Here is a 57,671-nt window from a genome sequence, read left to right as displayed (position 1 = left end):
TGGTGATCGGATATATTTGCCGGTTGAGAATATCGATCTGATCAGCCGCTACGGCAGTGAAGATGCGGAAAGCGCGATTGACAGGCTGGGCGGTGCTGGCTGGCAGAGCCGCAAGGCCAAGGCCAAGAAGCGAATTCTGGAAATGGCCGCGGAACTGCTGGAGATTGCCGCTGCACGCGAACTCAAACGCGCCGAGCCGACAACGACGGGGCAGGGGCTTTATGAAGAATTTGCCGCCCGGTTCCCCTACGAAGAAACCGACGACCAGCTGAATGCCATCGAAGACACGCTGGAAGACCTGGCAAGTGGCAAGCCGATGGATCGTCTCGTCTGCGGCGATGTGGGCTTCGGCAAGACGGAGGTGGCTCTGCGCGCAGCTTTCGTTGCCGCGATGAGTGGCATGCAGGTCGCTGTCATCGCGCCAACAACCCTTCTCGCTCGCCAGCACTTCAATTCCTTCAGCGAGCGGTTTGCGAGCTGGCCTGTGAAGGTGCGCCACCTTTCCCGCATGGTCAGTCAGGGCGAAGCAACGAAAACGCGGGATGGATTGGCGAGTGGCGAGATAGATATTGTGGTTGGCACTCATGCCCTGCTGTCCCAGTCCATGGAATTCAAGCGGCTCGGCCTTCTGATCGTTGATGAGGAGCAACGATTTGGCGTGAAGCACAAGGAACGGCTGAAAGAGCTAAAAGCTGACGTACATGTGTTGACGCTGTCCGCCACGCCGATTCCGCGCACGCTTCAGATGGCGCTCACGGGCATTCGCGACTTGTCAATCATCGCCACACCGCCCGTCGATCGGCTCTCTGTGCGAACTTACGTAACGGAGTTTGATACGGTTGCCATGCGCGAAGCCCTTTTGCGGGAGAAGTATCGGGGCGGTCAGGCATTCTTTGTCGCCCCACGGATCGCAGACCTCGACGAGCTTGAAGCCTTCATGCGGGATAACGTTCCCGAAGTGAGCTTTGTTGTCGCACACGGCCAGATGCCAGCGACTGAACTAGAAGACATTATGACGGCATTTTATGAGGGCCAGTATGATGTCCTTCTTTCGACCACGATCGTCGAAAGTGGACTGGACATTCCGCGCGCGAATACGTTGCTCGTTCACCGCGCAGACCGTTTCGGACTTGCGCAGCTCTACCAACTTCGGGGGCGGGTCGGCCGCTCGAAACTGCGGGCGTATGCTTATTTGACGACACCACGTGATCAGGTCATGACCCCCGGTGCCGAGCGCCGCCTTAAAATCCTCCAATCGCTGGATAGTCTCGGTGCCGGGTTCCAGCTCGCAAGTCACGATCTCGACATGCGGGGCTCGGGTAACCTATTGGGAGACCAGCAATCGGGACATGTCCGCGAAGTAGGGGTCGAGCTTTACCAATCCATGCTGGAAGACGCCGTGAATGCCCTGAAGGCCGGAAAAGGTGGTGAGGGCCAAGAGGTCGCTGATGACTGGTCCCCGCAGATCAATCTGGGTGTCGCCGTTCTGATACCTGAAGACTATGTCGAGGACTTGAGCGTCCGACTGGGGCTTTATCGTCGGCTTGCTGATATCGATACAGAGCAAGGTAGGGAAGGCTTCGCGGCAGAACTCATTGATCGCTTCGGCCCTCTGCCGGAAGAGACCAAGCAACTCCTGGATATCACTTCAATCAAGGCCGCTTGCAAAGCGCTGGGAATATCGAAGCTTGATGCCGGGCCGAAGGGTATTGTTATGGCGTTCCGGGAAGACACGCCTCTCGACCCGGGCCAGTTGATGGCACTGGTTCGGTCGAGACCGAACCTGTATCGGCTGCGTCCAGATTCAAAGCTGGTGATATCGCAGTCGCCCGCCGAGAACGACAGGCGTGTGAAGCTTGTTCGAAATCTACTTGGAGAGCTATCCGGACTGTTGGTCTCGTCCTGAGCCTTCGCATACCATCGATAGACGTTGGGGAATGCCTTCACAGTGCAGTTTCCGCGCGTATGTTCCCGACCACAACTTGAACCAAACAGCGCGCAGCCGGCGCACTGACGCAAGGGAGGGCCTTCAATGGCAAGCGGACCACTCGACGGAATAAAAATTGTGGAATTTCAGGGCATAGGCCCGGGGCCATTCTGCGGTATGTTGATGTCGGATCTCGGCGCCGACGTGATCCGCATTGATCGGGCTGGTGGGGGCGGCCGAGCTGCGACACCTGCAAATGTGGAGTCGCGCGGGCGTCGTTCCATTGCCTTGGATCTGAAGAATGCCGACGACATCGAAACGGCGCTGAAGCTCATTGAAAAAGCCGATGGCCTTATTGAGGGGTTTCGACCTGGTGTCATGGAACGGCTCGGGCTAGGGCCGGACGTTGCGTTGAAGCGCAATCCGAAACTGGCTTATGGCCGAATGACAGGTTGGGGACAAACGGGTCCGCTCTCACATGCGGCTGGCCATGACCTGAACTATATTGCCCTGACGGGTGCGCTCGGCGCGATGGGACGCAAGGGAGAGGCTCCATACCCGCCCCTTAATCTTATCGGTGATTACGGAGGCGGCGCGCTTTACCTCGCCTTTGGGCTGCTTGCCGCGATTATAAGCGCGCGCAACACAGGTGAAGGTCAGGTCATTGATGTGGCGATGACAGACGGCGCAGCATCCCTGACGTCGATGTTTTACGGAATGCGCGCCATGGGTATTTGGACAGACGAACGTCAGGCCAATCTGCTTGATGGCGGTGCGCCATTCTATGACTGTTACGAGACCAGCGACGCCAAGTATGTTTCGATTGGATCAATCGAACCTCAGTTCTACGCGCTGCTACTGGAAAAGGCGGGCCTGGACGATCCGGCATTTCAAAACCAGATGGCGCGCGACCAGTGGCCAGAGCTCAAAGAAAAGATCACGGCCGTCATCAAGACCAAAACCAGAGACGAGTGGTGCGCTTTGATGGAGGGGACAGATGTGTGTTTCGCCCCCGTCCTTTCCCTTGCTGAAGCTCCGCAGCATCCGCACAATTTGGCGCGCGAAACGTTTGTCGAGGTCGAGGGGGTCACGCAACCAGCCCCAGCCCCAAGGTTTTCCAAAACCCCCGGGGCTATTCAGCGGCCGCCGGCATCACCGGGCGCTCACAATGACGAAATCCTCAAGGACTGGGAGATCGCCTGATACAGCTTCTACAGACCTGATCACTTCGAGAAGCTAGATGAACAGCTCACAACAACCTGTCATTTATAACGTTCAGCTTGCATCTGTTAGAAAGTGACTGTCAGCCTTGAAAGCGACGTTACTACGTTGAGTTCAAAGGATGACGTCCTTCTTGCTATACCTAGGCCGCCATTTCGGCGGCCTTCTTTTTTTGATCGTTGTGCCAGCTCGGATATTTCTCCGAATCGAACCCACATACAAAGTTATTGTAACACTCTCCCGTATTGCTCTTACGCGATCTTAGGTCGAAACTATAAAGGTAGGAATTCACGCTAGTTCAAGTAGAATGAGGGGAACATGGCAACTGTGCTTTCAGCCTCACCAAGAAAGGTGAGCGATGCAGATCGTGGGATTGGACAACTGGTCAGACAGGCGCGACGTCGCGTCGGCATGACCCTCGATGACCTCGCAAAGAAACTGGGTTTGTCCTACCAGCAGGTTCACAAGTACGAGAACGGCACGAACAGGATTAGTGCCGGGACTTTGGCTGCCATTGCCAACATCTTGTCGGTTCCCGTTGATCACCTATTCCCGGAAGATGCTCTTGCAGATTCGGGTAATGGCGACACCGAACTGGATCGTAGTCGTGGAGAGATTGCGCGGCTGATCCGGACGATCGATGATCCAAAGAAACTTGAGGCAATCGCCACGATACTCAAGACGATCTAGCAGATTTGGCTTGGTCTGATTGTTCGCCGTCTGGCCGACTTCGTTTGGCCGGATGGACGAACGTATCCATGAACCACGGGCTGACATCCTCACTGAACTGTTTCCGCATCCAGTCTATGACAATTCGCCCGCGGGAGAGGCGTTGCATTCGCTGCGTATAGACTAGCCAGAATCGGATCGGCGCTATTTCCGGAAGCGACAGAGGAACCAGGCGTTCCGGATCGAGTTCAGCCACGTAAGATGGCAACACGGCTATTCCGCCACCCCGTGCACAGACTTCGCGAAGAACAGTTCCTGAATTTGTGATGACAGAATAAGAAAGCGCCTTTTTCAGGTCGTGCGCACGTGTGCTCCATGCATCGATCTGATTCTGATAGTTCGAATGTAGCAAGCAAGTATGTCCCTGCAGATCAAACAGGCTTTCCGGCTCGCCGTGTTGTGCCAGGTATTCGGGCGAAGCAAAAAACATGTAGTGCAATACCCCGAGACGCTGTGACAGCAGATCGCGGTGGCGTGGCTGCTCCCACGCAATTGTCATGTCTGCGTCGCCCGACAACAGGTTGACGTCTTCGTCCGAAATTTTCAGTTCGAGTTCTATTCCGGGATGTGTACCCAGGAACTCCGGAATGGTTCTCGTTAACCAGTGAGAGGCAACGCCATCGCCAGCGGCCATCCTGATTCTACCGGTTCCTTCGATGTCGAGCGCGCATACATCGTACCAGATCGAGTTGGCTTTTTCCGTAATTGCGTGAACGTGCGCCTCCACGACACGTCCCGCTTCCGTCAGCTCGACGCCCCTATGTGTCCGTAGAAGGAGTTCGCAGTTAAGCTTTCGCTCAAGGTCATCGATCTTGCGGCTGACTGTTGGCGTCGATTCACCAAGTTTCTTGGCAGCGGCCGTGAAGCTTTTCAGATCGGCAACTACGCTGAACACGCGCAGCTTGTCCCAGTCCAACTGGTTTTGGCTCATGATCAGATCCTTCCGACATCTCAGCGGCCTCGTTTGGCTAGTAGCAAGGCATGGGCCGAAAAGTAAATTCGCCGGTTGACAACTTACACGCGAATTAACAAACATCTCCCGCAAAGGGAGAAATGTGATGACGATTCACCAGTCGGTTGTGCCATTTACCAGCTATCCGTATTGCACGGTCACTCCTGAGGAGATGACTGAGGCAATGATGGCCCATGGCCTGAGGCGATGTGAGCCCAGCAACATTGAAGCGGCTCTCGCGCTCGGCGAAATGCTGATCGGCGGCACACTTGCGCGAGCAGAAGTTGTATACACGCTGGATATGATTACCAAAATGACGATCTGGGTCACAGGAGATCCGATAGACGGTCTCTATTTAATCGTTCCGTTGACCTTCGAGGGTAGGGCCAGCGTTGAGGATGGAGAATTCGACCCGTCTGATCCGGCCCTTCGCCACGTTGCTCCTGCCAATACTCCGATATTCGGCTTGTATGTTGGATGCTATGCGGGGGGGACAAAAGCAGCGCGCCGTTCCGTCATGTCTGCTTCTGCGTCGGTCAGAGTGTCTCTGTATGCACCCGTGCCGTGTTATGCACGTGGCGCAACGGAGGATGGCGCGCGGTCCATGATGTCACTCGGTTTCCGGCGTCTTCAAGGAGGACTTCCGGACCTCTTTGTTTTTGATCCTGTGGCATGAAGAATTCAAATTCACTTGATTATCCGGGTACTGGTGCTGCGGTGCTTCGCACGAAACCCGGCAGGCATCATTTTGATCGAACGACGGTCAAAGTGGCTAGGACATTGGACGACCTGCAGAAAGTCTTCGCCTTGCGGGCTGCTGTCTTCCTGGCCGAACAGAATTGCCCATATGATGAGGAGTATGACGGAAATGACCTCGCAGGTTTGCATCTGCTGGGCTTTATTGACGACGAGCCTGTTGCCACATTGAGGCTGAGATGGTTCTCCGCTTTCGGAAAAATCGAAAGGGTTTGCATTCTTCCGCGCGCCCGAGGGCGATTTCTGGATCGGATCCTGCTCGCCCACGCCTTTGAAATAGCAGCGATAAAGGGCTACAGGCTGATGATCGGACAAATTCAGGCCCGCCTCTGGCGGCTCTGGTCAAAGGTGCTGATCTGCAAGCTCCGCGAAGACCGACCGAGTTTTTCTTTCTCAGGCTATGAATATCTTGAAATCGATATTCCCGTACCGCTGCACCCATCCACGATCACGCCGTACTCGGATCCATACATCTTGATCCGACCGGAGGGCGCTTGGCATCGTCCTGGCGTATTGGAATCAGCTATCACGAGCAATAATCCTGTTGGGAAAGCGGCTTAGGCTGCGGAACCAGTCGCGTAACGAGCGAGGCGCTGCGTATTTCGCTTCGCTGGCTCTTGATGCGGGCCGTTCAACGGGGCTCAATGGATCGCTGACAGCCAAAAGGTACGCGTCGATGTCTTCTTCCGCCGCTTCGGACCCCACGCAAGCATTTCAAGAGATGATTGCCAAAGCAAAAGGCAAGCCGCTTCGAACGGCTGTGGTGCATCCAGTTGATCACCTTTCTCTTGGCGGCGCTATGGATGCAAAGACTGCGGGACTGATAGAACCGGTTCTTATTGGCCCGAGGGACAAGATTGCATCTGCGGCTAAATCCACAGGAATCGATCTATCGCGCGTGGAGTTGATAGACACGCCTCACAGCCACGCTGCGGCCGCCATGGCAGCGAAACTAGCGGGCGAAGGCAGTGTGAACGCCATTATGAAAGGTGCAATTCACACAAACGAGCTCATGAAGGCTATCATCGACAAGTCGAACGGCCTGCGGACTGAACGCCGGATGAGCCATGTCTTCGTCATGGAGACACCGGCTTACCCCAAGCATCTGATGATCACGGATGGCGCCATCAATATTACGCCGGACCTCAAAACGAAGCGGGACATCGTTCAAAATGCAATAGAGCTCGCCATCGCGATTGGTGTTCCAACGCCGCTGGTGGCGATCCTTTCCGCCACAGAAGAGGTCGACCCGAACATTCCTTCGACCATCGACGCGGCCGCCTTGTGCAAAATGGCGGACCGGAAGCAGATCGTTGGCGGCCTGCTGGATGGTCCGCTTGCATTTGACCTGGCAATTTCTGCTGAGGCGGTTGCGGCTAAGGGAATGACCTCACCTGTCGCAGGAGCAGCAGATATTCTGGTGGTGCCTTCACTCGAGGCGGGCAATATGATCGCGAAGCAACTTGACTATTTGGCCGGCGCCGCCGCTGCTGGGCTCGTCATCGGGGCAAAAGTGCCAATAATTCTGACGAGCCGCGCCGATAGTGCTGCAGAGCGCGTCGGTTCTTGTGCCCTTGCCAACCTGTTTGCGCGAGCGATGGGGATGACGCATTGAGACGCGAGGCGATCCTGACGGTCAATACCGGCTCATCAAGCATCAAACTGTCGGCATATGAGCGCTCGGGCATGACCCTTGGAAACTGCCTGTTAAAGGTCAACCTGTCTGGTTTACCCAATGATATGCGCTTCGTGGCGAACACACCGGAAGAACGCCTGGACCAAATGCCCGAGGCCCTTTCGTCTCGTGTGTCCGACCAGTCAGAACTCGTTGGCGCGCTCGCTAAATGGGCTGCGGATGCGCTGCAGGATGTCGACCTAAGAGCAATCGGCCATCGCGTCGTACATGGTGGACGTGACTTTGATGGTCCCGTGCTCGCGAATACAAATATACTCAAACGTCTGCGCAGTTTAACCAGCCTTGCGCCATCGCACCAGCCCGCCAACCTGGACGGCGTAAAGGGGATTTCCAGGATTTGGCCCGAAATCCCCCAGACACTTTCATTCGACACAGCTTTTCATCGAACCCAGCCTCGAGTAGCGCAGCTTTATGCAATACCCAGACATCTATCTGAAGAAGGGCTCCTTCGCTTTGGATTCCACGGTCTTTCCTATGACCATATAGCTTCTCAGCTTGAAGGACTGACCCAGGCAGGGAAACGTTCGAAAGCTATTGCGGCACATCTCGGTAGTGGTGCAAGCGTTTGCGCCATGCTGAACGGAAAAAGCATAGCGACGTCTATGGGCCTGACTGCATTGGATGGGGTGCCAATGTCGACCCGTGCAGGCAGCCTGGATCCTGGATTGCTCCTTCACCTGATGATGGATAAGGGCATGAGCGCCCGCGACTTGTCTACAATGCTCTACAAGGAGTCAGGATTGCTGGGCCTTTCGGGTATCAGTGGCGATGTCCGCGAACTTCTTGAGAACTCTGAGACCGCTGCAACGGAAGCTCTGGCTGTGTACACCTACCGGATAGCCCGAGAAATCGGATCACTTGCGACGGCTCTCCACGGCGTGGATACGCTTGTGTTTACTGGCGGAGTAGGGGAGAACTCGGCACCCGTGCGTCAAGATATCTGCGCCCATCTGGAGTGGTTGGGGCTTCAAATCGATTCGAGCGCAAACGATTCTGGGCACCGAGAGATCCAGACATCTGCGTCCAGGGTGCAAGTGCTTGTTATTCCCGCGAATGAAGAAGTCGTGATCGCTCGCGACGCCTTGTCAGTCCTCGAAGCCCGATAAGTTCAAAAGCTACGTCACTTAGCGATGTTTGTCCCCATGTTCGCGATAGTGGAAAAAGTCGCCTTAGTGGATTCGGCAAGTGCTTCGGAAATGTCGACCGCATTAGTCCTGTGAGAAATCGAATTCGTTGTGATTACGCGGTCAACGCGCGCGCCAAGAATTCTGTCTTCGACATCGCTTGAAAAAAGTGCGTGAACCACACAGCAGATCGCAGGCCGGCTACCTAGCCGGGCGAGTTCCTTCGCCAAAGACATGACCGTTCCGCCCGTTGAAATGATGTCGTCGATTATCACCGGGGTATAACCGGATATGTCCAGATCGGGTGCAACTGCCACCTCAACGGATTTCGCGTCGTATCTTGTTTTCTGAAATACGAGATATGGCGCACCGCAAGCTGCAGCGATCTTGCTGACCCACTGTTCACTTTCAGAGTCAGGACCGCATATGATTGGGCATTCCGTATTTTTGATTATCCAGGCGGCCATCGCGGTAGTGGAAGATGCGACTGATGCAGGGATCGAAAATACGTCTGCCATTTGAGTCAGTCGATGCAGGTGGGGGTCAACGGTAACCACCCATGAGAAATTGTCTGACAGGATTGCCCCGATATGGCGGGCGCTCACAGATTCACCTGGCCTGAATGCGATGTCCTGGCGGAAGTAAGGCATGTATGGCGCAATCAGCCCAACTGAAGCCGCCCCCAGATCACGAGCCGTTCGCGCCGCCAGAAGCAATGAAATAAGCTTCGCATCTGGGTGATTCAGGCTTGCGAACAGGGCGATGTGTTTTCCTTCTGGATTGGTCTCGAACCTTAAATAACTTTCGCCATCCGGGAAGCGGCTCACCTCAAGCAAACCACCGTCAAAGCCTCCCGCGCTGAGCATGGCGTTGTACAGTTCATCGTTCCCCGGAAGGGCATATAGTATCTGCTGTGGGCTCAATGTGTCAGCTCGATGATGTCCGGGTTGGCATGGACATAGTCCAATACATAAGTTAGCTCGCCGATCGTCTCGGTATGCAAGACAAAAAGCGCTTCGCCCTGACAGACCTGGTCACCAAGGCGTACTTTGAGATCAAGACCAGCCGCCTTGTCGTCCGGTGCGCCAGCCAGTTTGGCCGCACGCGCGAGTTTCCTGTTATTGATCGACGCCACGCGACCGTTGAATGGCGCGTAAATTGGACGCTTGTATTTCGCTTCAGGAAGTTCGCGCAAACCGCCTTGAGCGTCGCAAATTGCTAAAAATTTTGCCCAGGCCTTTCCATTCGCGATGGTATCCTCGGCCATTGATTTGCCCTCGCCAGGCTGAGCGATGCCAGCCAACTCCAGGATGGCACCCGCCAGGACGCATGATTTCTCCAACAAGTCTGCAGGTGCGTTCGGCTCGTTCCCCAGAACAGCAAGAACGTCGCGTGCTTCAAGCGCCGGCCCGATGCCCCTTCCAACGGGTTGAGAGCCATCTGTTATCTCGATCCGCAAATGAATTCCAAAAGCGGATGCGACCGTATCGAAGACGTTTGAAAGTTGGCGGGCTTCGACGACGTTCTTGACTTTTGCCGTCGGTCCCACGGGCATATCAATAACGATGTGGGTAGACCCGGCCGCGATCTTCTTGGATAGGACGGACGCGACCATCGTCCCCGGGGCATCAAAGTTCAACGCTCGTTCGACACGGATGATATCTGTATCGGCCGGACTGAATCCCACCCCGTCACCCCAGACAAAACACCCTCCCGTCTGACGAACAACCTTTCGCATTTCGTCTCCAGAAAGATCGACACGTGTGAGGACTTCCATTGTGTCGGCGGTTCCCGCGGGAGACGTGATTGCTCGCGACGACGTCTTTGGAATTAGCAAACCATGTGCGGCAACGATGGCAACAACGATTGGCGTTGTCCGATTTCCGGGCAGGCCACCCACGCAGTGCTTGTCTACGACGGTTTTTTCATCCCACTCTGTTTGATCCCCGGTTTCGATCATCGCTCTCGTAAGCGATGTTACCTCGCCATCCGAAAGTGGGCGCGCTGAAATGGCCGTGACGAAAGCCGCAAGATGGATATCAGAGTAAGCGCCACTAACGATATCGCGGACAATAGAACTGATTTGGCGTTCATTCAGGCCATCATCAAAAATTCGCTGGCGGACAAAAGAGAGAGACAGAACTGGCGGGGAGTGCGTGACGGTGACCTCTCCCTTGTCGTCAAGACCAAGCCCGGTCCAGGCCGTTTCTGATAGTCCAATGGTGTTCGTCGCGAGCCAGTCAGCTGATACTTGGTAGAGCGTAGCAATAATGGATTTGCCACCGCTGGTGAGGGTCACCCGGCTATGCGCGCTCACACCTTCCGATCGGCAAATGGGGCAATCCACATGAACCAGCGCGACGGCTTCATGCTGACTGAGAAGTCCGAGGCGACGCGCATGCAACTGATTGATTGATGAGGGAGCATTCATGGGAGGTCCCGCGTTTCGCCATGTTCCGGCATCACAACGGACCATCCGAGCTCCTCAGCAATCCGCAGGCGCAAAGCATCAGAGGCCACGGGCTCGCCGTGAACAATGAACGTTTCTTTCGGGCCGCGTCCGAAACATCCCAGCCAACGCATGATTTCGTCGGAATCCGCGTGGGCCGAAAGCATATGAAGGTTTTGCACTTCAGCGCGAACCGGGTGATAGGAACCATGGATTTTGATCTTCGTTGCGCCGGCAAGCATCGCGGCGCCTCGCGTTCCGCCGGCTTGGTATCCTGCGAACAGGATTGTATTTCGTGAATCTGGAGCGAACGCTTTCAGATGATAAAGAATACGACCACCCGTGGCCATGCCACTTGCCGAGATAATGATTTTGGGGGTCTGGTCCTGGTCCAATTTCTGGGAATCTTTGCCTTCACGAACATATTCAGCAACGCCGCAGGCTTCTTCAGCTTCTGCACGCGTCAATTTATGCGTCTTGGCAAACCGAACGAACAACTCGGACGCGTTAATCGCCATTGGACTGTCGAGATAAACTGGCACCTGCGGAATACGCCCAGAATGTATCAGTCGACTGATATGGAACAGCAGCGTCTGTGCCCGGCCAACCGCAAAGGATGGAATCACGACCGTTCCACCGCGCGAAAAAGTCCGGTTCAGGATCGCCTCGAGCACGTCCTCGGGATCTGTTTCAGTATGCGTGGTATCGCCGTATGTCGACTCGACGAGTAGGTAGTCGGCCTGCTTGATTTCCGCAGGATCATGCATGATCGGCGTTCCGTATCGTCCAAGGTCCCCGGAAAAGACGATCAGATTGTCGCTCGTCTGCATTTCAATGGATGCTGCTCCCAGTATGTGTCCGGCTTCGCGAAATACTGCTTCAACGCCTTCGATGATTTCGATGGCTTCGGAGAACGGATGCGTTCGAAAATGCTGGAGGCAGCGATAGGAATCGTCCTGTGTATACAGGGGCAGGGCAGGTTTGTGACGGCTAAACCCTTTGCGGTTTGCAAACTCCGCCTCTCGTTCTTGTAGGTGGCCACTATCAGGTAGCAATATCTCGCAAAGCGCCCTGGTCGGCTCGGTACAATGAATGTCTCCCCTGAATCCGTTTTTCACCAGAAGCGGCAGGTAACCTGAATGATCGATGTGCGCATGCGTCAGTAGAACGGCATCGATGTCGGATGGCGAAACGGGCAAGGGCTTCCAGTTCCGTAACCGAAGCTGCTTGAAACCCTGGAACAAACCGCAATCGATCAAAACTCGCTTGTTACCGGACTCGACCAGGTACTTCGACCCTGTGACCGTGCCTGCCCCGCCAAGAAATGTAATCTTGTCAGCCATCTGTTATCTTCCATCGGTTTTTCACAGCTGGTCCGACCGAAGGCCAAGCCCGTTCCGGTCGCAATCAGTGTATGTACGGACACGCGCCCGTTGTCAGATAGTCTGCGGTTCCTGGATGCTCTCGATATAGGCAAGGAGTGCATCGACATCTTGCTGTGTAAATTGCCATTCCGGCATGTCCGGGTGGCCCACGACGATGCCCTGCAAAAAAGGCTGCTCAAGCTCATCAACTGGATACTTCCAGGACAGTTGCCGCAATGGTACCGCATCAGGATGCGGGCTTTCTCCGGTAATGCCGATCGCATGACATTTGGCGCATAGATTTTCAGCGATCGCTTCGCCGCGCCCCAACAGCTCAACATGATCGGGCGGGGCCGCCTCCGGAAGGTCTTGCGCGGCCCGCGGTTCGCTACACGCAGTCAAAATCAACAAGCAAAGGCTTATGCCCAGAATTACTCGCAACATCGTCTTCCACCTCCCTCCAGGGAGATTGAAGGCGCTTTTCGAACTTCGCAACCTCCAGAATCCTGCGAATGAAGCGGATTTCGACGCCGACGAGCTCCACACCGGCGTCGCGCCGCGAAAAAAAGCTGGCGGAGGAGGAGGGATTCGAACCCCCGGAACGTTTGCACGCTCAACGGTTTTCAAGACCGCCGCATTCAACCACTCTGCCACTCCTCCGTGGCCGGGCGCCTGTTTCCGACATGGTAGCGCGAAAAGCAATAGGGCGGCTGAACCACATTTCCGCCTCATTTCGCCAGATAGTTAATATTGTGTTTTGGTCGCGCTTGAATCTCGATGCAGCCATTCATGCTATGTCCATTGTGACATGGTAAACGGCCTTTATCAGGAATTCGTTCCTGGGCTGCCGACAGAAAAGTCGCGCATGCAAGAGACCACAGAATGAGGTTCAAATGGCACGCCGTTTCAAGTCTGGATTCTCACCAATAGCCATTGCAGCGCTCGCCGTGACAATGGCCCCGGCCGCGACCGCCGACCGCAAGCATCCTGCGCCCATCGAGTATGTCAGCGTGGGGCAGGGCGGCGCTCGGATACAGGCCGATCAAACTCGCCAGACAAGTAGTGTACCGAAACCCAACTCAGGCGCCACATACGATGAGTGGCGCGGTCCGGTTACCCAGACGCGCGCCGTGCAATTGCCGGAGAGCCGCGAAAAAGTGCGGTTTTCTTATCCTGGCTCAGGTTCACAATCGGTCGCCCAGCAACGCCAGTATGCTAGCGTTGACTCAAGTCCTTTGGCTTCCCAGCCACAAATACCGACCAGACTCTGGCCCGCTGAAGCGTCCGCTTCACCTCTTGAGGCCTCGAAATCTCCGTCTGTCAGCACGCTCACGCTTGGTGAAGGCGCCGTCTCTTCGTCGCAACCCGCTGTCTCTCAGACCGTGACGCCGAAAGCATCCGGCGTGCCTCATGAAGAGCATGGTCTGGCGTCATGGTATGGTGAGGATTTTCACGGCCAGCCGACCGCAAATGGCGAAATATTCGACATGTATGCAATGACTGCGGCCCACAGGACACTGCCGCTTCCCAGCCTCGTCCAAGTCGTAAATGAGCGTAATGGCAAGGAAATTGTCGTTCGCGTCAATGACCGTGGTCCATTTGAAGACGGACGCATTATTGATCTCTCGAAGAGAGCCGCTGATGCTCTCGGCTTCGCTGAACAACAAGACGCCCCGGTGATCGTGCGCTACCTGGGACCGGCTCCAGCACTTGGTTCTACGCAGTTTGCCAATGCAGAGACGAGCTTGCCGGACGTGCGGAATACAGAAATGGCAAACGAAGCATCCAGCCGAATGAGCCGGCCTGACCTTTACGAGGATATGCTGCTCGGCGCCTATGAGCCATCGCTGGGCGTTCCGGACCCTGGCAATTCTATTGCAACGCCGGCTCGGCTCGCTTCTCCGTCGCAAACGCGTACGGACATCGTTCCGGCCGACATCAATGAAGAGTCGCTTCCGCCACTCCAGCCTTATTCAGCGCCAGCACCTGCTGTCAGGACCGTCAGTGCATCGCCACGCACCATGAACGTCCGCCAAACAACGTTCAGCCCGGAAATATACGTCCAGATCGGTGCCTTTGCGGATATTGGAAATGCACAAGGCAGACACGCACAGGTTGGCGGCATGTTTCCGGTCAAAGTCGAGGATGTTCAGATGCATGGCGCGGACTATTTTCGTGTCATGGTCGGTCCGTTTCCAACGCGCGACGCAGCTGAGCGGGCCCGGGTCCAGCTTCGCACACGCGGGATCAATGACAGCTTTGTCGCTCTGCGCTGATATCTGTCATCAACATTGACCTTCGTCTCAAAGCAGCCCTTTTCTTGAGTCAGGTTTTGCCAACAGGCAAACCGTGATCAGGAGGAGTGCTGCTTTGCTGCTCAAGCCCAAACACCTCATCATTCTGGCGGCCGCTTTGTCGGCGTGCTTTTCCGCGCACGCCCAGCTGATAGATACGCAAGCCAGCAATGCGGTCATCATGGATTATGAGACTGAAGAGATTCTGTTCTCCAAGAATGGCGAAGAGGCCATGATCCCCGCGTCCATGACGAAGATCATGACGGCGCACGTCATATACGAAGCGATCGAGAATGGGGAACTGACCCTCGAAACACGGCTGCCCGTCAGCGAACGGGCATGGCGTGAAGGCGGCTGGGCGACCGGTGGCTCTACAATGGGACTGTCCATTGGTGAAACGCCCACGGTCGAGGAGCTGCTCCGAGGCGTTATTATTCTGTCTGGCAATGATGCCTGCATCGTACTGGCCGAGGGGCTATCGGGCACTGAAGAGGCTTTTGCTCGTCGCATGACGGAACTCGCCCATCAAATGGGACTCGATTCAGCGCAGTTTGAAAATGCCAGCGGCCTCTACGCTGAAGGACATGTCATTTCGGCTGCCGATCTCGCCAGGCTCGCGCGGATGGAGATCGACAAGTTCCCCCAATATTACAAGTTTTACTCCGAGCGCGAGATGACGTGGAATGGAATCACACAACAGAACCGTAACCCGCTACTCGGTTCGCTCGACGGCGCCGATGGCCTGAAAACGGGGCACCTTGAGATTTCCGGATACGGGCTGACCGCATCAGCAGAGCGTGATGGCCAGCGCCGGATATTGGTCATTAACGGCCTTCCTTCCTCTCAGGCCCGCGCAGACGAAGCAGCACGTCTCATGCGTCTGGCTTTCACCGCTTTCGACACGCGAACAATTGAACCAGGCGAAACAGCGTTGGCTGTTTTGCCGGTATGGAATGGTGAAGCGCGAGAAGTTGGCGTCAAACTGGCAGAACCGCTAAGTGTAACCGCTCACAAGAGTGCATTTTCACAGGCCGAGGTGGCTGTTGTTTTTGACGGACCGATCAAGGCGCCTGTTCAGGCGGGTGATCGCATAGCAACTCTGGAGATAACCGTTGCTGGCAAAAAAGATCCGGTTGAAGCGCCGCTTATCGCAACTGAAAATGTCGAAAAGCTGGGCTTTATCGGGCGCGCAATTGAAGGTTTGAGCCTCAAGATCGGTAACGAGACAGCTTCATGAGCGTAACGCGAGGCTTCTTGGTGACTGTGGAGGGTGGCGAAGGCTGCGGAAAATCTACGCTACTTCAGGGACTCGCGAAGAAACTGTCTGATGAAGGCAGGACCGTTCTGCTGACACGCGAACCGGGTGGAACGCCACTGGCGGAAAGCGTTCGCAAGCTTGTTCTTGACCCGCCCGAGGGTGACGTATGGAGCCCTCTGGCGGAGGCATTGCTTATGAATGCCGCCCGCAGCGATCATGTACAAAAGAAAATTCTTCCCGCCCTTCAGCGAGGGGAATGGGTGCTTTGCGACCGGTATTCCGATTCAACCCTGGTCTACCAGGGTGTAGGCGGTGTCAGCCCGAATGTGTTGAAGGCCATGCAGGCTGAAGTCACGCGTGAGGCACGCCCCGACTTGACGCTGATCCTCGATGCCTCTCCGGAGGACTTGCTGCAGCGCCGCATCAATCGGGCCACCAGCGACGTGTTTGAGAACCGGCCCCGAGAATTCCATGATGCGGTGAGGAACGCATTCCTTAAAATCGCTAAAACGAATCCTGAGCGATGTGTGGTCCTCGACGCGATGCTGTCGCCCAAAGCGCTCGTCGAAGCCGCCTTCGTTACAATAGAGGAGCGTCTGGCGGTCTCATGACGGTTGCGCCAGCCCTTCCATTGTTTGGACACACAAATGCGCAGAGCGCTTTTCTCGCCGCGAGAGACAGTGGACGTCTGCACCACGCCTGGATCATCCAGGGTCTTTCAGGCATCGGAAAATCACGTTTTGCGTTGCGGCTTGCCGCGCTTCAGCTTGGCGCCAAACCAATTTCTGAAGATCCGGCCGGGGCTCCGGCTAGCGACCCTGTCATGCAAAAGATTCTGTCCAACGGTCACCCGGATCTGAAACTCATTCAGCGCCAGCTGAACGACAAGGGAAATCTCAAGCAGGATATTTCCGTCGATCAGATCCGCGAACTAAATGCGTTCTTTAGTCTGAAGCCCGCGTTAGGTGGGTGGCGGGTTAGCATTATCGATGCTCTCGATGAACTGAACACAAGCAGCCTGAATGCGCTCCTGAAGACGCTGGAAGAACCGCCGGCCAATTGTCTGCTTTTCCTGATTTCCCATGCTACAGCGCCAATCCTTCCGACCATTCGTTCTCGGTGCCAAACACTTCGCCTTCGTCCTTTGGCTCTGGAAGACACACAATCCGTGCTCGAAACGACAGAAATGGAAAACCCAGTCGAACTGGCAAGCTTGGTGCGCGGTAGACCCGGTCGGGCAGAGGAGCTGGCGGGAGGCAAGGTGATGGTTGCCTCCAGTGCCGCCCAATCACTTGTAAAAAGCCTGCCCTCGGCCAATGAGGCTCAACTATCCCATGCGATCCTTTGTGCCGGGGAAGACGACCAGACATTCAGCGCATTTGCGGACACGATACTGAATTGGGTGAGCGAAAAGGCCGTCGAAGAGCCAGTCTGGTCTGAAGTCTGGTTTGAGGGGCAGAAGATCGTGTCTGCGCAAAAATCGCTACATATCCCGGCAGACCAGGCTGCGGCTAAACTGGTAACGCAGCTTCAATCCGCCTTCGCGAACCGCTAGACGCTTGGTTCATGTTCGATACGCATGTAAATTTGCACGCAGAGGCATTTGCCGACGATCTGGAGGCTGTGCTTGCCCGCGCCCGCGACGCTGGCGTCACCCGATTTCTCGCAATTTGTGACCGCTTCGACAACTATCACCGGGTCGCTGAGATTGCGGTTGGAAATGCAGACATCTGGAACAGTGTCGGCGTTCACCCTCATTACGCGAAGGACTTTACGGGACTCTCGGTTGAAGCGCTCGTAGAAGCCGCGGAAGACGCGAAGACAGTCGCAATTGGTGAAACGGGCCTGGATTTCCATTACGGCTACTCTGCAGAAGCCGCGCAGGTCGATAATTTTCGGCGGCATATTGAGGCGTCGCGCAAGACTGGCCTGCCACTCATTGTCCACACGCGTGAAGCCGACGATCTGACAGCCGACATTCTGGAAGACGAGTTCCGCCGAGGTCCATTTCCAATTCTGTTACATTGCTATACAGGCGGACAGGCGCTGGCAGATCGGGCGCTGGATCTTGGCGCGTACTTCTCCGTTTCCGGGATTCTGTCCTTCAAGAACGCCAAAGATGTGCGCGCGGTTATCGCCACAATTCCACTCGATCGCGTCATTCTGGAAACGGATTGCCCATACCTGGCTCCAGTGCCATTCAGGGGCAGACGGAACGAACCGGCCTTTCTGATACACGTCGCAGAAGCACTGGCGGCACTACATGGGAAAGACGCTTTGCACGTCGCATCAGTGTGCGAAGAAAACGCACTGACACTATTTAAGAAAATCTCCTCATGAGTGTGCAGGCCAGATTTACTTTGTTGGGGACTGGGTCTTCCGGGGGCGTTCCGCGGATCGGTAACGATTGGGGGGCATGCGACCCGAAAGAGCCGAGAAACCGTCGTTTACGTTGCAGCGCATTGCTGGATGTTGGGCCTGCAGACATGCCGGAACGATCCACTCGGATACTCATCGATACCGCACCGGACCTGCGCGAGCAGCTACTCCGGCAGGAAGTGCAGCACCTCGATGCACTGGTGTACACGCATGCGCATGCCGATCAGGCCCATGGGATAGACGACGTACGGGCGCTCGTCCTACGGATGCAGAAAACGATTCCAACCTTCATGGATGCACCTACGGCTGACGCGCTAGTGAACCGATTTGAGTACTGCTTTCAGGGGAAGGGGGGCTATCCACCAATCCTTGACCGTCAACCGCTGCTGGTGCCAGGGCAGCCGTTCTCCGTCAAAGGGCCGGGCGGACCGGTGTCGATCCTGCCATTTAACCAATATCACGGTCGCATCAAGAGTCTGGGTTTTCGCATTGGCAACCTCGCTTACTGCAATGACTTGCATGACTTGCCCAGCGAGAGTTTCGATGCCTTGAAGGGCGTAGAAATCCTAATTCTCGACGCATTGCGGTATAAACCGCATCCTTCGCACGCCCATCTTGACCGGGCGCTTGCCTGGATTGATGACATTAAGCCTGACGCTGCGTGGTTGACGAACCTCCACGTCGATATGGACTATCATACGCTGTGCAACGAATTGCCGTCCCACGTCAGGCCTGCCTATGACGGTCTCTGCCTCGATTTCACGGTTTAGTCTCGAACATCGCATTTCCCATAATATTGATTATGCAATCTGCTTATGAAGTCCGGATAAGCTGGCGACGGCACCGCACTGGCGGATATCTGGACTTCGCAAGCATGCTGTGCTCGCAGTGATTGCCGCGTGGATAATTAGATTGCAGTTTAGGCCCCGCGTTGGCTGCTGAAAGGAACGCTGAATGGTGCCCTCCCCCTCCTCCGAGTTCGATCGCCTTAAGGAGATCATGGCTGCCCTGCGGGATCCTGATAGCGGTTGTCCTTGGGATATCGAGCAGGATTTCGCATCGATAGCCCCCTACACGATCGAGGAAGCATATGAGGTTGCTGATGCGATAGATCGCGGCGATTTTTCCGATCTGCGCGACGAACTTGGCGATTTGCTGTTGCAAGTCGTCTTTCATAGCCAGATGGCTGCAGAGGCGGGCCTGTTTACAGTTGATGACGTGGCGCAGGCCATCAACAACAAGATGGTCCGCCGGCACCCCCACGTTTTCAGGGCACCCGATGGCCGGGATGCCGATGGTCAGACGGAAGCGTGGGAAGCCATCAAGGCGCAGGAACGCGCTGACAAGGCGGCTACCGGACAGACCGCGTCCGCTTTGGATGGGGTCGCCCGCGCGCTTCCGGCCTTGATGCGTGCCGAGAAGCTGCAGAAGCGTGCCGCGCGAACGGGTTTCGACTGGAAAGAGCCAAAGCAGATCCTCGACAAACTCGCCGAGGAGTCGGATGAAGTCGCCCAAGCCATTGAGGGCGGAGTTGTCGCTGAAATCGAAGATGAAATTGGCGACCTGCTCTTTGTTGCGGCTAATCTCGCCCGGCGATTTCGGCTCGATCCAGAAATCGCACTTCGCAAGGCAAATGCAAAATTCGAACGGCGTTTTCACGCCATGGAATCTTTGGCCGCAAGCCGGGGCCAAGCTTTCGATTCATTGACACCTGAAGAGCAGGATCGACTCTGGAAAGCTGTTAAAGCGAAGGAATAGCCAAGCCGCGGACATTCAGTTGTTTGGCGTTGAGCCTGGTGCTGAAGGAATGAATTCGGCATCTGGCATGGGCGGCGCGGGCGGTGTCCTGTTTGGATCAATCGGGAGGCTGTCCGGAATGGTCGTGTCGGCCGGGTTTTCGAATATGCGGCGAAGAATGCCAGGCGTAACGGCCGACAACGGATTGACAACGACCTGCGCCCTGTCGAGCGTTCCTCTGATCGAATACGTCAGCGAGAAGATACCTTCCCCGTCCCGACCAACAAATAGATCGCCAATAATGGGGACGGCATTCAGCATCGAGTTCATGCCAAAGCTGGGCACCAGAACGCCGCTGACGCGGATTTCGTCATTTGTCTGCCCGATCCATCCATTTAGCGTTAACCCAAGCGCTGGGCCATTCGCGGTAGCGCCATCAAAGATCAGGCGATCTCCAGCCAGCGTCACCGGGACTGTGACGTCTGTGAACAGGATCCCTTCGCCCGAAAGCGTATCAGAAAGACCTCGCAGTGATGCAAGCGAAAGAATTTGGGTCAGCAGCGGCGCATTCTGCATCCGGACATTTTCCAGTTCTAGCCGTAGGGTTGCGGGAACCTCTCCTCTCGCCATCTGACCATTCAGCGTCATTGACCCGCCAGACATGAATTGATCGCCAAGCAGTGCGCTCATGAGGAACCCGGCATCATCACTCTGCAGACGCAAGCGCGCCGCGCTGCTTGCCGTCGGACCGACATAGGCAGCGACCACGGAAGAGTCTGTGTTTGATCCAATGTTCCCGCGCGCGACGACTTCCTTCACACCTGCTCGCGTGCTCTCGAATGAGAGAGACGCATCATTCAGTTCCAGCATGTTGCGCAAACGCAGTGTCTCAATCGAGGCATCAAGCTTTACGGGAATGCTGAAGCCCGAGCCTCCAACTGCACCGAAATCGCCGAAGAAGGCGCTGGCGTCCAAGAAGGCGCCGCTGAGCTTACTTGAGAAGGAATCGTCGGCGTCACGTGTGATCGCACCGCTTACGTCGATGAAATCTTTCAAATAGGCCTCGCGGACATTGAGGTTCTGTAGTTGGCCGCCGGACGATAGACGCAGATCACCGTCAAAGCGCGCATCGGCGCTTCGAAACTGCAGCGTCGAATCGGTTATTTGCGCCCCTTCGCCATAAGAAAGCGTCGCGCGTGCAGGCTCGCCCGACGACTTGATCCATCCAAGCTCGGAGACATCTACTTTGGCCGACTGCAAATCAAAACTGATATCCAGTTTTCGAACGCCTGATGCGGTGACCAAAGCCTGTAATTCGACCGGAATGTCACCGCTGATATAGGCCCGCCCAACGATACCAAACCTGTTCAGAAAGTCTGGTGAAATGAACGAACTCGCGGAGAGATTGGCCGGCGCGCCATCGTCGTCGAGGTCGTCGCGCCAGGTAAACTGCACCGGCGCAGGCCCGAGGTCTCCAAATCCGGTCAGGACGAGCCTATTCTCTGATAGCAGCACGTCGACCTGCCCGCCCACCAAATCGAGCCCCGGCAGCGCATCGGTCAAGCCGCCATCGGTGACTGTGCCAGTCAGTTTGATATCGATATCTTCGCTTTTAACGCGGTTTCGCAAGGGCATGAAGAGCTCGAACGTCATGGACGCGTCGCCTGAAAACCGTTCAGGATCGAAGTCGTTTCCATCCTCGCCCATAATTCCCGAATTCACCAGGTTGCGCATTGCATCGACGACTGGGCCAGCACCTTTTGCATACACGCGTAGCCGATCTTCCCTGCTATCAAAGCGAGGAATCGTGACACTTCCTTCGCTCAACGGCCATCCGCCATACTCGCCGCTATTGAGCTGCACGGAAAAGCCATTTCCGGTCAGGCGAGCCGATCCGATGCCCTTGGTTACGGGCGGAAACGCATCAAGAAATCGGACCGTTGCGTCTTCGACGAAGAAGCGGACTTCAATGTCCTCATCCCGCAGTCGGCCGTCCGTGATGCTGTCAGGCTTAAGGTCAAGATCGACGCTGGCAGCCGTCGCTCTGACCGACTCGATCTTGTCGCGTGTAAACTTGCGCGCACTCGGACTGAGTGTTTCGGGCCAAAAGCGGAGAGCTTCCGATTTGTCCAGCATCCCAGTCATTTCGGCATTCAGCTGTATGGCGAACGGAAGTTGGCCTTCATCTGAATCAGCCCGCGACTGGAAGTCAGCTACACCTTCAACCGTCGCGTCCTCTGACGTGAAGGAAAAGCGCTCAAATGTCGCGGTGTGATCAACGAAGTTTATGTCGCCTTCAACGGTAATGTCGCTCAAATCCCACGCATCGGGAAAGTACGGGACGAGGTCGACTTTCGTCTCGTCCGATTGAAGATTGAAACTCGAAATCGAGCTCTCGGATGTGGGCTGCCCAATAGTTCCAGACCAGGTCCCAGTTAGCCGTTTCGATTGGATGTCCAATTCCGAAATCGTGAGTTCATCGCTGTCAGGCTTATACACTGTTTCAAAAGACAATGCGTCGACCGACTGAGGTCGCCCCGTCACCACGATCTCCCCAGCTTCTGCGCTGGCGTTGAGCTGCACTTCTGATATGCCACCACTGGCCTGGTAATTGACCACCAAACCGATATCCGCAGGAAAACCGCTTATGCGGTCACCCAATATGCCCAATCGGACGGCCAGATCGCCGACGCTCCAGTCGAAAACCTCGACCTCCAATGAAAGAGAGCTGTAGTCTACTGGTACATTGAGTGTCGCATCGAGATCCCCAGGCAAACCGAGCCCAGTACCGCTGCCGGCTAGAGCAACGCGTAAGCCGTCTTGATTGCGTTCGAGCGCGCCAGTCGCATCACTCATTTCACCGATCAGCGAGTTATCAGGTGCGTGGAAGCGGAGATCCATCGTCTCAAAAGACGCTGCCTCCAGTGTGCCCTCCCTGCGCGTCAGTTCGACACCGACCAGGACGTCTCCCAGAACCCTGTTGAGGAGTTCAAGCCAACCATCCGCAGTTTGTGGTAGTTGCCTGGCTTCGAATTCTGGAAGCGGTTCTCCCGCAAATGTCCACAGAGTTGGTGTGACGTTCCTGACATCCACCCAACCATCGCGCAGTTCTACTCTCAACACTTCAGTGCGGCCAAAAAACAATGACCCCGCATCTAATGTAATAAGCGCTTGTGATGCTTTAGCGGCTATGTTGCCGTCGTCGTCCGCTAGCGACAGATTGTTGGCTGATACGATCACCCTGCGGTCCGTTGGTGACCATTGCAGTGTCAGGTTCTCAATCTCGACATCCCTGCCATCGCGCGCTTCTTCCAGAGCCCGCTCGACATCACCCTTGAAGATGTTGAGCTCGACCGGCCCTTGCGCGAGCATGAAAGCCAGGATGACAATAGCCGACACTGCAAGCAGCAGAATGCCACCAAGCAGTTCAAACGTTATAACTGTGGCCGTCTGTCTGACCAATGCCTGTTGCCCTCTATGACTGTCTGACCGTAAAAACTACAGACGTAATGAAGCAGAATTAGGACGATTGAACAGCATGAGTGCACCTATCAAGCCCGGAGATGCTTGCCCTTCCCTCACACTTTCGATGTCAGACGAAACCTCAATGCGGATTCCGGCGTCTAACGGAAGAGGCATCGTGCTGTTTTTCTATCCGAAGGACAATACGCCGGGCTGCACGACTGAATCCAAGGCATTCAGTGCCCTGCTCGGAGACTTTCAGGAAAAAGGATATGACGTCGTTGGCATTTCGCGTGACAGCATCGCGTCCCATAGAAAATTCATCGAGAAGCAGGACCTCCGGATTCCGCTCGCAAGCGACGAGGACGGCTCGGTTTGCGAGGCCTTTGGTGTGTGGGTTGAAAAGAAAATGTACGGCAAGACCTTCATGGGAATCGAGCGTTCCACTTTCCTTGTCGATCCTGAGGGCATCGTCACGGACGTTTGGCGCAAGGTGCGCGTCAAAGGCCACGCCGAAGCGGTTCTTGAGCGGCTGAACGCGTAATATTTAGGCATGTTTGAATAACGAGCTCGCCTATTAAGCGAGAATTTACGCACCTGTGTAAAAAATAAGGGGAATTGTGGGATCGCACCCTTTCCGCGCCGGACCGAATTGGGTTACTACATAAGGCATGCTGGGGAGCTAGTCGCTGGGAGTGCGACGCGTTAGAGTAACGAGGGTAGGCGCAGTCGAAATGAAGAAAAAGACGATGAAGGTTCGTGAACTTTTCAGTCGCCTGTTTCCAGAGCGCCAGATTTACCACCGCAGCGGCGGTACCGTTCGCTATTTCACGATCTCTCCCTCACAACAGGCAGTAATAGCTATCGCTGTAGCAGCTGCTGTTGGCTGGTCGTTGTTCGCAACGGCAAATATGATTTTCCTGCCGAAACAGACCGCCATGGCGGGCGGTCAGTATGAAATCGACAAGTATGAACGATGGGTACAGGAGCTGCGCGCACGCGACGCCCTTTCGCGTTCGCAGCTTGTCGAACGCACCGAGGCCTTTCAGCAGGCCACAGTAGATTTCGAACGCCGGCATCAGACATTGGAAGTCCTGCTGAACACTCTTAAGAATGGTGGAGAGCTGGAAGCAGCAGCGCTACGCGGCAATGATGCGCCCCTGCTCGTCAATGCCTCAATTGATGAGGCTGATCGGCGCCAGTCCCGCCCCTCTTCTCTCCCAAACGGTGATACAACGAATGTCGGCCTACGCGGACAGATCGGCGCTATTCGGGAAGAGCAACAGGCTTTCCTTGACGAAGTCGAGGAGATCGCAGTCGAGCGCGCCGAAGCAGCGCGAGGTGTTCTTCGCCTGACGGCGGTGGGGGCAAATCGCATTGAAAATAATCGCGAAATGGGCGGTCCGCTGATTGAGTTTGCAAGTCTGGCTAGTGGAGAGTTCGACACGCCGGAAGAAGCAGCATTCGCTGAGCGCGTCGCCCAGGTGGCCGCTCGCATGGAAGAAGCGCGCTACTATCAGGAAGTTGTCGACAACCTCCCGCTTGCCGGCCCCGTCGGCGTGCCATGGCGCGTGACTTCAAATTACGGTTTGCGCGTTGATCCGTTCAACAAACGTCCAGGCTGGCACAATGGCGTTGATATCGGCGCCTACTGGAACGCCCCGATTACAGCGACCGGCCCGGGAACGGTCAGCTTTGCTGGCACGAAATCCGGATATGGCAGGACTGTGGAGATTGATCACGGTCACGGATTCAAATCCCGCTACGGTCATATGAAGCGGATTAATGTTAAAAAAGGTGATACTGTTGCCATTGGTGATGTCGTAGGCGCCATGGGATCGACAGGTCGCAGTACCGGACCACACCTCCATTATGAAGTTTGGTTCAACGGTAAACCCTACGACCCAGTAGAATTTTTGAAGGCGGGTAAACATGTTCACGAAGACGAAAGACAGTGACACACAGATGTCCAGCATAAATCCGGCACAAGACGCTGTAAAAAGCGCGGCCAGCAAACCAACTGCCCGTTCGGCAGCATCGATCATCTGTGGCGACATGGAAATTCATGGCTCCATCACATCGGAAGGTGCACTTCAGATTGATGGACTCGTCGATGGCGACGTTTCCGCCGCTGACATTACGATTGGTGCCGGCGGTACCGTGATTGGTGAAGTGAAAGCTGAAGCCGTCAAAGTCAAAGGCGAAGTACGCGGCTCGATTCGTGCCCGCAAAGTCGAGCTGGAAACCGGCGCCAAGGTGCACGGCGACATTCTCCATTCGTCGCTCAGCATCCAGCCGAACGCGATGTTCGAAGGCCAGGTCAAACACGATCAGGACCCTTTGAAAGACTCTGCGCCGAAACCCGCCAACAGCGACCGCCCGGCATCCAAGGCTTCCGATTCAACAAGCACCGCATCGGGTAGTGCTTCTTCCCAGCAGTCCTCGACCAGCGCATCCTCGACGTTTTCGACCGGTCCTTCAGCTCTTTCGTAAAAACTTCGACGAACGTCCAGTCTAGTTATTTTAAAGGGCTGCACCTTTAGACGGGTGCAGCCCTTTTTAATGCGTATGAACGCAGAAATGATTTTACGCTGCCGACTCTTCGTTTCCAACAACAGAGTGCGCAAGAGCAGCGCTCAGGAACGCATCGAGATCGCCGTTCAATACGCCGGACGTGTCTGACGTTTCGTAATTCGTCCGCAAGTCTTTCACGAGCTGATAGGGCTGCAAGACATAAGATCTGATTTGGTGCCCCCAACCGATATCGGATTTGGAATCGTGGCTATCCTGAGCCGCCTCCCGGCGTTTCTGGAGTTCCAACTCATACAATTTCGAGCGCAGCATTTCCCATGCCTTCGCCCTGTTCTGATGCTGGGATCTGCCCGCTTGGCAAGCGACGACAATGCCGGTCGGGTCATGGGTCAAACGGACCGCTGAATCCGTCTTGTTCACATGCTGCCCCCCTGCCCCGGAGGATCTATAAGTATCCGTTCGCACATCAGAAGGATCGATCTCAACCTCGATCGATTCGTCGATGACAGGCGAGACGCTAACTGACGCAAACGACGTGTGCCGGCGCGCCGAGGAATCAAATGGCGAAATCCGGACAAGCCGATGGACGCCGTTCTCGGATTTCAGCCAGCCATAGGCATTGTGCCCCGAGATCAACAGCGTCGTAGATTTGATGCCCGCCTCGTCGCCGTCATGTGCGTCTTCTTCTTCGACCTTATAGCCATTCGACTCTGCCCAACGTACGTACATCCGCCTTAGCATCGACGCCCAGTCCTGGCTTTCCGTCCCGCCAGCGCCTGCATTGATCTGCAAATAGCAGTCATTGGCGTCGGCTTCGCCTGACAAAAGTGCCTGCAGTTCGGCTTTGGCTGCTTTTTCCCGGGCCGATTGTAGAGATGCCCGCACATCGGCAATCATGTCTTCGTCGCCATCGGCTAGCTCATACAACTCCAGACCGTCCGCCGCTTCCTTTTCGAGCTCTCTCACCATGCGGATGCCATCTTCCAGTCGCTGGCGCTCGGCCATCAACTTGCGGGCTTCCTCAGGATCGTTCCAGAACTCTGGCTGCTCGGAGAGAGCGTTCAGTTCGTCGAGACGTTTTTCGGCAACGTCCCAGTCAAAGACGCCTCCTCAGCAGTTCGGCCGACTGCTTGATTTCTTCAACAAGGGTCTTGATGTCCGTTGACATGGTGATGGCTCTATTCCTGTGGTTTGCTTGAAGCCTGCGATGCATAAAACCTCATCTGGCGTCAATAAATGCCGCTGAGGTTTTCATCGGCGACGTCGTCACCGCCTTGATCACCGAATCCAGGCGGCTGAAAACCCTCCGAGAAGGGATCCGCGATATCGTCTCGTTGTTCGCCATTACCCGAACGGCTTCCTGAAATCGAGAAGTCCGTATCCTCGTCGAAAACGGCGCCTGGCTCCGTCCCCGGACGGAACGCTTCAACAATGACTTCTCCCGAAGCGGCCGTTGGAAGTCCTCCGGTATCGTGATCGACCTGGACGAGTCGAACGCCGGGCGGAATTCGGAATGGCAGTGCAGGTTCATCCTGCAAGGCGACTTCCATGAAGTCGGTGAAAATCGGTGCACCGATCGATCCACCGGCCTCACCTTCCCCGAGTGACTTGGGTGTATCAAACCCTACCCAGATTCCCACGACCAGGTCTGGAGAGAAGCCGTAGAACAGGGCGTCTACATAATCGTTAGTAGTACCGGTTTTGCCGGCCAGTGGCTTTCCAACACGTTTTGCCCGGCGCGCCGTGCCGCGCTCCACAACCCCCTCAAGCATGTGCACGATCTGATAGGCAATGACGGGGTCCACGAGTTGTTTGCGCTCGTCAGGGAGCACCGGTGGTTTGCCACCGTCCCACTCCAGTGCGTCACAACTTTCGCATGGGCGCGTGTCGTGCTTGTAGAGCGTATTGCCGTGGCGGTCCTGAACGCGGTCGAGCAGCGTCGGCGTGACTTCTTTGCCGCCATTCACGAAAGCGGCGTAGCCACGTGCCATTCGCCAAGGCGTCGTCTCACCTGAACCCAATGCCATGGCCGGATAAGGCGGGAGATTGTCGTACAAGCCGAAGCGCTCGGCGAACTCAGACACGGCCGGCATACCGATATCCACAGCGACGCGCGCAGTCACCTGGTTGAACGAGCGCTCCAGTGCCGTGCGCATCGTGACTTCGCCGTAGGAACGCCCTTCTGAATAGTTCTGCGGCTTCCACATCTCCTCGGTATGTTCGTCATAATAGACAAACGGCGCATCGAGGATGCGGGTTGAAGGCGTGTAGCCGTTTTCAAGAGCCGCCCCGTATACGAACGGCTTGAAGGAAGAGCCCGGCTGGCGAACAGCCTGGGTTACCCGATTGAACGGGCTTTTAAAGAAAGAGTACCCACCAACCATTGCCAGTACGCGTCCGGTGTGCGGATCAAGCGCAACAATACCGCCCTCAACCTCCGGCACCTGCCTGAGAATTGCGGTCTCTGCGGGAACGTAAATCCACTCGTCCTCAGACGCTTCACCGTCTCGAGTTTCTGCGCCGGGCTTCTTCTCTTCCGTGCGTGCAACTTCGACGAGCACGACATCGCCAGACGCCAGGCCAGCCCCGCCACCATCGCGTGTCCAAGTGCGCGCCCATTCGACATCTTCCTTGGGAATTGACGTTTCGCGTCCATCCTTGAGCACCAGCCTAGCCCCCTCAGAACCCACACGCGAGACCATGCCAGCCTCCCAGGTCCCGTAACCTGGCGGCAAGGTCAGCTTTTCAAGCTGTTCGGGCACATTGCCATCAGCATCGATGGTAGCAAATGGCCCTCGATAGTTGTGGCGACGGTCATAGCTCTCAAGGCCGGCCTGCAAGGCGTCCTGCGCCGCCAGTTGAAGGCGTGTGTCAATCGTTGTTCGAATTGACAAGCCGCCACGCTGAAGCGCTTCCTCGCCATACTGCTCGATAAGCTGTTTGCGCAACTCCTGAACGAAATATGTCGCGGCCGCATATTCGGGTCCGCGCAGACGTTCGGTTACTTCAAGACCCTTCTCCATGGCCCTGTCTGCTTCGTCCTGCGTAATGTAGCCATCTTCTACCATGCGGCCGAGGACATAGTTGCGACGGGCCAGCAGGCGTTCCGGCCGGCGATACGGGTTGACGGTCGACGGGGCCTTGGCAAGCGATGCCAAAATTGCCGCCTCTGACAGGTTCAACTCGGGAAGCGACTTATCGAAATAAATCAGAGCCGCAGACCCGACGCCATATGCGCGCACTCCCAAATAGATTTCGTTTAGGTAGAGCTCAAGGATCTCGTCCTTTGTAAACGCATCCTCCATGCGTCGGGCGATAATCGCTTCCTTGATTTTCCGGTCAATTGTCTGGTCCCGGGTCAGAAGCATGTTCTTGGCGACCTGCTGGGTAATCGTTGAACCACCCTGCAGATTGCCGCCACCAGTGAGTTTGATCTTGGCTGAATTGATAGCGCCCCGAAGAATGCCGACATAATCCAGACCGTGGTGCGTGAAGAACTTCTTATCTTCTGCGGCGACGAACGCCTGGATCACGTGTTCAGGCACCGATTCAATCGGCACGAACACTCGGTGTTCCTCAGCGAACTCAGCGATCAGCGTCCCGTCGCCCGCGTGAACGCGTGAGGTGATCGGCGGCTCATAACTCGCAAGCCGCTTGTGGGAAGGAAGGTCGCGAGCCAGCACCGCTACGTAAACTGCCAAAGCGATGAATGCGATGACCCCCAGAATTACGAGGCCCAAAAAAACACGCCGGAAGAGCTTCCACGTCAGAAATCGCTTTCTGGTCGCTTGTTCAGTCATCTTTTGTACAGCCTGGAATTGTAATTGCGGATAATGCTGTCTGACAACACAGTCTGGCTAGAGTAAGGCGTTCGCCAATCAGCCGAAAGGCAAAAAGCAGTTAGTTCGCTGCGTAGAGCACATCGCGCCTGTCAAAATAGGCATCGATGGCCCGCCCAACTGCTTCCGCAGTCTTTCTGCGCCCGCTTTCTGAACTCAATCGTGCAACATCCGAACGATTGGTAAGAAATCCGATTTCCAGCAGAACCGCGGGCACATCCGGTGCCAGCAAGACGAAAAAATTAGCTCGCCGATGGCTATTGCGCACAATCGGACCCGCCTTTTCAAGTTCCGGCGTGAGCAGCTCGGCGAACACGGTTGAATTGGATTTGGTTTCCCGAAGGATCAGGTCTTCCAAGATACCGGATACTTCCTGCGAAGTTCCGTCTTCGATTGGCAGATGCCAGCCATTGGTTTTCGCCGTGCCATCGATCCGGCGTTCGCCACGAGCTGACAAGGTGTATACAGTCGCGCCTGCGACATCTGGGTTGCCCGCAGCATCCGCGTGTACGGAAATAAAGAGGTCCGCCCCCCAGCTTCGAGCCATGGACACACGGTCTTCATGATCAACGTAGGTATCGTCCGAACGCGTAAGGTGAACACGATAGCGGCCAGACCGTTCAAGGACCTGTTTTATCGCGAGCGATGTCTGCAGGACGATTGTTTTTTCCTTTTGATTCGTCGCCGCCAACGCTCCCGGATCCTTGCCACCATGTCCGGGATCGATGACCACCGTATACTGGTCCGGCTTCGAACCAAGTGGCTGGGCTTTTCTATACGAGCCTGGAGTGTAAGCAGCGAGGTATTGCTGCCGCAGCACAGCATCCTCCATGGATGCCCTGTCAAATCTGATCGGCGCAACGCGTACCAGGTCGATGAGAAGTCGGTGCCTCGGATCTGCACGCGTCGGGGCCATATTAAGCGTGCGTGATACCATCATGGGTGTCGTCAGATTAAAAACGACTTCTCCCTGACGGATTTCATAAGCATCGATGGCCCCATTGGGGGGCGGCGTATGAGCACCAAGCGATACGGTGGCGCCTGGCAGCCTGACATCGACCCGCCGGCCATTCGCGTCGCTGATCAAAAAGGTTTCCTGTTCGATTGGCTCGTCAGCCGCAAACAATATCCGCATATACTCATTGTCTCCGGACACAATGATCTCGCTGACTACTGCGGCAGTCGCGGCAGAAGCGCTCAGACAAAAAATCGTCCAAAGTAGCAAAATTCGAATCAGCGCGGTCACCATTTCTCCCGCGGAACACTGTGCATAACCCTGTGCCTGATGCCACAGTGAGGATTAATCCAACATTTACTGTCAGCGTTGCCGCTGCGTTTTTCGCGTTTGTGTCATTTTACGCTTTTCATTCCCTTCGGCTTTGGGCATGTTCAGACCACCTCGCAGCGTGCGGGGAACAGATAATCCCAGACAGGTGCATAGCCGGGACGACTGTCCCGCAGCGGGCGCCGGTCGGCCACGGATGAACAACTTCATGTTGCCTGATCACCAGCAGAGACTGTCACGTATTGCGCCCCAAGGCGCGCGGACGAGCTGGCGCTTGGGCTCTTCACAAAACAACACTGGCGATAGCCGCAGAGCCTGCGAACAATCTCGCAGGACCGCGCCGCCAGCCAACAAGGCGATCCTAAATGAGCAAACTAATGCTGATCGATGCCGTCCACCCGGAAGAAACCCGGGTGGCGCTCGTTTCGAATGGGCAAGTTGATGACTTTGATTTCGAAACGACTGGCAAGGAACAACTAAGAGGTAACATCTATCTCGCGAAAGTAACGCGAGTAGAGCCTTCCCTTCAGGCATGCTTCGTGGATTATGGTGGCAACCGCCACGGTTTTCTCGCTTTCAGCGAAATACATCCAGACTATTACCAGCTGCCACAAGAAGATCGTGAAGCGCTTCTTCAAGACGCTGCGCGCGCCGCAGCCGAGAATGAAGACCTTGATGTTGATGACCCCGATGAGGAAATCGATTCACCGGCAGACCTGATCGATGACGACGACAATTCTGATGAGGACGCTTCGGACGGTGAGCCGGAAACCCGGAAGAAGTCTTCGCAATCACATTCGAAGCGATACAAGATTCAGGAAGTCATCCGGCGGCGGCAAGTCATGCTGGTTCAGGTTGTAAAGGAAGAACGCGGCAATAAAGGTGCCGCGCTGACGACCTTCCTGTCTCTGGCTGGCCGCTACAGCGTATTGATGCCGAATACGCCGCGTGGCGGGGGCATTTCACGCAAGATCTCCAATGGTTCGGATCGCAAGCGCCTGAAGGACATCATGGGAAGCCTCGATGTCCCGCAGGGTATGGGCCTTATTGTACGGACGGCCGGCGCCAAACGCACGAAGACCGAAATAAAGCGGGACTACGAATACCTGCAAAAGCTATGGGATAATATCCGTTCCAAGACGCTCGAATCCATCGCGCCTTGCCTGATCCATGAGGAAGGCGGACTGGTTCATCGGGCCATGCGCGACATGTTCGACAAGGACATCGAAGAGGTGATCATTCAAGGCCAGACGGCCTACAGAGAGGCCAAGGACCTTTCCAAGATGATCATGCCGACGCAGGCTCGAAAGGTGAAGCAGTGGAAATCCCAGGCGCCGCTTTTCGTTTCAGAGAATGTCGAAGAACAACTCGATTCAATATTCTCTCCCGTCGTTCAGATGAAGTCAGGCGGCTATCTCGTCATCAATCAAACCGAAGCGCTTGTCGCCATCGACGTGAACTCCGGCAAGGCAACACGAGAGCGCAATATCGAGCAGACCGCACTTAGAACGAATCTCGAGGCCGCCGAGGAAGCCTGCCGTCAGATGCGTTTGCGCGACTTGGCTGGCCTTGTTGTGATCGACTTCATTGATATGGAGGAGAACAAGAACAACCGGGCCGTCGAAAAGAAGCTGAAAGACTGCCTCAAGATTGACCGTGCGAGGGTCCAGTGCGGAAAAATCTCCCAGTTCGGACTGATGGAGATCTCACGTCAGCGCCGTAGAGCTGGCGTCCTGCAGGCTACGTCTGATCCCTGTGATGCCTGCAATGGCACCGGCAGGCGTCGCTCTGTTCCTTCTGCTGCGCTTCAGTTATTGCGCACGCTCGAAGCACGGGCGGCTGGTGGCGGGCTGGCTTCGATCACCGTGCATGCGCCGACCGAAGTGGCACTCTACCTCCTGAATAACAAGCGCGAAGCGATTACAGAAATCGAAGACGAAGCAGGTTTCGCTATTTCGGTTCGCTCATCCGACGACCTCCTGCCAGGCGACTTCAAGATCGACGCCGAGAAGGACCCCAGTCGCAAATCAAGGCGTAAATCCAAGAGTTCAGACCGCAGCAAGCACATTAGCGGCGACGACGATGATGACCTGCTTCCGCAGGAAAATGACGACTCCCTAGACTCCGCGGAAGACGAAATCGATGAGGACGCAAAAGTCGACAGTGAAGCAACCGACGCCACGACAGAAGATGAAAAGTCTTCGCAGAGTCGTAAGCGCCGTCGCCGTGGTCGCCGTGGTGGCCGCCGCAGACGTCGTGAGAGCGGACCAATTGTGCCGGCTGATGGTGGCGCGCTACTGGATGGGCTTTCTGTAAGCGCCCCTGCCCTTCTAGACGACGAACCGCCCGCCCTACCCGATCCTCAAGCTGCAAACCGCGCCACGTCATCACAGCCTCAGCTGGCGAAGACCGTTGCTCTAGATGCGGAAAAAGCTGACGATCAGGAGAGTGAAAAGAAGCCTTCCCGTCGCCGGCGGTCACGGGGCGGTCGCCGAAACAAGTCTACAGGGACCGATCAAGTCTCAGAAACAGCGGCGACCGAACCAGGACAAGCGGGATCTGAAAATGTATCCGCGCCGTCCGAAGGTTCTATCAACGAAAAGACGGACAATGACGTGCCGGACGCAGAGCTGAAGAGCGAGCCTGATATCAGCGAGCCTAGTTCACCGGCTCCCCCTGTCGACGAAACGGCCATTGCTTCGGAAGTTGTTGCCAGCGATGCTGGAGAAACTCCACAGCCAGCAAACGATGCGGACCAGACCTCTAAAGACAAAGACGAGGGACAAACTGCAACCACTGCGGTGGTGTTTGATGCCGACAAACCGCTTGCGAGCGAGCCTGTGCTGGTTAGCGATGAAAACGGCGACGAAAAAGAAGCGAAGCCTAAGCGTCGCGGCTGGTGGTCACGCGGTAAATAATCGACAATCGCCTCGGAGGGTTTCAGCCGCGCTTCGCGGCTGCGATCCTCTGACGTGCAATACGCTCAGCAACGAGATTTGTTGGTAGAGAGGCTTTAAGGGCTTCATCCAGCACCTCGCCCAATGTCTCGATAAGAACATCGAGCTTATCCATAACCCAGCTACGAGAGTATTCGCCGGAAATCTCCGCGGCCACGTTTATGATCCCGCCGCCGTTGATGACATAATCGGGTGCATAAAGGATACCGGCTTCGCGAAGAGCGCTATCCATGTCAGGACTAGCAAGCTGATTGTTCGCACCACCTGCGACGACCTTTACTTTCAGACGGCCAAGCGTCGCCTTGTTGATGACGGCGCCCAGTGCGTTCGGGGAAAAGATGTCCGCGTCGACGTCATAAATATCGTCGGTATTGACCCGGGAAGCGCCTGTCCGTTCGCAAACACGGGTCACGGTTTCCTGGTCGATGTCGCAAACGAATAGTCTGGCTCCTTCTTGAGCCAGGTGATCACAGAGATAGCCGCCGACGGAGCCAACACCTTGAACGGCGATCGTTCTTCCGGAAAGGTCTGCCGAGCCAAAAGCGCGCTCGGCGCACGTCTTGATGCCACGATAGACGCCGCCGGCCGTGATAGGTGATGGATCTCCGCTCGCTGCTGCGCCCGTATCCAGCCCTGCAACATATTTCGTCTGCGACGCGACCAATGCCATGTCCGACGTCGTCACACCGACATCTTCTGCGGTATAGTATCGACCATTCAGAGACTCGATAGCGCGCCCGAACGCCTCAAACAGCGCAGGCGACTTGTCAGTTTTTGCGTTACCCCAGATAACCGACTTTCCGCCGCCGAGCGGCAAACTAGCCATCGCATTCTTGAAGCTCATGCCCTGAGACAGGCGCAGCGCATCCCTTAAAGCCTGCTCTCCGGTGGCATATGGCCACATCCTGCAACCACCCGCCGCCGGCCCAAGCGCAGACGAATGAATGGCTATGATCGCTTTGAGACCACTGGCCTCGTCCTCGAAAAAGTGGACGCCTTCATGGTGGTCATAAGAAGGATGGTCAAACATCTACGGACTCCCGCACTGCCTCATGGCGGCTTAGCGATCACAAAGGCATGGTCAACCCGCCGGCTCAGTCTCGTGGAATATTCGGTGCTCCAGAAGGAAATTCGCTGGCATCATCTTTCAGGAAAGCCATAAGGTCCGCAAAAACTGTTTCCGCCTGCAAGTCACGCAGCAGCATGTGATAACCACCTTCGTAATAGGCCGTGCGCACATGATCCGGTAATACACGTATGGTCCGCTTGATGGCGGACGGTGGAATGACGATGTCCTTGGCGCCGTACGTGATCAGGGTTGGAACGTTTGGCGTAAGCGCAGGTGCGGCTCCATGCGCTTCTTCCATAAGGCCTACAAGGCCAAAGACTTGGTCTATACGATTTTCTTTCAAGCCAAGGGGATCGCGCCAGAGGTCCTGGAGCATCTCGACATTATCCGAGGGCTCGATCTTGACGCCTCTTGGAGGGCGGACCACCCAGCCTGGTCTCACATGCGTCGATAGCCAGAGGCTTGCCTTGTACAGCGGGTTCAATGTTCCCCAGCCACGCAAACCTGGTCCAGATAATATCAGCCTATCCACGCCAACTGGCGGATTGCCTGACCCGAATACTGTCATGGCGACGGCGCCGCCCATTGAGATTCCGACGACCGCAACAGGTGTGTTCGGGTGACGTTGCCGTGCAAGCTCGATCGCGGTCCTCAGATCCTTCCGCATGAGATCGGGTTTCGGCCATATTCCGCGATTGTCCGATCGCCCAAAACCGCGTTGATCATAGGCATACGTCGTAACACCTCGTTTCGCCATCCAGGGCGCCAGCATATGAAACGCGTTGGCATAATCATTCATGCCGTGGAGACCGACGACGACATATTCGGGCGTTGGCTGATCGGCCTCCCAGACGCTCAGTCCCAGCTTGGCCCCGTCGAATGACGTGAATTCATTCTGTTCGGGCGTAAAACTGGGCTGCACGGTACTTTCCAGATCAAGGCGCGACTGTAACTTGGGCGTCGCACACGCTGAAGTCACAAACAGTATAAGGACGGCGAGCCATCTCATAAAAGTGATCTCACCTTTTCGCGGAGCACCGGAAGAAGCTCCTCCTCAAACCATGAATTCTTCTTTAGCCATGCATTGTTTCGCCAGCTTGGATGTGGGGTCGGGATCGTGTTGCTGTTTTCAAGATGGTGACGCCAGTTTTGAACGACTTCAGTCAGGCGGGCCGAACCCGGCAGGTTCAGGTGCCAGCTTTGCGAATAGCCACCAACTGCAAGTATGAGTTCGAGTCTTGGCAATCGAGCCAGTAGCCCCTGATGCCAGGTACGCGCGCAGACTTTCATCGGCGGGCGATCTCCACCTTTTGAATCATAACCAGGAAAGCAAAACCCCATCGGAACAATTGCAATACGCTGGTGATCGTAGAACTCGTCCTCAGAAACCCCCATCCACTCACGCAGCCGAACGCCAGAAGGATCAGTAAACGGCCGTCCAGAACGGTCGGCCAGATTGCCGGGTGCCTGCCCCGCTACGAGTATTCTGGCGCTGTCCGAAGCTTGAAGAATTGGATTAGGTGGGCGTTCCATGTCTGCCTCGCAAAGCCGACACGACCGTATTGCTTCCAAATATTCACTGAGAGAGCTGGTCACATGCCAATGATGCGCCATCATGACAGCACTGGGCAACAGCGAGGATACATGGGATGACAGATTCAATCGACTTGCTTATCGAGTCCCGCGTTCATGAACTTGGGGGCGGCTTCAAAGTTCGACGCGTGCTTCCGTTTCATAAGCGCCGCATGGTGGGACCGTTCATCTTTTTCGATCATTTCGGTCCGGTCGATTACCAGCCCGGCGATGGCATGGATGTTCGACCTCATCCCCATATTGGCCTTGCAACCGTCACATACCTGTTTGAAGGCGCCATTGGACACAAGGATACGGTAGGCTCCGACATCGTAATACGCCCCGGAGCTGTTAACTGGATGGTGGCCGGCAAAGGTATTGTGCACTCGGAACGAACTCCTGAACCCGAGCGCCGGAGTGGCCAACGCCTTCATGGGATCCAGACATGGGTGGCCCTTCCCCAAACGCACGAACAAATCGAGCCTTCATTTACCCACCACCCAAAGCAAACGCTGCCTCAATTCAACCTCGGCGGCGCAACCGCGCAGGTGCTCGCGGGCAATGCCTGGGGGCATGCTTCACCTGTCGAGTTTCCCTGGGGTATCTGGTACGTTGGCATCAATGCGACGAACGGCGCGCAGTTCGACGTTCCAGATGATGCCGCTGAAGAACGCGCGATCTATGTTGCCGGTGGAGAAGCCCGTATTGACGGTCAGAAGATCGAGGCCGGTTCGATGGCTATCCTGTCTCGCGGCGCCTCGGTACGCGTCGAAGCGACTCCAGAAAGCTATCTGATGCTGGCGGGAGGAAAAGCGATGGATAGCCCACGTAAAATCAACTGGAATTTCGTCGCGAGCGATTCTCAATTGATAGACACAGCCCGGGATGACTGGCGAACCTCAATTGAAAACGGCTTTTCCGGCTCGCGATTCCAGCTTCCCATGGGCGAAAGTGAATTCATTCCCCTGCCGGACGACTGATGTAATCGTTCATTCAACTGCCGCGGCAGCGCTTTGCTTGTTCGTACATGAGCCCTATGCGAGAAGCGGTTTCGAAACCTCTTCGGGAGAAATCTACATGAAACACGTGCTCTGGTCTTCTGTCGCCCTACTCGCGCTAGCCGCTTGCTCTCAAGCGTCTGTGGAAGAAGACGCGCCAGGTAGCGGCGCAGAAACGGGCGCAACCGAAACGCCAGCCAACGCAAATGAGCAGGCTTCATCCAGTGACCTGCTAATGCCCCTGCCCGATAACACTGTCGCAGCCATCACTGCCGAGGACCTCGACGCGCGGATCAAGACGCTTGCAGACGACAAATTCGAGGGCCGCGGTCCGGGTTCGGAGAATGGCGAAAAAGCCGCGGACTGGATCGCTGCGGAGATGGAAAGAATAGGCCTGCAACCAGGCGGCGATGACGGAACCTGGTTCCAGAACGTAGGCATGGTCGAACAAACGCTCGACGAAAGTCAATCGAGTCTGACCTTCAATGGCGGGCGCTCTGGCGAAGCTTATCCCATGCAACTCAAAACGGATGCGGTACTCTGGACCAAGCATCAGGCCAGTAATGAACTGTCATTCCAGGAATCCGAGCTTGTGTTCGTTGGTTACGGCGTAGTTGCACCAGAATATGGCTGGAACGATTACGCCGGCGTCGATGTCGAGGGAAAGACGGTGGTCATGCTGGTGAATGATCCAGGCTTCGCTCGCGGCACCGACGACCTCTTCAATGGCAAGGCGATGACCTATTACGGCCGCTGGACCTACAAGTTCGAAGAAGCGGCCCGCCAAGGGGCCTCAGGGGCTATCATTGTCCATGAAACTGCGCCAGCCTCTTATGGCTGGGACGTGGTGGCAAATTCATGGTCCGGCGCGCAGGCCGACCTGGTCCGATCAGATGACGGCGCAAGCCGGACGGTTTTCGAATCCTGGATCACTTCCGACATTGCGCGCCGCCTGTTTGCCGAAGCCGGACTAGATTTCGATGAACAAAAATCAACCGCCAAGGAACCTGGCTTCGTGGCTGTCGATATGGGAGATCTCACCGCCTCTGGCAAAATTGTGCAGACCGTATCCCGAATGGAATCCCGCAATGTAGTCGGCGTTCTGCCCGGTACGGTTGCGCCAGATGAGTATATGCTCTTCACAGCCCATTGGGATCATCTCGGCAAGAAATCTGAAGAACGCGCCGGCGAACCCGGACAAGACTTTTATCGCGACGACATCTTCAATGGCGCTGTCGACAATGCGACCGGTTCTGCTGCCCTTCTCGAAATAGCGGAAGCCATGGCGCAAGACGAGCATCCACGCTCAGGTCTGTTCCTGGCCGTTACGCTTGAGGAGTCAGGCCTGCTCGGTTCAGCCTACTACGCCGAAAATCCGACTGTGCCGATGAACCGGATTGTTGCCGGTATCAACATGGACGGCATGCTGCCAATCGGCCGCACAAAGGATATGGTCGTTGTCGGATATGGTGCGTCCGAACTTGAAGACCTTCTGACGGCGGAGCTGCAATCACAGGATCGCGTCGTCAAGCCTGACCCAAAGCCCGAGGCCGGTTATTTCTATCGCTCGGATCATATTTCATTTGCGAAGAAGGGCGTGCCGATGCTGTACGCCGACGGTGGAGTCGACAAGCGCGACGGTGGCGAAGCGGCGGGCATGGCGGCATCGGAAGCCTACACCGTTCAGCGTTATCACAAGCCGATGGACGAGTATAATGAGAACTGGGACCTCTCGGGCATGGTGGAGGATATCACAGCGCTCTACGAAGTGGGTCTGGAAGTTATCAATTCCGACACCTGGCCGACCTGGTACGAAGGAAATGAGTTTGAAGCCATTCGCCAGGACTCATTGGCCGGTCGCGGCGACTAGGGCGCACAGTCTTGCTTTCCTATCAGCATGGGTTTCACGCCGGAAACAGGGCGGATGTGTTCAAGCATGCCGTCCTCTTTTCCATATTGGAAATAGCCGCGCGTGCCGATCACCCGTGGCTGTATATCGAAACGCACTCGGCTGCAGGCAATTACGACCTGACCAGCAGCCAATCGCGCAAGACTGGTGAAGCCGATCAAGGCGTGACGCGCCTTCTGGATATGGGGCAGGCACCTGAACCGCTTGGCCCATGGCTGGATTTTGTTCGCAGCTGCACTGTCAGGAATTATCCAGGCTCCCCTGCCCTCGCCCGTCATTGCTTGCGTGATCAGGACCGTATGGTCTTTTTCGAGAAGCATCCTGCTGAATATGAAAAGCTGTCGCGCTCACTCGCAAGCGACAAGAGGACACGAGCCTTAAAGGAAGACGGCTATAAAGGCGCGCTCACCCTCCAGCCGCGCAGCAAGGAGCGGCTCATTGCATTCCTCGATCCGAGCTACGAAACTGATCGGGATATGGAGGCACTGGCCGACTGGATTCCGCGAGCCCTGAAACGCTGGCCAAAGGCCATGTTTCTGGTCTGGATGCCACGTTTCAAGGACGAGCGTGAACTTGAGTTCGGCCAATTCCTGGCCAGCCTCGACTATGGCTTTGTTGCAGGCACTCACTGGCCGCCCGAGAGCGACAAGGATACCGCACTCACAGGCTCTGCCATGATCGGTCTGCGTACGACACCGGCCATGGCCCGTCCGGCCTATGCAATTGGGGAAGCGTTAGACAATTTGTGGAGCCGCTAACTACGCAACGTCCCGGTCTTCGCTCTCAGTATTGGCTTCGGCGACAGTGATTTGTTCTTCATGAACCAGTACAGATTTTGGAAGCGTGAGGATGGCTGTCGTGCCAACGCCCACACGCGACTTCAGGATCACATCGCCAGCCAAAAGACGCGCCAAGTGCCGACATAGCGTGAGACCGAGCCCGGTCCCACCATATTGGCGGTCAAGATTCGAGTCGCCTTGATAGAATGCTTCGAAAACACGCTCGAGCTTGTTCTCAGGAATACCTGGCCCGAAATCGCGCACTGCAATGAATGGTACGCCCTCGCCATTGAGCCCCGCCCGGATCACAACTTTGCAGCCCTCACGATTAAAACGGATGGCATTGGTCAGCAGGTTGATGAGAATTCGCTTCATCGCGGTTTCGTCGACCATCATCATCGACAGCTTCGGTGATACCGAAACATCAAACGAGTCCACTGATGGCTTACTCTCAAATCCGGCCGCCAGCGTAATCGCTTCGGTCAGTAACGCCTGTGTCTCCACTGCCGTCGGATTGATTGCAATGCGATCCAGGCCGACCTTTGAATAATCAATGATGTCATTGATTAGCTTCAAAAGGTGCGTGCCGCTTGTGTGAATATTGTCTGCATACTCGCGGATTTCCTCGTCTGAAAGACGGATCTTCGAATCGCCGTTCATGAGCTTCGAGAAACCGAGAATGATGTTCATGGGCGTGCGAAGCTCATGGCTCATTGTCGAAAGGAAACGACTTTTCGCCGCATCTGCTTCTACGGCCTCGCGTTGAGCTTCGATCAGCTCACGTTCCCGCGTCTTGAGCGCTGTAATATCCGTATGAACAACAACGGCGCCGCCCTTCCCCGTCTCCCGGGTTGAACGCATTAGCCAACGTCCGTTCTTGAGAAGGACGGGCACCCGGTCTTCACCGACATGAAACTCCGGCTTTTCAGTTCCAATCCAGTCGCGGTGTCGCGCATTAGCGACCATGAGGTCGCCGTTCGCTTCATAAAAGGCAAATGCGTCATTGGACGATTCAATAGCGTCAGCGAGCAGCTCTTTAGCCGTCTCACTTTGCATGCCCTGGACGATCATGTCGTAGATGTGACGGTAGTTGCGAGCGCCGCCAATCAGCAATGCGGCCGTGAAGGACAGTGCCAGAAGGGTCACCTCGACCGCAAATGGCGAATTCTTAAGGATATTCGTCGCCAGCATGATTGTGACGCTGCCGATCAGGAATCGGCTACCGACCCGGGCAACAGGCCCAAGTATCGACATTGTGCCCGCGCCCATGCCTGCAATAACGATACAGATAAAAAGGTTCGCGAGCTGATTGTCGGAATGGAAGAGATAGGTAGAAACACCCCATATCACGCCAAGCACAAGAGACGATAGCTCGGCCTTGCGCAGGAACCGTCCAGATACGTGAGTCGGCGTCTTCTTTTTGGAAAGCCGCATGTAGGCCAGGGTCTGCATGAGCGAATACAGCGCAACAGGCACAAACCATATGGCAACCTTCCAGACTTCAACCACCTGCAGGAAGGCAGCAGAATAGATAAGGCCGTTTACGATGTTGATGACAGCCATTGGCACGAGCAATCGCACCAGAAGCGACTGCATCTCGCCGTATACGCGTCCCTCCACTGCCGTGCGCGGTGCGGGCAGTCGATCAAACAAAAGTCTGATCCATGACGGAGTAGTCGAGGGCGCAGCCATTAAGAGACGCTGGTACAAGAACAATCTTAACTTCCTGCAAAACAAAGCAGTCCAAATGTCTAAATTGCATTGAGACCTGCAGAAGATCCTCGCTTGTAAAAGCCGCTATTGCGAGAAATCACTTGAACCATCGTCGGCCCGAAACTGCCCCTAGGACTAAACTCTACTCATGAAGCGTAGCGTAGGAATAATCGGAGGCGGCCCTGCCGGCCTCAGCCTGGCGCGGCTGCTGCAAGAGACAGGACGATTCCACCCAACGGTCTTTGAGGCCAATCCCTATCTGGGCGGCAAGTCGTTTTCCTTTGTCAGAGGCGACGCTGTCGTCGAAATGGGCACTTGTTACACTACCCGGGCACACAGACGTGTTCTGGATTGGATGAAGAAAGCCAGAATTGATCTGCGGCCCCTTGGCGAACAGCTTTTCGATGGCGAAGACTTTCTGGATTACGTAAAACGAGGAGACGGAGCACCGCTCGCTGTCCAGGTCGCACAGTTTCTTTATGCACGCCAACGGCTGATGTCCGCCTTGGGGCGTGCTCGAATACCCGATTGGGCCCAGAAACAGGCGGCTCAACCAATTGCAGAATGGTTGCGCGAACGAAAGCTGCACAAGATCGAACGGTTCATGTACAGGTCCATGACCAATCTCGGCTATGGCTTTGTCGATGAGACGCCAACAGTGCAAGCCATGCGTTGGAACGATCTGGATCTTATTCTGACGGGACTACTCAAACAGCTTAAGATGCCAGCGCAGGGATGGAGCGCATTCTGGGAGCGGGCGGCGGCCGGTCTGGATGTAAATCTCGCAAGCCGCGTCACTAAAGTCGATCGGACAGGTGCGCTGCCGTCGATAACAACTGAAACTGGCGTCGCTCAGGAGTTCGACCTGATCGTCTGTACGATTGCCATGGATGAATTCAATGCGATCGCCGATCCGACAGAGAATGAAAAAGCCGTCGCCGAGGCTGTAAAGTGGAACGGTTATACAACCACGCTCGTCGCTGTTCAGGACTGGTTTGACGATGTGACCGTTCAGGCATACAGCGCAGCAGTCGTTCCAGGCGCACCATATGGACGAATGATGTCTGCTCGGCTCGATGGTCGGGAACCCGAACTTGGCGGACAGTTGTATCTGACCGGCCAATTGACAGGCACCTACTCTGACGCAGAACTCCAGGAAATCTTGCTCTCCGAAATCACGGCCCAAGGCGGTCGTCCAGTGAATGTTATCCTTCAGAAGAGCTGGAAGTATTTCGCGCAGTATGACTGCGAGGCGATTCGGAATGGATTACTTCAAAGGTTCCGGGACATGCAGGGAGAGGCGGCGACTTGGTACGCAGGCGCGACTTTCTCGCATGAGGCCGTATCCAACATCGTCAACTTCAATGCAGACCTCGTCAGAAGGCTAAAGCGCGAAGCTTGAGTGGCCGGGAGAGATTGACCAGCCGATGAACCTTTTCCTGAGACTTGTTCTAACATTCCTGCGCGCCAGCTTTTCGACAGAACGAGCTAGCCTGTTTGATACAACTGAAATTCGCTCAAGGGTCATGCTGACGGATCAGGATATGTTTTCGCACATGACAAACAGCCGGTACTTCTCCTTCAGTGATCTCGGCATCATCAATTATGTCGTTCGCACAGGCGCCTGGAAACAGTTCAGAAAAAGGGGCTGGTTTCCCGTTGTGTGTGCTGAATCCGTTACGTTCGCAGGAATGCTGCGCGCCCATCAAACATTTTCCGTGGAAACCCGGCTCGTCGGCTGGAGTGACACTTACCTCTGCTTGGAGCATCGGTTTCTGCACAAGGCTTCCGAAACCGCTCGGCTCTGCATTGTCGCCCGGATCGCCAGCCGGTCGAAGGAAAAGGTCACGATAGATGACCTGGTCAGGCTGCTGGGCGTATCCGAGTCCTCGCCTCCACTCGGAGATACCTACCTAGGCCTGATTTCGGATGTTGAAGCCGCAAGAGCACGCAAGCGCGAGATGACGGAAGCCAGATAAAGCTTCCCGTACCACGCTACTTTGTCTTTCTTTGGAGTTCCCGTTCGGAAAATGGTGGGCGGTAACGGGTTCGAACCGCTGACCCTCTCGGTGTAAACGAGATGCTCTACCAGCTGAGCTAACCGCCCTACTCTATCCGCTTTGTGCGTGAGGTTGTCCTGAAATGCAATACGGCCCCTGCCGCATAAGCGCAGGGGCCGTTCAGTTTGCAATTAAAGAGGCTGACTAGTGGCGGATTGTTTCACCGACATCGGGATCGGATGACTTTCCTGCGAGGCTGGCCTGCAAGGCTGCCTCGTCTTCATCCGACCACTCGATGGGCGTCAGCGGGCGCGTCAGGGCGCGGGCAAACACCTCATTGATGTCCGTAACGGGCACGATCTTCAGCCCTTCCTTGACCTGTTCAGGAATCTCATCGAGATCCTTCTCATTCTCCTCAGGGATCAGCACCGTCTTGATGCCGCCTCGCAGCGCAGCCAGGAGCTTCTCCTTGAGCCCCCCAATCGGCAGGACCCGTCCGCGCAGCGACACTTCACCTGTCATGGCGACATCCCGTCGGACCGGATTACCCGTCAGTAGCGATACAATCGCTGTGGTCATTGCAATACCGGCCGATGGGCCATCCTTGGGCGTTGCACCATCTGGCACGTGCACGTGGATATCCGTCGTGTTGAATTGGCTGGGCTTGATGCCGAGCATGATCGACCGGGACCGAACAAGCGAGCTTGCCGCCTGGATCGACTCCTTCATCACGTCACGCAGGTTGCCCGTAACTTTCATCATACCACGGCCGGGCATCTGGACCGCTTCGATGGTCAGCAGGTCGCCGCCCGTTTCGGTCCAGGCAAGTCCGGTTACCGCCCCGATCTGATCTTCCTCATCGGCAAGACCGAAACGGAACTTCCGCACGCCGGCAAAGTCAGAAAGGTTTTCCGCCGTAACCTCGATGACCGACTCATCGCTCTGTGCAATACGACGAACGGCCTTACGAGCAAGCCTCGCGAGTTCACGCTCCAGGCTGCGCACCCCGGCCTCACGCGTATAGTACCGCACGAGATCCCGGATTGCGTCATCGCTTACGATCCACTCGCTTTCCGCCAAACCATGGTCCTTGCGGATTTTCGGCAGCAAGTGACGCTTCGCAATCTCCATCTTCTCCGGCTCTGTATAACCAGCGATGCGAATGATCTCCATCCGATCAAGAAGCGGCTGTGGCATGTTGAGCGAATTCGCCGTCGTCACGAACATAACATCAGAAAGATCGTAATCGACTTCCAGGTAGTGGTCGTTGAACGTCGAGTTCTGGGCTGGGTCCAGCACTTCGAGAAGCGCAGAGGCCGGATCGCCGCGATGGTCCATACCCATCTTGTCGATCTCATCAAGCAGGAACAACGGATTGCCGGACTTGGCCTTTTTCAAGGACTGGATGATGCGACCAGGCATGGAGCCAATGTAGGTCCGACGGTGACCGCGAATCTCGCTTTCGTCACGAACACCACCAAGCGAAACGCGAACGAAGTCACGTCCAGTCGCTTCAGCAATCGAGCGGCCAAGTGACGTCTTACCTACGCCGGGAGGACCGACGAGACACAGGATCGGTCCCTTCATCTTCTTGGTGCGTTTCTGCACAGCAAGATATTCGATGATCCGCTCCTTGACCTTCTCCAGACCATAGTGGTCATGGTCGAGCTGCTGCTCGGCCTTGTCGAGATCGGTCGAGATCTCCTTGCGGTTACCCCATGGAAGCGCAAGCAGCCAGTCGAGATAATTCCGGACAACGGTCGATTCCGCTGACATCGGGCTCATCTGACGAAGCTTTTTCACTTCCTGGTCCGCTTTCGCACGAGCTTCCTCACTGAGCGGCGTTTCGCGGATTTTCTCCTCAAGCTCAGCAACCTCGTCGCGTTCGCCATCACCAGCATCGCCCAACTCTCGCTGAATAGCCTTCATCTGCTCATTCAGGTAATACTCGCGCTGGGTCTTCTCCATCTGACGCTTGACGCGGTTCTTTATCTTCCGCTCCATCTGCATCATGCCCATTTCGCCCTCCATGAGAGCGAATACCTTTTCAAGGCGTTCACGAGCATTCGACATCTCAAGCAGCTCCTGTTTGTCGGAGAGCTTGACCTGGAGCTGCGACGCAACCGCATCCGCGAGTTTTCCAGGTTCGGTGATTTGCGACACCGTCGCGACGGATTCCGGGGGGATCTTCCGGTTCAGTTTGGCATAGTTTTCAAACTGGTCGATGACGGCGCGTGCAAGCGCTTGCACTTCACCCGTATCGCCAGCCTCAGCTTCAATCAGCTCAACTTCGGCATCAAAATAGCTGTCGCGATCGTTAAACTGAACGATACGCGCACGGCTCGAGCCTTCAACCAGCACTTTGACGGTCCCGTCGGGCAGCTTCAGCAGCTGCAATATGGTTGCAACGGTACCGAGCTGGTGAATGTCATCAGCTGTTGGCTCGTCTGTCGACGGATCTTTCTGAGCAACGAGCATTATCTCGTTCTCGCCTTCATCGACCATTTCAAGCGCCCGGACAGACTTGTCACGGCCCACAAAAAGCGGCGCGACCATGTCAGGGAAGACAACAATGTCCCTCAAAGGAAGGACTGGGAGGGTTTGCTTGGGCATTCATGCCTCCTTAGTTCCTGGATCCTGCTCAGCAGCGATCCTGCCGGCGCCCCTTTAGTCTGGACGATTCCGGCTTCTACAGGAAGATGTGGAGGTTAATACGCGCCATTCAAGCTGGCTTGCGCAGACCTTTTTTGTGGATCAGGAAGCTTCGCTCGGCTTTGCCGCCTTGGCGTGCACATGCAGTGGTGCTGCGTGCCCTTCGACCACTTCACCATTGACCACAATTTCCTCGACGCCGCGCAGGTTCGGCAGTTCGAACATGGTATCAAGAAGGATGCCTTCCATGATCGAACGCAGGCCGCGCGCACCTGTCTTGCGAGCGATAGCCTTACGGGCAACAGCGGTCAGAGCCTCGTCGGTAAAAGTAAGCGTCACTTCTTCCATGTCGAAGAGGCGTTGGTACTGCTTGAGCAGCGCATTCTTCGGCTGGGTCAGAATCTCGATCAGGGCTTCTTCATCCAGATCCTCAAGCGTCGCAATGACCGGCAGACGCCCGATAAATTCCGGGATCAGGCCATACCGCTGTAGGTCTTCCGGCTCGACATCACGCAGGACTTCCCCAACGCCGCGCGCATCCGGATCTTTGACATCTGCACCGAACCCCATGCGCGTACCTTCACCGCGCGAACTGATGATCTTGTCGAGGCCAGCGAAGGCCCCGCCGCAGATAAACAGTATGTTCGTCGTGTCGACCTGCAGGAATTCCTGCTGCGGATGTTTGCGCCCGCCTTGTGGAGGTACCGAAGCAACCGTGCCTTCCATGATCTTTAGCAGCGCCTGTTGCACGCCTTCGCCCGAAACGTCGCGGGTTATGGACGGGTTGTCTGACTTGCGGGAAATCTTGTCGATCTCATCGATATAGACAATGCCACGTTGGGCCCGCTCGACATTGTAGTCGGCCGACTGCAAAAGCTTGAGCACGATGTTCTCGACATCCTCGCCGACATAACCGGCTTCCGTGAGCGTGGTCGCATCAGCCATCGTGAACGGCACATCAAGAATGCGCGCCAGCGTTTGGGCGAGCAGCGTCTTGCCGCAACCCGTAGGGCCGACCAGCAGAATGTTGGATTTCGCCAGCTCCACGCCATCAGACGTTGATGCATGGGAAAGGCGTTTATAGTGATTGTGAACTGCCACCGACAGAATGCGCTTCGCATAGGACTGCCCGATCACATAATCGTCCAGGACATCACAAATTTCGCGAGGCGCTGGCACGCCTTCCTTCGACTTGAAGCCCGAGGCCTTGCTCTCTTCACGGATGATATCCATGCAGAGCTCGACACATTCATCGCAAATGAACACCGTCGGACCGGCAATCAACTTTTTCACTTCATGCTGGCTTTTGCCGCAGAAGGAGCAATACAGCGTGTTCTTCGAATCGCCGGAGCCGTTTTGTTTGGTCATGGCCACCTCAATGCTTGCGATCGATTAACGCACGATTTATGCCGCGCGCAAAAAAAATCGCTTGCCTTCGATCTTATTTTTTAAGTCCGGACACGCAAGAGGACCTGCGCATCCGCCCGGACTAATTGTCGTCGTCGCCTTGGCGGCGCTCATAAACCTGGTCGATCAGACCAAATTCTTTCGCCTCTTCAGCCGTCATGAACGTGTCTCGGTCAAGCTTACGCTCGATTGTGTCATAATCCTGACCGGTGTGTTTTACGTAAATATTGTTGAGACGGCGTTTCAATTCGAGAATTTCTTCTGCGTGCCGCTCGATATCAGTCGCAACGCCCCGATAACCGCCTGAGGGTTGGTGCACCATCACGCGAGCATTCGGAAGTGCGATACGCATTCCCTTTTGCCCGGCCGCCAGTAGCAGCGAGCCCATACTAGCTGCCTGACCAATGCAGACTGTGGAGACTGGACAGCGGATATACTGCATCGTGTCGTAAATCGCCAGGCCGGACGAAACGTACCCGCCCGGACTGTTGATATACATGGATATCTCTTTTTTCGGGCTCTCAGACTCAAGGAAGAGCAGCTGCGAGGTAATCAGCGCTGCCATCCCGTCATCAATTCCGCCCGTAACAAAAATGATCCGTTCCTTGAGCAGGCGGGAAAAGATATCGAAGGCCCGCTCGCCACGGCTGGTCTGTTCGACAACCATTGGGACGAGGTTGAGCGCGGTTTCGTGGGGGTCGTACATTCGATCGCTTCCAGCCATTAATTGAATGAATCTTATCTGCGTCGTCGCAGAGCTTTGAATATTTGTCCAGCATGCGGCTCACGCAAGACCGGGAGTGTTTACAGCGGTGGATATCCTGTTCACCCAAAAAAATTGCGCCAGGCTTTTCCAGCCCGGCGCAACGTTCTTACAGAGATTCGGCGCTTAGACCTTGTAGTACATGTCGAATTCGACGGGGTGCGGGTGAAGCTGCAAACGCTCCACTTCTTCCATCTTCAGTTCGATATAGGCATCGATCTGGTCGTCATCGAACACATTGCCCTTGGTCAGGAAGCCGCTGTCTGCCTTCAGGCTTTCAAGCGCCTCACGCAGCGAGCCGCAAACTTGCGGAATCGAGGCGGCCTCTTCCGGCGGCAGGTCGTACAGGTCCTTATCCATGGCATCGCCTGGATGGATCTTGTTCTCAATACCATCAAGACCAGCCATAAGAAGCGCTGCGAATGCCAGGTACGGGTTGGCCGTCGGGTCCGGGAAACGGGTTTCGATCCGCTTCGCTTTCGGGCTGGAGCCGAACGGGATGCGAACGGACGCCGAACGGTTGCGCGCCGAGTAGGCCAGCATGACCGGTGCTTCGTAGCCCGGTACCAGGCGCTTGTATGAGTTCGTCGACGGGTTCGTCAGCGCGTTCAGTGCCTTGGCGTGCTTGATGATGCCGCCAATGTAATAGAGGCAGGTCTCTGAAAGGCCTGCATACTGGTCGCCAGCAAAAGTCGGCGTGGAGCCGTCCCAGATGGACTGGTGAACGTGCATGCCCGAACCATTGTCCTTGAAGTATGGCTTCGGCATGAAGGTCGCCGACTTGCCGTACTGGGCAGCCACATTGTGGACCACATATTTATAAAGCTGCAGGCGATCGGCCATCTTGGTCAGTGTGGAGAACTTCAAGCCAAGCTCATGTTGGGCCGGCGCCACTTCGTGGTGGTGCTTTTCAGGCTCAAGTCCGATCTCGCCCATGATCGCAAGCATTTCCGAACGCATGTCCTGCTCGGAGTCGATCGGCGGAACCGGGAAGTAACCGCCTTTGGAGTGCGGGCGGTGGCCCATGTTTCCGGTCGGGTATTCCTTGTCCGTATTGAACGGAAGCTCTGTGGAATCGAAGGAGTAGCCTGTTTTGTTAGGCTCTGTTGACCAGCGAACATCGTCAAAAACGAAGAACTCGGCTTCCGGACCAAAATAGGCTGTCGTACCAACACCAGCCTGCTTGAGATAGGCTTCTGCTTTCTTCGCCGTCGTACGCGGGTCACGCCCATAGGCCTGCCCCGTGATCGGATCAAGAATGTCGCAGAATACGGCAAGCGTCGTCTGCTGGAAGAAAGGATCGATGATCGCCGCGCTCGTATCAGGCTTGAGCAGCATGTCGGATTCGTTGATAGCCTTCCAGCCGGCGACGGAAGAGCCATCAAACATCTGGCCTTCTACGAAAAAGTCATCGTCGACCATGCCCTTGTCGAAGGTAACGTGCTGCATCTTGCCGCGTGGGTCAGTAAAGCGAAGGTCAACGAACTCAACGTCCTTTTCCTTCATCAGCTTCATTAGATTTTCGGCCATTTAGCCCTCCAGTTAGTAATATGTTGGGACCACCGCCTGGCAGCGATGTCATTTGTTGTTCAGTTTATAGCGCGCCTTCGCCGGTCTCGCCGGTGCGGATGCGAACAGCCTCAGTAATTTCGGAAACGAAAATTTTGCCGTCACCGATCTTACCTGTGTGCGCGGCTTTTGAGATCGCATCAATAGCCCCTGCGACACTGTCGTCCGCTATCACGAGCTCGACCTTCAGTTTGGGGAGAAAGTCGACAACGTACTCTGCGCCGCGATACAATTCCGTATGACCTCTCTGCCGGCCAAAGCCCTTGGCCTCCGTTACCGTCATACCCTGCATTCCTACCGCATGGAGCGCCTCTTTCACGTCATCCAGCTTGAAGGGTTTTATGATCGCTTCAATCTTTTTCATTGGCGCCTGAACCTTTCCCTCAATAATGTTCGGTGACGTAGCAGCATGCTCGAAGAGCGCGATAATCCCTTTGAAAAAATCGGAAAATCAGAACGGCATTTGCACAAGGTTTTGGCGCGAATGATGCAAAATTGAGCAGCGCCACTTACCCGAAAAATGACGCCTCCGTCATTGTTTAGCGATGCCGAAAATGATAGATGAGAAAGCATCGCATCATTTGAACGCGGATGGATGACGAATGAATCGCTCGAACGTGTACATCAGCCCCGCTCGCGAACGGCCAAAATTCAAGCCGATCACGGCATGGAGGCACATGCAGCAGCTAATAGCGAACAAGGAAGACACCGAGCAGGTGTTCCACATTATTGATGCGCTGAATGGCGATTCAGCGCTCAAGGATTTCGATCGGTTTTTGTCGACACCCGAAGGTTGGTCCCGGTTCAAGAAGCGCGACTACCTGCCGCCTATCCTGGACAATCATGAACCGCTTCTTGCCCTGCCCAAAGGCAGCGTTGGGCGAACCTATGTAGAATTCATGGAGCGCGAAGGGCTGTCGGCTGCAGGGCTGGTGGCCGAAAGTGAGCGGCGCTCAGCGGCTTGGCGCGAAATCGATGACGACCTCCTCTGGTATGGAAACCTTTTACGCGATACCCACGACATGATGCACATCCTGACCGGTTACGGGCGAGACGCTCTTGGCGAAGCCGCCCTTCTCGGTTTCACGCACAGTCAGCATGGCGGACTCGGCGTCAGTTTCATCGCATTCATGGGTGGACGTCAGCTCGCAAAAGCGGCCCCGCGCGATGCACGGATACGAGACGTTATCCGGGAAGGCCGGCGCAACGGCAAACTGGCGCGGCGGATTATTGAGCAGGATATTGAGGACCTCCTCCCCCGCCAACTGGAGGAAGTGCGCAGCGAGCTGAACATCAACGAACCTGTAGCCTACAAGCGCGCACACGATGTTATACGCGCGCACGGCTTGGACCCTTATGAAGCGATGGCCGCATGATCTACCTGGTTCGGCATGGCGAAGCCGCAGCCGGCTGGGGCCACGCGAAGGATCCGGGCCTGTCCGCTCTCGGGCGGCAGCAGGCCGAAGCCGTCGGTGAACAGCTTTCCACAATGGGCTTCAAGCATGGCTTTGCCAGCCCGATGACCAGGTGTCAGGAAACCTCGCAGCCCTTCTCACTCAAGACCGGCATTGAGATTGCTACAGAGCCGAATGTTAGTGAAATTCCGACGGTACAAGGGCTCGATGACCGCATTAGCTGGTTGCAGAATTTCATGTCGGGCACTTGGGATAACGCCGAACCGATTCTGCACGACTGGCGGAGCGCCTTGATTTCAACCATGGAGGCGCTTCCTGATCACAGCGTCGTCTTCACCCATTTTGTAGCGATCAATACAATTGTCGGGCATCTGGAAGGTTCACAACTCGTTACCAGTTTCAGGCCCGGCTATTGCTCCATGACCAAGCTGGTGCGTGGTTCCTCAGGTCTTACTGTTCGGGAACTTGGTAGCGAATCCGCCACGCGCGTTCTTTGAGATCATCAAAGAATTGCGATCCAAGAAAATCATGCCCTATTGAATGCCCTTAGCATCCGCTGTTCGCTGCGCGTTTGGAACCTTCGCGGGCGAGAGATCCATCATTGCAAAAGACTTTTGTATCCACTTTGATTTTCAGCAGAGCGCAATCTTCGCCCACAAGGGCCTACTCTGAATTGAGACCCGAGTATGACCAATCAGGCCGCAGTTCCTAACTCACCCTCATTGTGGATGAACTCATGGCCGTGGCCGGATCGAGACAGCCACAAACATGTTCGCGGACACCTTGGCTGTGTATCGGGACCAGCATCGTCGACGGGAGCCGTCCGGCTCTCGGCAAGGGCGGGCCTGCGCGTCGGAGCGGGTCTCGTAACCTTGTTCTCACCACCTGGGGCCGTCCTCGTGAACGCCAGTCACGAGACAGCCGTCATGGTGCAGTCGTTCTCTGATCCGGAATCCCTCAAAGCTCTTGCCTACCGCACGCAATGCACGCTCATCGGACCGGGAGCCGGCCTTACGCGGGACACGATAGAAAACACGCTTGCCGTTCTCGAAGGTGCTGCGTCGGCGGTTTTGGACGCGGATGCACTGACGATGTTCAAGGAGCAGCCGCAAAGGCTCTTTTCGGCAATAAAAGGTCCAGCGCTACTCACACCACATGAGGGCGAATTTCGGCGTATTTTCCCGGACCTTCCGGTGGCTGGCGACCGCATGGATGCTGTTTCGATGGCCTCAAAACAGTCCGGCGCCATAATCATTCTTAAAGGCGCATCCAGCCTTGTCGCCTCGCCCGATGGTCGCCTTGTCGAAAACACCCATGCGTCCCCCTTTCTTGCAACGGCCGGTAGTGGTGATGTCCTTGCGGGCATAGCGGGTGGGCTCATGGCTCAGGGAATGGCCGTCTTCGATGCAGCATGCGCGGCCTGCTGGGTCCACGGCGAGCTTGGTATGCGGCTCGGCCCCGGCCTGATAGCGGAAGACTTGCCTGAGGCGTTGCCAGTACTGCTTCACGAGCTCTATGCCGCGAGGACTTGATCCCCGGCAAGGCTGCAATTACGAGAACGGCTCTCTACTGATGCGGATGTGGCGAAATTGGTAGACGCACCAGATTTAGGTTCTGGCGCCGCGAGGCGTGGGGGTTCAAGTCCCTCCATCCGCACCACCTGACATTGGCCTACTGCTCCGGATAGACAGTGAAGCAGGCCTATGACATACACGCCCGCTTCAAGACTGAACAACGCCAATCCCCTGACGAAAGCGCCCGAGCGCACAAGGAATTAGAACGATGGAATGCACCGAAACCACCGATGGCCTGAGCCGCATGTACAAGGTCAAGGTGCCGGCGAGCGAACTGAAATCCCGGCTGGACCAGCGCATTGAAGAAATCCGTCCTCAAATGAAGCTGAAAGGCTTCCGGCCGGGCAAAGTGCCAGCTGCGCATGTGCACAAAATGTTCGGCAAATCGATCATGGGCGAGGTTGTCGAAGCCGTCATGAAGGAATCGAGCGAAAAGGCCATCGCCGACGCTGATGTCCGTCCCGCTTCCCAGCCTGACATGCACATGGAAAGTGACATGGAGGCCGTGCTTGAGGGCAAGGAAGATCTTGCCTATCACATGCACGTCGATGTAATGCCGGAATTCGAGCCCGTCGATGCAGCCACCTTGAAGGTTACGCGTCCCGTTGCACAAGTTGATGACGAAGCTCTGAATGAAGCCCTAGAGCGCGTTGCGGAAAACAATCTCAAATACGAAGCACGTGGCAAGACGGCAAAAGCTCGTGAAGGCGATGCCGTCGTTATTGATTTTGTCGGCAAGCTGGACGGAGAACCTTTCGAGGGCGGCGCCGCAGAGGGCCACACGCTGGTTCTGGGCTCCAATAGCTTCATTCCAAGATTCGAAGACCAGCTGATCGGCGTCAAGGCGGGCGACGAAAAAGCCGTCGAAGTGACATTTCCGGAGCAGTATCAGGCAGACCATCTCGCCGGCAAAGCTGCCGTCTTCGACGTGACTGTCCACGAAGTACGCGCTCCCAAGACGCCCGACATCGATGAAGAATTCGCCAAGGGCCTCGGCATCGAGTCTCTCGACGAACTGAAGAACCTCGTGAAGCAACAGCTCCAGCAAGAGCTAGACAATGCGTCACGCGCGAAAGCAAAGCGCAGCTTGCTCGACGCCCTGGATGAGAAGCATGACTTCGAGCTTCCGCCGAAGATGGTCGATATGGAGTTCGACCAGATATGGCAGCAGCTTCAAGCCGAAATGGACGCTGGCCGGGTTTCGGACGAAGACAAAGACAAGTCCGAAGACGAACTGAAGGACGAGTATCGCAAGATCGCCGAACGTCGTGTTCGCCTTGGTCTGGTCCTCGCCGAAATGGGCCGTCTGGCGGAAATCACAATTTCCGAACAGGAAGTGCAGCAGGCCATGATCCGAGAAGCGCAACGCTTCCCCGGCCAGGAACGCCAGGTCATTGAGTTTTTCCAGAAGAATCCAAATGCGATGGCTCAGCTCCGCGCGCCGATCTATGAGGACAAGGTCGTCGACCACCTTCTTGAAAAGGTTGATGTGAAGGAAAAGAAGGTCTCTCGCGAAGAGCTTCTCGCAGAAGACGAAGAATAAGCAGCTGCCAAGGCTGATGCCTCGATTAGCCCGGCCGGTTCATCCGGCCGGGCTTTTTGTGTGTCATGCAGGCGCGGTCCTGATGTATCGACCAGGGCTTGCTGGCGGGCCCGTCGCGATGGCCAGCGGCACGTCGCTCGCAATGTCACCCGGTCTGATAGTCAGTTCAGCGACATGCTCCTGCCATCCCACCAGAACACGTAGCCTGTACCGGCCAGGCTTTAGGTCGGCGAACCCGAACTGACCAAAGGCAGCGCTTCGCCTTTCTATCATCTGCCCCGTCTCGATGTTGATCAGTGCGAGCAGTTCGCCCTCAAGCCGCTGATCGATCGGATCAACCCGACCGTTGCCATCTAGGTCAAGAAACACAGTACCTCCGATGGCCGGACCAGGCTGCTCATAAGTCGCCTTGGCATTTTTCTCATCCGAACCGACAGATAGCACTGAACGACTGACTTCTGTTGCTGATATTTCCGGAACGGCTTTCCGCTCTGAAATGCCGCGATCGGTTTTCCGAAAATTGAGCGCCTTCAAACTAGGCACGGGCACGCGATTATTCGCTGGAGTTTCGGAGAAGCTTCGAGAAAACGACACCTCCACGATGCGCGAATGAGTCCGTCCAAACTCGTTGGCATGTTCACTCGACATCTTTGCTGACTTGGCCGGAGACCTCGGATGAGCGTTTTTACCATCATCACTGGAACGGGACGTTACAGACGCCAGAATCAGCCCTGCCTCCGGCGTGTTTCTGGTTTCCGTTTCTATTTGCCAGGATTCCCTCGCCCGCCAGTCGCCCACAATCCCCGATGAGCTTAGCTGCCGAACAGAGCCACCCAAAGCGCCCTCAAAAGAAACTAAATCAGGAATGGAGAAGCGGTGCGCTGAATACCCTTCGCTCTTCTCTGGCGAATGTGCCGCCAATAGCAGGCTCGCCTGCGAGCGATCATCAAGAGTCAGGGGGGCCGGAAACAACAGATCGGTTGTCGCGATGGCCGTCCTCGCGCCTGGGTCTCGCCTCGGCGGCTCGGGTCGACCCGATACCGATACCGGCACGCCAACAAGCGACGAAAGCGCCTCTGGACTTAGCCAGAGACGGCCGTCTGTTTCAATGCCAGCAAGGTCGAGCGGCGCTCCCGGCTTCCCGTCTACCCATAACCGCCCTGTGAGAAGGCTCACTTCAACTCGTTCGCCGGACTGAGGCCGGTCCACAGTCAGAAGCTGCCGACTTCTGCGGAAAACAATGCCAGTCGACGCTTCAACGCCGGTTGCGTCGATCCGGTCAGGCCGCCCATAGCGGACCTTTAATGCCAGCGTCTGTGCACCAATTTGAACGCTGTGAACGGCCTCAGCTTGCCGCACAGAACCCTTGTCTGGCGACAACAATGCATTGGCGGGTTGCAACACTGTCAGCGGCTGGTCTGACGGCAAACCATCAGCGATGGCGGCGAAAGGTGTAGCCAGCAAGGAAAGCCCCGCCAACAGGAAGGTGATCAACTGTCGACGCATCTTGCCACGATGCTCGCCGACCGATGTTAATTCCGCACTTCTTTGGAACAGAAAATTTCAAAGGAGGACGGTCACCTGAGCTGCTTGCGACAACGCGCCGTACGAGCCAACCTCCATCGAAAGGTCTAAAAATCCATTTGCAGGACAACTTCAGACCTCATTCGCGAGATTATATAATGCCCTTAAACTCCCGATTTTTAACACTTTTACTGATTTGTGGGCTAGCCGCATGCGACTCAGGCAAAGAAGTGCGCGCAGTTGGGCCCGCGGCGCCCGCTCAGGAGCTGACGAATAACGGAGCAGAAACATCAACTGAGTCGACTCGAGATTTTTCTTCGCTTCCTTCTCCTTACAACGAAGCCGACTATGCCCTAGGTCGGCGCACGTTCAAATTCTGCGGCTCCTGTCATACGCTCAAGGAAGGCGGACCTGATCTGGTCGGCCCAAATCTCTTTGGCATAATTGGTCGCGAAGCTGGATCGCGGCCCGGTTTCAACTATTCGACCGCGCTTGAAGAGGCCAGCTTTCGCTGGACACCTGAAAAACTTGAGGAGTGGCTGAACAATCCACGAACATTCCTGCCTGGCAACAACATGACATTTTCAGGTGTGCACCGTCAGGATGCCCGTCACGCAGTTATCGCTTATGTCATGCATGAGACCGGATACGGTCCTGAATCCGAGACAACAGCGACACCCTAAAATGTTCGGGCCACTGCAAAGAAAACGGCAGATTCGTCGAATTCTCCGCCAAACTCGATCAGTGTGCCGGCGGAGATATCAAAACCATCCGCCTTCCAAAGATATTCGAACTGGTACTTGCTTGAGGAAGCGTTGCTGTCTCCGGAGTCAAACCAAGCTTGGGAGACCAGCCAGACATCCTTGTAGAGCCGCTGCCCCAGGCCAATTTCCGCGCGTTCGCGCTGGCATCCATCTTCGTGAGACCGAACGGCCCCTTCTGCGAACCAGAAAATGTCCTGCCCAACCGTGTCTCCACCCACTCTGGTGGATTGACCGATCGAAACCCGTGCCTCGGCGCCCAAAGTCTCACAACCGGCCGCACCGCCGATTGCATCGCCAGACAAGGCGCCTCCTTCCAGCGCGAAAACGAGACCTTTGGGCAGTTTGAAACCGCGACGAGCGGTCACGCGCCAGCCGTCACGATCAAACTCGCCAAAGCGGTCAAACTCCAGACGCTCGTATTTAAGAGAAACGGTCCAGTCATCGGACAGGCCGTATTCG

Annotated in this window: 48 protein-coding genes and 3 tRNA genes (2 of these 51 cut by a window edge); 29 read left to right on the top strand and 22 right to left on the bottom strand. The window is 55.8% G+C overall.

All coding sequences use genetic code 11. From position 1 onward, the window contains the following. From mfd to D1227_RS17740, 3 genes are all read left to right on the top strand, one after another. Nucleotides 1–1,906, top strand: partial view of a transcription-repair coupling factor gene (gene mfd, locus D1227_RS17750; RefSeq protein WP_119405644.1) — the 3' portion only. The gene continues 1,547 nt to the left of window position 1, outside the view; only the last 1,906 of its 3,453 coding nucleotides appear in the window; the start codon falls outside the window, past its left edge; the stop codon is at nucleotides 1,904–1,906. 126 nt (nucleotides 1,907–2,032) lie between these two features. After that, the gene (locus D1227_RS17745) at nucleotides 2,033–3,130 is read left to right on the top strand and encodes a CaiB/BaiF CoA transferase family protein (protein ID WP_119405643.1); all 1,098 of its coding nucleotides are present in this window, start codon (nucleotides 2,033–2,035) and stop codon (nucleotides 3,128–3,130) included. 336 nt (nucleotides 3,131–3,466) lie between these two features. Next, entirely contained in the window at nucleotides 3,467–3,838 is a 372-nt protein-coding gene (locus tag D1227_RS17740) for a helix-turn-helix domain-containing protein (protein WP_119376729.1), read from the top strand. On the opposite strand, the gene D1227_RS17735 is transcribed toward D1227_RS17740, so the two are convergent. Further along, nucleotides 3,825–4,808: a LysR family transcriptional regulator gene (locus D1227_RS17735; RefSeq protein WP_158586719.1), complete on the bottom strand. Its 984-nt coding sequence runs from the start codon at nucleotides 4,806–4,808 to the stop codon at nucleotides 3,825–3,827. The genes D1227_RS17740 and D1227_RS17735 overlap by 14 nt on opposite strands. A gap of 127 nt (nucleotides 4,809–4,935) precedes the next feature. Here D1227_RS17735 and D1227_RS17730 point away from each other — a divergent pair, with 127 nt between their 5' ends. The 4 genes from D1227_RS17730 (at nucleotide 4,936) to D1227_RS17715 (ending at nucleotide 8,387) form a co-directional block, all read left to right on the top strand. Beyond that, nucleotides 4,936–5,505, top strand: coding sequence for a hypothetical protein (locus tag D1227_RS17730; RefSeq protein ID WP_119376731.1), 570 nt, complete (start codon nucleotides 4,936–4,938; stop codon nucleotides 5,503–5,505). Beyond that, on the top strand, nucleotides 5,502–6,146 hold the full coding sequence (locus tag D1227_RS17725) for a GNAT family N-acetyltransferase (RefSeq protein ID WP_233349865.1): 645 nt from the start codon (nucleotides 5,502–5,504) through the stop codon (nucleotides 6,144–6,146). The genes D1227_RS17730 and D1227_RS17725 overlap by 4 nt, the downstream gene beginning before the upstream one ends. Nucleotides 6,147–6,261: 115 nt before the next feature. Continuing rightward, on the top strand, nucleotides 6,262–7,200 hold the full coding sequence (locus D1227_RS17720) for a bifunctional enoyl-CoA hydratase/phosphate acetyltransferase (RefSeq protein WP_119405641.1): 939 nt from the start codon (nucleotides 6,262–6,264) through the stop codon (nucleotides 7,198–7,200). After that, the gene (locus D1227_RS17715; RefSeq protein ID WP_158586718.1) at nucleotides 7,197–8,387 is read left to right on the top strand and encodes an acetate/propionate family kinase; all 1,191 of its coding nucleotides are present in this window, start codon (nucleotides 7,197–7,199) and stop codon (nucleotides 8,385–8,387) included. The genes D1227_RS17720 and D1227_RS17715 overlap by 4 nt, the downstream gene beginning before the upstream one ends. Nucleotides 8,388–8,401: 14 nt before the next feature. Here the strand turns inward: D1227_RS17715 and D1227_RS17710 are convergent, their stop codons facing one another. From D1227_RS17710 to D1227_RS17690, 5 genes are all read right to left on the bottom strand, one after another. After that, nucleotides 8,402–9,328 carry a ribose-phosphate diphosphokinase gene (locus D1227_RS17710; RefSeq protein WP_158586717.1) on the bottom strand — a complete coding sequence of 309 codons (927 nt, stop codon included), beginning with the start codon at nucleotides 9,326–9,328 and terminating at the stop codon, nucleotides 8,402–8,404. Further along, entirely contained in the window at nucleotides 9,325–10,836 is a 1,512-nt protein-coding gene (locus D1227_RS17705) for a thymidine phosphorylase family protein (protein WP_119405638.1), read from the bottom strand. Before D1227_RS17705 ends, D1227_RS17710 begins: the two co-directional genes overlap by 4 nt. After that, nucleotides 10,833–12,197 (bottom strand): MBL fold metallo-hydrolase RNA specificity domain-containing protein, encoded by a 1,365-nt coding sequence (locus D1227_RS17700; protein ID WP_119405637.1) that lies wholly within the window; start codon nucleotides 12,195–12,197, stop codon nucleotides 10,833–10,835. Before D1227_RS17700 ends, D1227_RS17705 begins: the two co-directional genes overlap by 4 nt. A 93-nt stretch (nucleotides 12,198–12,290) precedes the next feature. Then, the gene (locus D1227_RS17695) at nucleotides 12,291–12,662 is read right to left on the bottom strand and encodes a c-type cytochrome (RefSeq protein WP_119405636.1); all 372 of its coding nucleotides are present in this window, start codon (nucleotides 12,660–12,662) and stop codon (nucleotides 12,291–12,293) included. Between the two features lie 126 nt (nucleotides 12,663–12,788). Next, nucleotides 12,789–12,878, bottom strand: a tRNA-Ser gene (locus tag D1227_RS17690). Between the two features lie 233 nt (nucleotides 12,879–13,111). Between D1227_RS17690 and D1227_RS20430 the strand changes: the two genes are divergently transcribed. The 7 genes from D1227_RS20430 to mazG all read left to right on the top strand — a co-directional run bounded on the left by D1227_RS20430 (nucleotide 13,112) and on the right by mazG (nucleotide 19,907). Further along, nucleotides 13,112–14,494 carry a septal ring lytic transglycosylase RlpA family protein gene (locus tag D1227_RS20430; RefSeq protein ID WP_119405635.1) on the top strand — a complete coding sequence of 461 codons (1,383 nt, stop codon included), beginning with the start codon at nucleotides 13,112–13,114 and terminating at the stop codon, nucleotides 14,492–14,494. Nucleotides 14,495–14,588: 94 nt separating this feature from the next. Continuing rightward, entirely contained in the window at nucleotides 14,589–15,749 is a 1,161-nt protein-coding gene (locus D1227_RS17680; protein ID WP_233349863.1) for a D-alanyl-D-alanine carboxypeptidase family protein, read from the top strand. Further along, nucleotides 15,746–16,381 (top strand): dTMP kinase, encoded by a 636-nt coding sequence (gene tmk, locus D1227_RS17675; protein ID WP_119376740.1) that lies wholly within the window; start codon nucleotides 15,746–15,748, stop codon nucleotides 16,379–16,381. The genes D1227_RS17680 and tmk overlap by 4 nt, the downstream gene beginning before the upstream one ends. Further along, complete coding sequence (locus D1227_RS17670; protein WP_158586716.1) at nucleotides 16,378–17,325, top strand: DNA polymerase III subunit delta'; 948 nt, start codon at nucleotides 16,378–16,380, stop codon at nucleotides 17,323–17,325. Before tmk ends, D1227_RS17670 begins: the two co-directional genes overlap by 4 nt. 11 nt (nucleotides 17,326–17,336) lie before the next feature. Next, nucleotides 17,337–18,110: a TatD family hydrolase gene (locus tag D1227_RS17665; protein WP_119405633.1), complete on the top strand. Its 774-nt coding sequence runs from the start codon at nucleotides 17,337–17,339 to the stop codon at nucleotides 18,108–18,110. A gap of 146 nt (nucleotides 18,111–18,256) precedes the next feature. Continuing rightward, the gene (locus D1227_RS17660) at nucleotides 18,257–18,919 is read left to right on the top strand and encodes an MBL fold metallo-hydrolase (RefSeq protein ID WP_233349861.1); all 663 of its coding nucleotides are present in this window, start codon (nucleotides 18,257–18,259) and stop codon (nucleotides 18,917–18,919) included. Between the two features lie 184 nt (nucleotides 18,920–19,103). Further along, nucleotides 19,104–19,907, top strand: coding sequence for a nucleoside triphosphate pyrophosphohydrolase (gene mazG / locus D1227_RS17655; protein ID WP_119405631.1), 804 nt, complete (start codon nucleotides 19,104–19,106; stop codon nucleotides 19,905–19,907). A gap of 15 nt (nucleotides 19,908–19,922) precedes the next feature. On the opposite strand, the gene D1227_RS17650 is transcribed toward mazG, so the two are convergent. Then, complete coding sequence (locus D1227_RS17650) at nucleotides 19,923–23,348, bottom strand: YhdP family protein (protein WP_119405630.1); 3,426 nt, start codon at nucleotides 23,346–23,348, stop codon at nucleotides 19,923–19,925. 76 nt (nucleotides 23,349–23,424) lie between these two features. Between D1227_RS17650 and D1227_RS17645 the strand changes: the two genes are divergently transcribed. The 3 genes from D1227_RS17645 to D1227_RS17635 all read left to right on the top strand — a co-directional run bounded on the left by D1227_RS17645 (nucleotide 23,425) and on the right by D1227_RS17635 (nucleotide 25,841). Further along, nucleotides 23,425–23,892 (top strand): peroxiredoxin, encoded by a 468-nt coding sequence (locus D1227_RS17645; protein ID WP_119405629.1) that lies wholly within the window; start codon nucleotides 23,425–23,427, stop codon nucleotides 23,890–23,892. A 190-nt stretch (nucleotides 23,893–24,082) separates the two neighbouring features. Next, nucleotides 24,083–25,306, top strand: a complete 1,224-nt coding sequence (locus tag D1227_RS17640) for a M23 family metallopeptidase (RefSeq protein WP_119376747.1) — start codon at nucleotides 24,083–24,085, stop codon at nucleotides 25,304–25,306. Further along, nucleotides 25,281–25,841 (top strand): bactofilin family protein, encoded by a 561-nt coding sequence (locus D1227_RS17635; RefSeq protein ID WP_119376748.1) that lies wholly within the window; start codon nucleotides 25,281–25,283, stop codon nucleotides 25,839–25,841. The genes D1227_RS17640 and D1227_RS17635 overlap by 26 nt, the downstream gene beginning before the upstream one ends. Nucleotides 25,842–25,934: 93 nt before the next feature. Here D1227_RS17635 and prfB read toward each other — a convergent pair. From prfB to D1227_RS17620, 3 genes are all read right to left on the bottom strand, one after another. Continuing rightward, nucleotides 25,935–27,048, bottom strand: a protein-coding gene (gene prfB / locus D1227_RS17630; RefSeq protein WP_119405628.1) for a peptide chain release factor 2 whose coding sequence is annotated in 2 segments (ribosomal slippage) — nucleotides 25,935–26,978 and nucleotides 26,980–27,048 — 1,113 coding nt in all. Because the reading frame shifts where the segments join, the coding sequence is not laid out codon by codon here. Nucleotides 27,049–27,109: 61 nt separating this feature from the next. Next, the gene (locus D1227_RS17625; protein ID WP_119376750.1) at nucleotides 27,110–29,680 is read right to left on the bottom strand and encodes a penicillin-binding protein 1A; all 2,571 of its coding nucleotides are present in this window, start codon (nucleotides 29,678–29,680) and stop codon (nucleotides 27,110–27,112) included. Nucleotides 29,681–29,780: 100 nt separating this feature from the next. After that, nucleotides 29,781–30,965 (bottom strand): N-acetylmuramoyl-L-alanine amidase family protein, encoded by a 1,185-nt coding sequence (locus D1227_RS17620; RefSeq protein ID WP_158586715.1) that lies wholly within the window; start codon nucleotides 30,963–30,965, stop codon nucleotides 29,781–29,783. 404 nt (nucleotides 30,966–31,369) lie between these two features. Between D1227_RS17620 and D1227_RS17615 the strand changes: the two genes are divergently transcribed. After that, nucleotides 31,370–33,922 (top strand): Rne/Rng family ribonuclease, encoded by a 2,553-nt coding sequence (locus D1227_RS17615; protein ID WP_119405626.1) that lies wholly within the window; start codon nucleotides 31,370–31,372, stop codon nucleotides 33,920–33,922. A gap of 22 nt (nucleotides 33,923–33,944) precedes the next feature. Here D1227_RS17615 and D1227_RS17610 read toward each other — a convergent pair whose 3' ends face one another. The 3 genes from D1227_RS17610 to D1227_RS17600 all read right to left on the bottom strand — a co-directional run bounded on the left by D1227_RS17610 (nucleotide 33,945) and on the right by D1227_RS17600 (nucleotide 36,563). Further along, a complete protein-coding gene (locus D1227_RS17610) occupies nucleotides 33,945–34,991 on the bottom strand; it encodes a Glu/Leu/Phe/Val family dehydrogenase (RefSeq protein WP_119405625.1) in 1,047 nt (348 codons plus the stop codon). A gap of 64 nt (nucleotides 34,992–35,055) precedes the next feature. After that, nucleotides 35,056–36,039: an alpha/beta hydrolase gene (locus D1227_RS17605; RefSeq protein WP_119405624.1), complete on the bottom strand. Its 984-nt coding sequence runs from the start codon at nucleotides 36,037–36,039 to the stop codon at nucleotides 35,056–35,058. Next, a complete protein-coding gene (locus tag D1227_RS17600) occupies nucleotides 36,036–36,563 on the bottom strand; it encodes a uracil-DNA glycosylase family protein (protein ID WP_233349859.1) in 528 nt (175 codons plus the stop codon). The genes D1227_RS17605 and D1227_RS17600 overlap by 4 nt, the downstream gene beginning before the upstream one ends. Nucleotides 36,564–36,679: 116 nt before the next feature. On the opposite strand from D1227_RS17600, the gene D1227_RS17595 reads away from it, so the two are divergent. The 3 genes from D1227_RS17595 to rlmJ all read left to right on the top strand — a co-directional run bounded on the left by D1227_RS17595 (nucleotide 36,680) and on the right by rlmJ (nucleotide 40,267). Further along, complete coding sequence (locus D1227_RS17595; protein ID WP_119405623.1) at nucleotides 36,680–37,582, top strand: pirin family protein; 903 nt, start codon at nucleotides 36,680–36,682, stop codon at nucleotides 37,580–37,582. A gap of 97 nt (nucleotides 37,583–37,679) precedes the next feature. Then, the gene (locus D1227_RS17590) at nucleotides 37,680–39,470 is read left to right on the top strand and encodes a M28 family metallopeptidase (RefSeq protein WP_119376756.1); all 1,791 of its coding nucleotides are present in this window, start codon (nucleotides 37,680–37,682) and stop codon (nucleotides 39,468–39,470) included. Between the two features lie 56 nt (nucleotides 39,471–39,526). Further along, the gene (rlmJ, locus tag D1227_RS17585) at nucleotides 39,527–40,267 is read left to right on the top strand and encodes a 23S rRNA (adenine(2030)-N(6))-methyltransferase RlmJ (protein ID WP_158586714.1); all 741 of its coding nucleotides are present in this window, start codon (nucleotides 39,527–39,529) and stop codon (nucleotides 40,265–40,267) included. On the opposite strand, the gene D1227_RS17580 is transcribed toward rlmJ, so the two are convergent. Continuing rightward, on the bottom strand, nucleotides 40,268–41,941 hold the full coding sequence (locus D1227_RS17580) for a sensor histidine kinase (RefSeq protein WP_158586713.1): 1,674 nt from the start codon (nucleotides 41,939–41,941) through the stop codon (nucleotides 40,268–40,270). Between the two features lie 208 nt (nucleotides 41,942–42,149). Between D1227_RS17580 and D1227_RS17575 the strand changes: the two genes are divergently transcribed. Both D1227_RS17575 and D1227_RS17570 read left to right on the top strand, forming a co-directional pair. Then, nucleotides 42,150–43,403 carry an FAD-dependent oxidoreductase gene (locus D1227_RS17575; protein ID WP_119405621.1) on the top strand — a complete coding sequence of 418 codons (1,254 nt, stop codon included), beginning with the start codon at nucleotides 42,150–42,152 and terminating at the stop codon, nucleotides 43,401–43,403. Between the two features lie 25 nt (nucleotides 43,404–43,428). Further along, nucleotides 43,429–43,980 carry a thioesterase family protein gene (locus tag D1227_RS17570; protein ID WP_119405620.1) on the top strand — a complete coding sequence of 184 codons (552 nt, stop codon included), beginning with the start codon at nucleotides 43,429–43,431 and terminating at the stop codon, nucleotides 43,978–43,980. A gap of 52 nt (nucleotides 43,981–44,032) precedes the next feature. Here D1227_RS17570 and D1227_RS17565 read toward each other — a convergent pair. The 6 genes from D1227_RS17565 to D1227_RS17540 all read right to left on the bottom strand — a co-directional run bounded on the left by D1227_RS17565 (nucleotide 44,033) and on the right by D1227_RS17540 (nucleotide 50,756). Further along, a tRNA-Val gene (locus tag D1227_RS17565) sits at nucleotides 44,033–44,108 on the bottom strand. A gap of 97 nt (nucleotides 44,109–44,205) precedes the next feature. Next, on the bottom strand, nucleotides 44,206–46,614 hold the full coding sequence (gene lon, locus D1227_RS17560; protein WP_119405619.1) for an endopeptidase La: 2,409 nt from the start codon (nucleotides 46,612–46,614) through the stop codon (nucleotides 44,206–44,208). A 141-nt stretch (nucleotides 46,615–46,755) separates the two neighbouring features. After that, entirely contained in the window at nucleotides 46,756–48,021 is a 1,266-nt protein-coding gene (gene clpX / locus D1227_RS17555) for an ATP-dependent Clp protease ATP-binding subunit ClpX (RefSeq protein ID WP_119376762.1), read from the bottom strand. Between the two features lie 121 nt (nucleotides 48,022–48,142). Continuing rightward, nucleotides 48,143–48,766 carry an ATP-dependent Clp protease proteolytic subunit gene (locus tag D1227_RS17550; RefSeq protein ID WP_119376763.1) on the bottom strand — a complete coding sequence of 208 codons (624 nt, stop codon included), beginning with the start codon at nucleotides 48,764–48,766 and terminating at the stop codon, nucleotides 48,143–48,145. Between the two features lie 183 nt (nucleotides 48,767–48,949). Continuing rightward, on the bottom strand, nucleotides 48,950–50,353 hold the full coding sequence (glnA, locus tag D1227_RS17545; RefSeq protein WP_119376764.1) for a type I glutamate--ammonia ligase: 1,404 nt from the start codon (nucleotides 50,351–50,353) through the stop codon (nucleotides 48,950–48,952). A 64-nt stretch (nucleotides 50,354–50,417) separates the two neighbouring features. Beyond that, entirely contained in the window at nucleotides 50,418–50,756 is a 339-nt protein-coding gene (locus D1227_RS17540; protein ID WP_119376765.1) for a P-II family nitrogen regulator, read from the bottom strand. Nucleotides 50,757–51,069: 313 nt separating this feature from the next. On the opposite strand from D1227_RS17540, the gene D1227_RS17535 reads away from it, so the two are divergent. The 5 genes from D1227_RS17535 to tig all read left to right on the top strand — a co-directional run bounded on the left by D1227_RS17535 (nucleotide 51,070) and on the right by tig (nucleotide 54,924). After that, the gene (locus D1227_RS17535; RefSeq protein WP_119405899.1) at nucleotides 51,070–51,768 is read left to right on the top strand and encodes a Coq4 family protein; all 699 of its coding nucleotides are present in this window, start codon (nucleotides 51,070–51,072) and stop codon (nucleotides 51,766–51,768) included. Then, entirely contained in the window at nucleotides 51,765–52,304 is a 540-nt protein-coding gene (locus D1227_RS17530) for a histidine phosphatase family protein (RefSeq protein ID WP_119405618.1), read from the top strand. Before D1227_RS17535 ends, D1227_RS17530 begins: the two co-directional genes overlap by 4 nt. A gap of 189 nt (nucleotides 52,305–52,493) precedes the next feature. Beyond that, complete coding sequence (locus D1227_RS17525; RefSeq protein ID WP_119405617.1) at nucleotides 52,494–53,339, top strand: NAD(P)H-hydrate dehydratase; 846 nt, start codon at nucleotides 52,494–52,496, stop codon at nucleotides 53,337–53,339. A gap of 42 nt (nucleotides 53,340–53,381) precedes the next feature. Then, nucleotides 53,382–53,466: transfer RNA gene (locus tag D1227_RS17520), tRNA-Leu, on the top strand. Nucleotides 53,467–53,589: 123 nt separating this feature from the next. Beyond that, nucleotides 53,590–54,924 (top strand): trigger factor, encoded by a 1,335-nt coding sequence (gene tig, locus D1227_RS17515; RefSeq protein ID WP_119405616.1) that lies wholly within the window; start codon nucleotides 53,590–53,592, stop codon nucleotides 54,922–54,924. 63 nt (nucleotides 54,925–54,987) lie between these two features. Here the strand turns inward: tig and D1227_RS17510 are convergent, their stop codons facing one another. Next, the gene (locus D1227_RS17510; RefSeq protein ID WP_147373351.1) at nucleotides 54,988–56,418 is read right to left on the bottom strand and encodes a carboxypeptidase-like regulatory domain-containing protein; all 1,431 of its coding nucleotides are present in this window, start codon (nucleotides 56,416–56,418) and stop codon (nucleotides 54,988–54,990) included. Nucleotides 56,419–56,453: 35 nt separating this feature from the next. Between D1227_RS17510 and D1227_RS17505 the strand changes: the two genes are divergently transcribed. Further along, complete coding sequence (locus tag D1227_RS17505; protein WP_233349857.1) at nucleotides 56,454–57,131, top strand: c-type cytochrome; 678 nt, start codon at nucleotides 56,454–56,456, stop codon at nucleotides 57,129–57,131. Here the strand turns inward: D1227_RS17505 and D1227_RS17500 are convergent. Then, nucleotides 57,128–57,671: the 3' portion of a hypothetical protein gene (locus D1227_RS17500; protein WP_119405613.1), read on the bottom strand. Its footprint extends 158 nt past the window's final position; the window shows 544 of its 702 coding nt (coding positions 159–702); its start codon lies off the right edge, out of view; it ends in the stop codon at nucleotides 57,128–57,130. The two genes, D1227_RS17505 and D1227_RS17500, sit on opposite strands and share 4 nt — an antisense overlap.

This window comes from Henriciella mobilis (assembly GCF_003576315.1).
In the GTDB taxonomy this organism is placed as follows: domain Bacteria; phylum Pseudomonadota; class Alphaproteobacteria; order Caulobacterales; family Hyphomonadaceae; genus Henriciella; species Henriciella mobilis.
The sequence above is the reverse complement of the archived record's forward strand: the minus strand, read 5'-3'. Positions and strand labels throughout refer to the sequence as shown.

Excerpts from the sequence above, each read along its gene's own strand:
- D1227_RS17745 (WP_119405643.1), top strand. The coding sequence starts at position 2,033 with ATGGCAAGCGGACCACTCGACGGAATAAAAATTGTGGAATTTCAGGGC.
- D1227_RS17740 (WP_119376729.1), top strand. The coding sequence starts at position 3,467 with ATGGCAACTGTGCTTTCAGCCTCACCAAGAAAGGTGAGCGATGCAGAT.
- D1227_RS17735 (WP_158586719.1), bottom strand. The coding sequence starts at position 4,808 with ATGAGCCAAAACCAGTTGGACTGGGACAAGCTGCGCGTGTTCAGCGTA.
- D1227_RS17730 (WP_119376731.1), top strand. The coding sequence starts at position 4,936 with ATGACGATTCACCAGTCGGTTGTGCCATTTACCAGCTATCCGTATTGC.
- D1227_RS17725 (WP_233349865.1), top strand. The coding sequence starts at position 5,502 with ATGAAGAATTCAAATTCACTTGATTATCCGGGTACTGGTGCTGCGGTG.
- D1227_RS17720 (WP_119405641.1), top strand. The coding sequence starts at position 6,262 with ATGTCTTCTTCCGCCGCTTCGGACCCCACGCAAGCATTTCAAGAGATG.
- D1227_RS17705 (WP_119405638.1), bottom strand. The coding sequence starts at position 10,836 with ATGAATGCTCCCTCATCAATCAATCAGTTGCATGCGCGTCGCCTCGGA.
- D1227_RS17700 (WP_119405637.1), bottom strand. The coding sequence starts at position 12,197 with ATGGCTGACAAGATTACATTTCTTGGCGGGGCAGGCACGGTCACAGGG.
- D1227_RS17695 (WP_119405636.1), bottom strand. The coding sequence starts at position 12,662 with ATGTTGCGAGTAATTCTGGGCATAAGCCTTTGCTTGTTGATTTTGACT.
- D1227_RS20430 (WP_119405635.1), top strand. The coding sequence starts at position 13,112 with ATGGCACGCCGTTTCAAGTCTGGATTCTCACCAATAGCCATTGCAGCG.
- tmk (WP_119376740.1), top strand. The coding sequence starts at position 15,746 with ATGAGCGTAACGCGAGGCTTCTTGGTGACTGTGGAGGGTGGCGAAGGC.
- D1227_RS17670 (WP_158586716.1), top strand. The coding sequence starts at position 16,378 with ATGACGGTTGCGCCAGCCCTTCCATTGTTTGGACACACAAATGCGCAG.
- D1227_RS17665 (WP_119405633.1), top strand. The coding sequence starts at position 17,337 with ATGTTCGATACGCATGTAAATTTGCACGCAGAGGCATTTGCCGACGAT.
- D1227_RS17660 (WP_233349861.1), top strand. The coding sequence starts at position 18,257 with ATGCCGGAACGATCCACTCGGATACTCATCGATACCGCACCGGACCTG.
- mazG (WP_119405631.1), top strand. The coding sequence starts at position 19,104 with ATGGTGCCCTCCCCCTCCTCCGAGTTCGATCGCCTTAAGGAGATCATG.
- D1227_RS17645 (WP_119405629.1), top strand. The coding sequence starts at position 23,425 with ATGAGTGCACCTATCAAGCCCGGAGATGCTTGCCCTTCCCTCACACTT.
- D1227_RS17640 (WP_119376747.1), top strand. The coding sequence starts at position 24,083 with ATGAAGAAAAAGACGATGAAGGTTCGTGAACTTTTCAGTCGCCTGTTT.
- D1227_RS17635 (WP_119376748.1), top strand. The coding sequence starts at position 25,281 with ATGTTCACGAAGACGAAAGACAGTGACACACAGATGTCCAGCATAAAT.
- D1227_RS17625 (WP_119376750.1), bottom strand. The coding sequence starts at position 29,680 with ATGACTGAACAAGCGACCAGAAAGCGATTTCTGACGTGGAAGCTCTTC.
- D1227_RS17615 (WP_119405626.1), top strand. The coding sequence starts at position 31,370 with ATGAGCAAACTAATGCTGATCGATGCCGTCCACCCGGAAGAAACCCGG.
- D1227_RS17610 (WP_119405625.1), bottom strand. The coding sequence starts at position 34,991 with ATGTTTGACCATCCTTCTTATGACCACCATGAAGGCGTCCACTTTTTC.
- D1227_RS17605 (WP_119405624.1), bottom strand. The coding sequence starts at position 36,039 with ATGAGATGGCTCGCCGTCCTTATACTGTTTGTGACTTCAGCGTGTGCG.
- D1227_RS17600 (WP_233349859.1), bottom strand. The coding sequence starts at position 36,563 with ATGGAACGCCCACCTAATCCAATTCTTCAAGCTTCGGACAGCGCCAGA.
- D1227_RS17595 (WP_119405623.1), top strand. The coding sequence starts at position 36,680 with ATGACAGATTCAATCGACTTGCTTATCGAGTCCCGCGTTCATGAACTT.
- D1227_RS17590 (WP_119376756.1), top strand. The coding sequence starts at position 37,680 with ATGAAACACGTGCTCTGGTCTTCTGTCGCCCTACTCGCGCTAGCCGCT.
- D1227_RS17575 (WP_119405621.1), top strand. The coding sequence starts at position 42,150 with ATGAAGCGTAGCGTAGGAATAATCGGAGGCGGCCCTGCCGGCCTCAGC.
- D1227_RS17570 (WP_119405620.1), top strand. The coding sequence starts at position 43,429 with ATGAACCTTTTCCTGAGACTTGTTCTAACATTCCTGCGCGCCAGCTTT.
- lon (WP_119405619.1), bottom strand. The coding sequence starts at position 46,614 with ATGCCCAAGCAAACCCTCCCAGTCCTTCCTTTGAGGGACATTGTTGTC.
- clpX (WP_119376762.1), bottom strand. The coding sequence starts at position 48,021 with ATGACCAAACAAAACGGCTCCGGCGATTCGAAGAACACGCTGTATTGC.
- D1227_RS17550 (WP_119376763.1), bottom strand. The coding sequence starts at position 48,766 with ATGTACGACCCCCACGAAACCGCGCTCAACCTCGTCCCAATGGTTGTC.
- glnA (WP_119376764.1), bottom strand. The coding sequence starts at position 50,353 with ATGGCCGAAAATCTAATGAAGCTGATGAAGGAAAAGGACGTTGAGTTC.
- D1227_RS17540 (WP_119376765.1), bottom strand. The coding sequence starts at position 50,756 with ATGAAAAAGATTGAAGCGATCATAAAACCCTTCAAGCTGGATGACGTG.
- D1227_RS17535 (WP_119405899.1), top strand. The coding sequence starts at position 51,070 with ATGCAGCAGCTAATAGCGAACAAGGAAGACACCGAGCAGGTGTTCCAC.
- D1227_RS17530 (WP_119405618.1), top strand. The coding sequence starts at position 51,765 with ATGATCTACCTGGTTCGGCATGGCGAAGCCGCAGCCGGCTGGGGCCAC.
- D1227_RS17525 (WP_119405617.1), top strand. The coding sequence starts at position 52,494 with ATGACCAATCAGGCCGCAGTTCCTAACTCACCCTCATTGTGGATGAAC.
- tig (WP_119405616.1), top strand. The coding sequence starts at position 53,590 with ATGGAATGCACCGAAACCACCGATGGCCTGAGCCGCATGTACAAGGTC.
- D1227_RS17505 (WP_233349857.1), top strand. The coding sequence starts at position 56,454 with ATGTTAATTCCGCACTTCTTTGGAACAGAAAATTTCAAAGGAGGACGG.